This window comes from Scytonema sp. PCC 10023 (assembly GCF_963920835.1).
GTDB lineage: Bacteria > Cyanobacteriota > Cyanobacteriia > Cyanobacteriales > Nostocaceae > Kalymmatonema.
In genome coordinates this window covers 1-55,602 of sequence record NZ_CAWUDP010000070.1, presented here as the reverse complement: position 1 = coordinate 55,602, position 55,602 = coordinate 1, and the positions used below count along the sequence as shown (strand labels likewise).

General features: G+C 43.1%; 41 protein-coding genes and 1 pseudogene. 25 read left to right on the top strand and 17 right to left on the bottom strand.

Annotation, left to right across the window (positions count from 1 at the left end; all coding sequences use genetic code 11):
• Positions 1–550: leucine-rich repeat domain-containing protein (locus ACM0OZ_RS33110; RefSeq protein ID WP_414587086.1), on the bottom strand; the 550-nt coding region annotated here is incomplete at its 3' end.
• 217 nt (positions 551–767) lie between these two features.
• Between ACM0OZ_RS33110 and ACM0OZ_RS33105 the strand changes: the two genes are divergently transcribed.
• Positions 768–1,025, top strand: coding sequence for a hypothetical protein (locus tag ACM0OZ_RS33105; protein WP_414587085.1), 258 nt, complete (start codon positions 768–770; stop codon positions 1,023–1,025).
• 19 nt (positions 1,026–1,044) lie between these two features.
• Positions 1,045–1,287, top strand: coding sequence for a hypothetical protein (locus tag ACM0OZ_RS33100; protein ID WP_414587084.1), 243 nt, complete (start codon positions 1,045–1,047; stop codon positions 1,285–1,287).
• An 89-nt stretch (positions 1,288–1,376) separates the two neighbouring features.
• Here the strand turns inward: ACM0OZ_RS33100 and ACM0OZ_RS33095 are convergent, their stop codons facing one another.
• Complete coding sequence (locus ACM0OZ_RS33095; protein WP_414587083.1) at positions 1,377–1,622, bottom strand: hypothetical protein; 246 nt, start codon at positions 1,620–1,622, stop codon at positions 1,377–1,379.
• 297 nt (positions 1,623–1,919) lie between these two features.
• Between ACM0OZ_RS33095 and ilvA the strand changes: the two genes are divergently transcribed.
• A complete protein-coding gene (ilvA, locus tag ACM0OZ_RS33090) occupies positions 1,920–3,431 on the top strand; it encodes a threonine ammonia-lyase, biosynthetic (protein WP_414587082.1) in 1,512 nt (503 codons plus the stop codon).
• Positions 3,432–3,540: 109 nt separating this feature from the next.
• Here ilvA and ACM0OZ_RS33085 read toward each other — a convergent pair whose 3' ends face one another.
• A complete protein-coding gene (locus ACM0OZ_RS33085) occupies positions 3,541–3,765 on the bottom strand; it encodes a hypothetical protein (RefSeq protein ID WP_414587081.1) in 225 nt (74 codons plus the stop codon).
• A gap of 226 nt (positions 3,766–3,991) precedes the next feature.
• Between ACM0OZ_RS33085 and ACM0OZ_RS33080 the strand changes: the two genes are divergently transcribed.
• A complete protein-coding gene (locus tag ACM0OZ_RS33080) occupies positions 3,992–5,899 on the top strand; it encodes a GTPase family protein (RefSeq protein ID WP_414587080.1) in 1,908 nt (635 codons plus the stop codon).
• 18 nt (positions 5,900–5,917) lie between these two features.
• Here the strand turns inward: ACM0OZ_RS33080 and ACM0OZ_RS33075 are convergent, their stop codons facing one another.
• Positions 5,918–6,352: a hypothetical protein gene (locus tag ACM0OZ_RS33075; RefSeq protein ID WP_414587079.1), complete on the bottom strand. Its 435-nt coding sequence runs from the start codon at positions 6,350–6,352 to the stop codon at positions 5,918–5,920.
• A 35-nt stretch (positions 6,353–6,387) separates the two neighbouring features.
• Between ACM0OZ_RS33075 and ACM0OZ_RS33070 the strand changes: the two genes are divergently transcribed.
• The 4 genes from ACM0OZ_RS33070 (at position 6,388) to ACM0OZ_RS33055 (ending at position 9,716) form a co-directional block, all read left to right on the top strand.
• A complete protein-coding gene (locus ACM0OZ_RS33070) occupies positions 6,388–6,507 on the top strand; it encodes an SDR family oxidoreductase (RefSeq protein ID WP_414587078.1) in 120 nt (39 codons plus the stop codon).
• A gap of 54 nt (positions 6,508–6,561) precedes the next feature.
• Positions 6,562–7,206 carry a Uma2 family endonuclease gene (locus tag ACM0OZ_RS33065; protein ID WP_414587077.1) on the top strand — a complete coding sequence of 215 codons (645 nt, stop codon included), beginning with the start codon at positions 6,562–6,564 and terminating at the stop codon, positions 7,204–7,206.
• A 47-nt stretch (positions 7,207–7,253) separates the two neighbouring features.
• Positions 7,254–8,033, top strand: a complete 780-nt coding sequence (locus tag ACM0OZ_RS33060) for a class I SAM-dependent methyltransferase (RefSeq protein ID WP_414587076.1) — start codon at positions 7,254–7,256, stop codon at positions 8,031–8,033.
• Positions 8,034–8,774: 741 nt separating this feature from the next.
• Positions 8,775–9,716 carry a hypothetical protein gene (locus ACM0OZ_RS33055; protein ID WP_414587075.1) on the top strand — a complete coding sequence of 314 codons (942 nt, stop codon included), beginning with the start codon at positions 8,775–8,777 and terminating at the stop codon, positions 9,714–9,716.
• Between the two features lie 180 nt (positions 9,717–9,896).
• Here the strand turns inward: ACM0OZ_RS33055 and ACM0OZ_RS33050 are convergent, their stop codons facing one another.
• A complete protein-coding gene (locus ACM0OZ_RS33050; RefSeq protein ID WP_414587074.1) occupies positions 9,897–11,576 on the bottom strand; it encodes a dipeptide ABC transporter ATP-binding protein in 1,680 nt (559 codons plus the stop codon).
• A gap of 467 nt (positions 11,577–12,043) precedes the next feature.
• The gene (gene patD, locus ACM0OZ_RS33045) at positions 12,044–12,391 is read right to left on the bottom strand and encodes a heterocyst frequency control protein PatD (RefSeq protein ID WP_414587073.1); all 348 of its coding nucleotides are present in this window, start codon (positions 12,389–12,391) and stop codon (positions 12,044–12,046) included.
• A gap of 293 nt (positions 12,392–12,684) precedes the next feature.
• On the opposite strand from patD, the gene ACM0OZ_RS33040 reads away from it, so the two are divergent.
• The 5 genes from ACM0OZ_RS33040 (at position 12,685) to ACM0OZ_RS33020 (ending at position 19,790) form a co-directional block, all read left to right on the top strand.
• Positions 12,685–14,955 carry a RelA/SpoT family protein gene (locus ACM0OZ_RS33040; protein WP_414587072.1) on the top strand — a complete coding sequence of 757 codons (2,271 nt, stop codon included), beginning with the start codon at positions 12,685–12,687 and terminating at the stop codon, positions 14,953–14,955.
• 316 nt (positions 14,956–15,271) lie between these two features.
• Positions 15,272–15,907: a hypothetical protein gene (locus tag ACM0OZ_RS33035; protein ID WP_414587070.1), complete on the top strand. Its 636-nt coding sequence runs from the start codon at positions 15,272–15,274 to the stop codon at positions 15,905–15,907.
• 383 nt (positions 15,908–16,290) lie between these two features.
• Complete coding sequence (locus ACM0OZ_RS33030) at positions 16,291–17,337, top strand: N-acetylmuramoyl-L-alanine amidase (RefSeq protein WP_414587069.1); 1,047 nt, start codon at positions 16,291–16,293, stop codon at positions 17,335–17,337.
• A gap of 945 nt (positions 17,338–18,282) precedes the next feature.
• Positions 18,283–19,362, top strand: a complete 1,080-nt coding sequence (locus ACM0OZ_RS33025) for a M4 family metallopeptidase (RefSeq protein WP_414587068.1) — start codon at positions 18,283–18,285, stop codon at positions 19,360–19,362.
• Positions 19,363–19,502: 140 nt separating this feature from the next.
• The gene (locus tag ACM0OZ_RS33020; RefSeq protein WP_414587067.1) at positions 19,503–19,790 is read left to right on the top strand and encodes a protealysin inhibitor emfourin; all 288 of its coding nucleotides are present in this window, start codon (positions 19,503–19,505) and stop codon (positions 19,788–19,790) included.
• A 118-nt stretch (positions 19,791–19,908) separates the two neighbouring features.
• On the opposite strand, the gene ACM0OZ_RS33015 is transcribed toward ACM0OZ_RS33020, so the two are convergent.
• Both ACM0OZ_RS33015 and ACM0OZ_RS33010 read right to left on the bottom strand, forming a co-directional pair.
• Positions 19,909–20,838: a cobalamin-binding protein gene (locus ACM0OZ_RS33015; RefSeq protein ID WP_414587088.1), complete on the bottom strand. Its 930-nt coding sequence runs from the start codon at positions 20,836–20,838 to the stop codon at positions 19,909–19,911.
• Positions 20,839–20,955: 117 nt separating this feature from the next.
• A pseudogene (locus ACM0OZ_RS33010) lies at positions 20,956–22,141 on the bottom strand (RNA-guided endonuclease InsQ/TnpB family protein).
• Positions 22,142–22,647: 506 nt separating this feature from the next.
• On the opposite strand from ACM0OZ_RS33010, the gene ACM0OZ_RS33005 reads away from it, so the two are divergent.
• Positions 22,648–22,965: an RNA recognition motif domain-containing protein gene (locus ACM0OZ_RS33005; protein ID WP_414587066.1), complete on the top strand. Its 318-nt coding sequence runs from the start codon at positions 22,648–22,650 to the stop codon at positions 22,963–22,965.
• A gap of 505 nt (positions 22,966–23,470) precedes the next feature.
• On the opposite strand, the gene ACM0OZ_RS33000 is transcribed toward ACM0OZ_RS33005, so the two are convergent.
• On the bottom strand, positions 23,471–24,466 hold the full coding sequence (locus tag ACM0OZ_RS33000; RefSeq protein ID WP_414587065.1) for a PRC-barrel domain-containing protein: 996 nt from the start codon (positions 24,464–24,466) through the stop codon (positions 23,471–23,473).
• A gap of 58 nt (positions 24,467–24,524) precedes the next feature.
• Positions 24,525–28,196 (bottom strand): chromosome segregation protein SMC, encoded by a 3,672-nt coding sequence (smc, locus tag ACM0OZ_RS32995; protein WP_414587064.1) that lies wholly within the window; start codon positions 28,194–28,196, stop codon positions 24,525–24,527.
• 167 nt (positions 28,197–28,363) lie between these two features.
• Between smc and ACM0OZ_RS32990 the strand changes: the two genes are divergently transcribed.
• The 3 genes from ACM0OZ_RS32990 (at position 28,364) to ACM0OZ_RS32980 (ending at position 31,402) form a co-directional block, all read left to right on the top strand.
• Complete coding sequence (locus tag ACM0OZ_RS32990) at positions 28,364–30,430, top strand: NACHT domain-containing protein (RefSeq protein ID WP_414587063.1); 2,067 nt, start codon at positions 28,364–28,366, stop codon at positions 30,428–30,430.
• Positions 30,431–30,708: 278 nt separating this feature from the next.
• Positions 30,709–31,059 carry a DUF433 domain-containing protein gene (locus ACM0OZ_RS32985; RefSeq protein WP_414587062.1) on the top strand — a complete coding sequence of 117 codons (351 nt, stop codon included), beginning with the start codon at positions 30,709–30,711 and terminating at the stop codon, positions 31,057–31,059.
• Positions 31,037–31,402, top strand: a complete 366-nt coding sequence (locus tag ACM0OZ_RS32980; RefSeq protein WP_414587060.1) for a hypothetical protein — start codon at positions 31,037–31,039, stop codon at positions 31,400–31,402. Before ACM0OZ_RS32985 ends, ACM0OZ_RS32980 begins: the two co-directional genes overlap by 23 nt.
• Positions 31,403–31,469: 67 nt before the next feature.
• Here ACM0OZ_RS32980 and ACM0OZ_RS32975 read toward each other — a convergent pair whose 3' ends face one another.
• The 3 genes from ACM0OZ_RS32975 to ACM0OZ_RS32965 form a co-directional block, all read right to left on the bottom strand.
• Positions 31,470–33,320, bottom strand: a complete 1,851-nt coding sequence (locus tag ACM0OZ_RS32975) for a protein kinase domain-containing protein (RefSeq protein ID WP_414587059.1) — start codon at positions 33,318–33,320, stop codon at positions 31,470–31,472.
• Positions 33,321–34,098: 778 nt separating this feature from the next.
• Positions 34,099–35,139, bottom strand: a complete 1,041-nt coding sequence (locus ACM0OZ_RS32970) for a sensor histidine kinase (RefSeq protein WP_414587087.1) — start codon at positions 35,137–35,139, stop codon at positions 34,099–34,101.
• Positions 35,140–35,233: 94 nt separating this feature from the next.
• Positions 35,234–35,932, bottom strand: coding sequence for a response regulator transcription factor (locus tag ACM0OZ_RS32965; RefSeq protein ID WP_414587058.1), 699 nt, complete (start codon positions 35,930–35,932; stop codon positions 35,234–35,236).
• Between the two features lie 667 nt (positions 35,933–36,599).
• Between ACM0OZ_RS32965 and ACM0OZ_RS32960 the strand changes: the two genes are divergently transcribed.
• The 6 genes from ACM0OZ_RS32960 to ACM0OZ_RS32935 all read left to right on the top strand — a co-directional run bounded on the left by ACM0OZ_RS32960 (position 36,600) and on the right by ACM0OZ_RS32935 (position 47,114).
• Positions 36,600–37,715, top strand: a complete 1,116-nt coding sequence (locus ACM0OZ_RS32960) for a glycosyltransferase (RefSeq protein WP_414587057.1) — start codon at positions 36,600–36,602, stop codon at positions 37,713–37,715.
• Positions 37,716–37,770: 55 nt separating this feature from the next.
• Entirely contained in the window at positions 37,771–38,958 is a 1,188-nt protein-coding gene (locus ACM0OZ_RS32955; RefSeq protein ID WP_414587056.1) for a glycosyltransferase, read from the top strand.
• 309 nt (positions 38,959–39,267) lie between these two features.
• Positions 39,268–40,386, top strand: coding sequence for a pentapeptide repeat-containing protein (locus tag ACM0OZ_RS32950; protein WP_414587055.1), 1,119 nt, complete (start codon positions 39,268–39,270; stop codon positions 40,384–40,386).
• Positions 40,387–40,743: 357 nt separating this feature from the next.
• Complete coding sequence (pruA, locus tag ACM0OZ_RS32945) at positions 40,744–43,716, top strand: L-glutamate gamma-semialdehyde dehydrogenase (protein WP_414587054.1); 2,973 nt, start codon at positions 40,744–40,746, stop codon at positions 43,714–43,716.
• Between the two features lie 126 nt (positions 43,717–43,842).
• Entirely contained in the window at positions 43,843–44,277 is a 435-nt protein-coding gene (locus ACM0OZ_RS32940) for a GNAT family N-acetyltransferase (RefSeq protein WP_414587053.1), read from the top strand.
• A 203-nt stretch (positions 44,278–44,480) separates the two neighbouring features.
• Positions 44,481–47,114 (top strand): phospholipid carrier-dependent glycosyltransferase, encoded by a 2,634-nt coding sequence (locus tag ACM0OZ_RS32935; RefSeq protein WP_414587052.1) that lies wholly within the window; start codon positions 44,481–44,483, stop codon positions 47,112–47,114.
• On the opposite strand, the gene ACM0OZ_RS32930 is transcribed toward ACM0OZ_RS32935, so the two are convergent.
• The 3 genes from ACM0OZ_RS32930 to ACM0OZ_RS32920 all read right to left on the bottom strand — a co-directional run bounded on the left by ACM0OZ_RS32930 (position 47,111) and on the right by ACM0OZ_RS32920 (position 50,120).
• Positions 47,111–48,295 carry an RNA-guided endonuclease InsQ/TnpB family protein gene (locus ACM0OZ_RS32930; protein WP_414587051.1) on the bottom strand — a complete coding sequence of 395 codons (1,185 nt, stop codon included), beginning with the start codon at positions 48,293–48,295 and terminating at the stop codon, positions 47,111–47,113. The genes ACM0OZ_RS32935 and ACM0OZ_RS32930 overlap by 4 nt on opposite strands.
• The gene (locus ACM0OZ_RS32925) at positions 48,276–48,878 is read right to left on the bottom strand and encodes an IS607 family transposase (RefSeq protein ID WP_414587050.1); all 603 of its coding nucleotides are present in this window, start codon (positions 48,876–48,878) and stop codon (positions 48,276–48,278) included. Before ACM0OZ_RS32925 ends, ACM0OZ_RS32930 begins: the two co-directional genes overlap by 20 nt.
• A 174-nt stretch (positions 48,879–49,052) precedes the next feature.
• Positions 49,053–50,120, bottom strand: a complete 1,068-nt coding sequence (locus ACM0OZ_RS32920; RefSeq protein WP_414587049.1) for an HlyD family secretion protein — start codon at positions 50,118–50,120, stop codon at positions 49,053–49,055.
• A gap of 670 nt (positions 50,121–50,790) precedes the next feature.
• On the opposite strand from ACM0OZ_RS32920, the gene ACM0OZ_RS32915 reads away from it, so the two are divergent.
• Together ACM0OZ_RS32915 and ACM0OZ_RS32910 are read left to right on the top strand one after the other, a co-directional pair.
• Entirely contained in the window at positions 50,791–51,762 is a 972-nt protein-coding gene (locus tag ACM0OZ_RS32915) for a CobW family GTP-binding protein (RefSeq protein WP_414587048.1), read from the top strand.
• A 228-nt stretch (positions 51,763–51,990) separates the two neighbouring features.
• A complete protein-coding gene (locus ACM0OZ_RS32910; RefSeq protein WP_414587047.1) occupies positions 51,991–53,070 on the top strand; it encodes a WD40 repeat domain-containing protein in 1,080 nt (359 codons plus the stop codon).
• Between the two features lie 367 nt (positions 53,071–53,437).
• On the opposite strand, the gene ACM0OZ_RS32905 is transcribed toward ACM0OZ_RS32910, so the two are convergent.
• The gene (locus ACM0OZ_RS32905; protein ID WP_414587046.1) at positions 53,438–55,108 is read right to left on the bottom strand and encodes a tetratricopeptide repeat protein; all 1,671 of its coding nucleotides are present in this window, start codon (positions 55,106–55,108) and stop codon (positions 53,438–53,440) included.
• Positions 55,109–55,602 lie beyond the last annotated feature (494 nt).

Here is a 55,602-nt window from a genome sequence, read left to right as displayed (position 1 = left end):
GCAGTGCGCTCAGTTGATTGATGCGGAGGTCGAGCGATTGCAGGTTGATGAGTTGTCCAATTTCCTGTGGCAGTGCGCTCAGTTGATTGTGGCGGAGGTGGAGCGTTTGCAGGTTGGTGAGTTGGACGATTTCCGGTGGCAGTGCGCTCAGTTGATTGTGGCGGAGGTGGAGCGTTTGCAGGTTGGTGAGTTGGACAATTTCCGGTGGCAGTGCGCTCAGTTGATTGCTGCTGAGGTCGAGCGATTGCAGGTTGGTGAGTTGGACAATTTCCGGTGGCAAACTGCTTAAGCGATTATCAACAACCTGAAGTTCTTCAAGATGATGAAGCTGTCCGATTTCTGCAGGTAAAGTACTCAGGTTATTCCCGATAGTACCAACAATATCGCCCTCGTCATTATATTTATATTTGCCGAGAATCAGTTTTTTGAGTTGAGTCAACTTGCCAATCTCAGGCGGTAAAACTGTCAACTGATTGCCAGAGAGGTCAAGTTCTGTTGCTCCCTCACTCGCCGCCTGTTCAATTACCCGCAGCAATTCTTCCTGGGTCATCAGCAATCACTGAGCTATTATTCAATATATTAAAGGTAGTCCAAATTCTACTGATAAGTCTTGCATCTACAAGTCAAGTATAGAGGTTGAAGCGTGGAAAAGTATAACAAGGCTATCGCTTCACCTTGATCGCTTCATGATTGTACTTCTAAACTCGAAAGTTGTCTATTGGAACACCAGTTGTGAGATTTAGAGGGCGATCGCTTCACCTTTGAGCTTGAACATTGGACTTTTAAAGCAGAAAGTTGCCCTTTGGAAGATCAATTGTCACCTTGAAAGGGCGATCGCTCCAAGAGTAAACTTCACCATTGGACTTCTGAAGTTGATAGTTGTGGTTTGGAACACGAGTTGTCAGGATAACAGGGCGATCGCTTCACCTTACAGCGTTTTTCATCTATTTGAACCACAATCTTTCGTAGGGGCGCAATGCCTTGCGCCCCTACAGTGTGGTCTATTTACCCGAAAATTGCTGTAATCGCTTCATGATTGGACTTATGAAGTTAATAGTTGTGATTTGGAACACCAGTTGTCAGGATAAGAAGGCGATCGCTCCAAGAGTAAACTTCACCATTGGACTTCTGAAGTTGATAGTTGTGGTTTGGAACACGAGTTGTCAGGATAACAGGGCGATCGCTTCACCTTACAGCGTTTTTCATCTATTTGAACCACAATCTTTCGTAGGGGCGCAATGCCTTGCGCCCCTACAGTGTGGTCTATTTACCCGAAAATTGCTGTAATCGCTTCATGATTGGACTTATGAAGTTAATAGTTGTGATTTGGAACACCAGTTGTCAGGATAAGAGGGCGATCGCTCTACCTGTAAACTTCACCATTCGACGCTTTCGTTGTCTGCTCCTGTAGGATATCCTAGGTCAATAGCTCCAGCATGGTGACGAAAGCGCTGACGTGCTGCTTCCTTTTCTGCCTCAGTCTGTTGTTTTTTCTGTAAGCCGTACTGTTGCTCAAGAGAAGTGGTTATCCACTCGGATACCGATATACCTGCAGTTTCAGCTTGTTGCTGCAAAGCTCTATAAGCTTCATCGCTCAGTTTTAGCGTTAAAACTTGTCTCACCGCACTCTCGCCTCCGCTAGTATATATATTCTCTGCGGCTACCCTAGCATAGGGGCAATTTTAACTTGCTGGCGTTGCTGAATTTAGTCATGAATTATGTTTGTAGATATTTGTGTAGTTTGATGCAAAATCCTTGTAGAGACGTGCCATGGCACGTCTTTACACAGCCATGAATTATAAATTCATATCTTGATTCAGCAACGCCAATTTTTGAAATAGTCAACATTGTCTACAGAATAGGTACGCAAGTATCGTAAAATTATCATCCATCCGGCATTTACCAACTTGTTGACGCCCATGTTTTGTGATTACCTGGTACAGATCCTGACTGCCCGTGTATATGATGTAGCCCAGGAAACACCACTGGAGTATGCCCCAAACTTGTCTGCACGGCTAAATAATAAACTGCTGCTCAAGCGGGAAGATATGCAGTCAGTATTTTCCTTTAAGTTGCGTGGTGCTTATAACAAAATGGCACAACTGCCGCCGGATCTGTTGGCACAGGGTGTAATTGCTTCATCTGCCGGAAACCACGCCCAAGGGGTTGCCCTCGGTGCTCGTCAGCTGGGAACAAGAGCTATTATCGTTATGCCGGTAACGACACCACAAATGAAGGTGGATGCAGTAAAAGCCCGTGGGGGAGAAGTTGTGTTGCATGGGGATACCTACGACGATGCCTATGCCTACGCCCGTCAACTGGAGGCAGAAAAAGGCTTAACTTTTATTCATCCCTTTGATGATCCGTATGTGATTGCTGGACAGGGAACGATAGGGATGGAAATTTTACGGCAATACCAGCAACCCATCCACGCGATTTTTGTGGCTATTGGCGGTGGCGGATTAATCTCTGGGATTGCGGCATACGTGAAACGGTTGCGTCCCGAAATTAAGATTATTGGCGTTGAACCAGTCGATGCTGATGCCATGCATCAATCTTTGAAAGCAGGGAGACGGGTGCGTTTGCCTCAAGTTGGTTTATTTGCTGATGGAGTCGCAGTGCGGGAAGTGGGTGAAGAAACGTTCCGGTTGTGTCAGCAGTATGTAGATGACATTATTTTAGTCGATACAGATGACACTTGTGCCGCAATTAAAGATGTGTTTGAGGATACACGATCAATTTTGGAACCAGCAGGGGCGCTGGCGATCGCCGGTGCGAAAGCCTACGTCGAACGGGAACAAATCCAGGGACAAACGTTAATTGCGGTTGCTTGCGGTGCCAACATGAACTTTGATCGACTCCGCTTTGTTGCCGAACGGGCTGAGTTGGGTGAACGCCGCGAAGCCATCTTTGCTGTAGCGATCCCCGAAGAACGGGGGAGTCTACGCAAGTTTTGTGAATGTATTGGCAAACGCAATCTGACTGAATTTAACTATCGCATTGCCGATGAAAAAGAAGCACATATTTTTGTGGGGGTGCAAATTCAAAACCGTGCCGATGCAGCAAAGATGGTTGAAACCTTTGAAGCCTGTGGGTTCAAAACCATTGACTTAACCGATGACGAACTGACAAAATTGCATTTGCGGCACATGGTTGGTGGGCGCTCTTCTCTGGCTCACAATGAATTGCTTTACCGTTTCGAGTTTCCCGAACGTCCTGGTGCATTGATGAAGTTCGTCGCTTCCATGAGCCCCAACTGGAATATCAGCGTGTTCCACTACCGCAACAACGGGGCAGACTACGGGCGAATTGTTGTTGGGATGCAAGTACCTCCCCACGAGATGGAGGAATGGCAAGCATTTCTCGATACACTCGGTTATCGGTATTGGGATGAAAGCCACAACCCGGCATATAAGCTATTTTTGGGGTAGGAGGCTAATCACCGATTAGATAGGGCAATCATGCCTTAGGGCGATCGCTGCTTCCGGTAAAGGAGCCTGCGTTGACTTCGATGGGGTGTAGTCATTTGTTAGGTTCGCCTCATGTAGCAAAATTATACACTGGCGTTTCAACAAACCGGACAGGCTCTTCTTGGTTCAGAATAATCTGCTGCAAGCGTTCTACTGTAGATGGACAAAAGAACTGCTCTCCAGTCTCTGGATTCACGCGAGCAGGCACATTTTCAATCACAAAAAACTTGCCATTCATCTCTAGGGAGTAAGTTACTTTTTGCTCCACTAGCATCTCATTGCAATCACTCATCATCGTTGATTCTCCTTGTTGTAAAGTTATTGCTCCATCGCTTGGCGTCAGGTTCGTAAACGGTGATGATTTTGATTAAGAAGGGCGAAGAGTGTCAATCATCATGTTATCTCGCACTAAGAGGTCTATCAGTGGAAATAGGAGCGCTCTACCGTATGCAGCACTCATTAAACGAGTGTTAGAGCGACAATAGTGATATAAGAAGTTTTATCAAGGCAGGCATAAGGCAATGGTGCGATTAAAACTGTGGCAATGGATCGTATTAGCAACACCGATCGCCTTGATCATCATTTTCTTGCTAGTATCCGCAGGGTTGCAAATTCACGAGTGGGGCATTAATTGGATCTGGGGTGTGTTCATCCTGATATTCGTCGGCTGGCGTTGGCTGCTAGCCAAATGGACTCGCTCTGCGGTAGAGCAGGTGGAAACCATAATGGCGCAAGTCAGCCAAGAACTGGAATCCACTGCGGATGATATGCCCCTACAAGGAACTGACGCCGCGAAGCAAGCAGAAGCCGCACTCCAAGAAATCCTGAAAACGGCACAAAGCGATCGCCCGATTTGGGAAGACTGGCAAACTTTTTGGCAGCGATGCCAGGATGTTGTGGTTGCGATCGCCCACATCTACAATCCTCAAGAAAAGTATCCCCTGCTGAACATTTACGTTCCCCAAGCTTACGCGCTGATCCGGGGAACAGTGGATGAGCTGGATCAGTGGATGCAAAAGTTATCCCCTGCCCTCAATCAAGTCACGGTTGGGCAAGCATACCAAGGATACGAAGTCTACCGTAAGTTGGAGCCATCCGCTCGTAAACTCGCTCAAGCATGGAACTGGGCACAGTGGCTGTTGAACCCGGTAGTGGCGGTGGCGAAAGTTGCCAGTCAGCGTTCCAGTAACCGAGCAACTGAGCAACTGCTGGTAAATTTGAGTCAGCTTTTGCGGGAAGCTGCCCTGAGAAACTTATGTCGGCAGGCGATCGCCCTCTATGGCGGTAGCACACTGCCCACTTCAGCATCCTCCGTTTCCACACCAATACCCAAAGCAAAGACTCAAACACTCCGAGACATCCTTGCCCAAGCAGAACCCACCGAGGCGGTTGAGCAAAAACCTGTTAATATTCTGCTCACAGGGCGAACAGGCTCCGGAAAAAGCAGCCTGATTAATACACTGTTTCAAGCAGATCTCGCAGCCGTTGATGTTTTGCCTAGTACAGATAAAATTCAAAATTACCAGTGGCAAACCCAAACCGGGGAAACTATGACACTTTGGGATACCCCTGGTTATGAACAAATCAACCGTGGTGACTTCCGCAAACTCGTGCTAGACTATGCCAAAAACGCCGATTTGCTGCTACTCGTCACCCCTGCTCTAGATCCTGCCCTACAAATGGATGTAGACTTTCTCACAGACATGAAGGCGGAAATTGCAGACTTGCCTGCAATTACTATCGTCACCCAAGTGGATCGCCTGCGTCCCATCCGCGAGTGGGAGCCACCTTATGATTGGCAATGGGGCGATCGCCCAAAGGAAATTGCCATTCGCCAAGCTACTGAGTATCGCGCTAAGCTTCTGGGCGACTTCTCTAATTTAGTTCTGCCCGTCGTCACAAGTGATAACAAAACGAGTCGAACTGCTTGGGGAGTAGACGCGCTATCGTTGGGGCTAATAAATGCGATCGCTCCTGCCAAACAACTGCGTCTTGCCCGCTTTTTGCGTAACCTCGAAGCCCGCACCGTCGCTGCTACCAAAATTATCGACCACTACACCTTCCAAATGGCAACAACCCAGGGACTAGCTGCAATGCTCAAAAGTCCCGTTCTTCAGTTCATTTCCACTGTATCAACCGGAGCGCCAACTCTGGCATATCTGCTAGCAGAGAAAATTCCACTGGAACAAACACCTGTTGTCATTGGTAAGCTCCAGATGGCATATGACCTTTTCTCGCTCTTAAATACAGGCAATTCTAACACGCTCAACTTTGACCTGCGATCGCTGTGGCCGCTGCTGCTGGAAAACTCTGCTTCACCTGATCGCAACGCTTGGGCATTTGGTCACGCTTTAGTAGAATACTGGACTAGGAATCTAACCGTTGAACAACTCCAAGAGCGATTTGAATACTATCTAAAGCTCTCTTAACTTGCTTATGTCACAGAGCTATTTAAATACGGCAATCATCATATTTGCCAGTAACTGTGCCAGCAGTGATAACACCGCAATAATCAACCCTATCAGCCACCGAATCCCTAATTTATTTGCTATCATTCCTCCTTTATACAGGTGGCGACTAAGCCAGAACATACCCAAAGGGTTTAGTGCTATTAGCAGGTAGGCTGTGAGTTGCGCATATTCATGATTGTGTGTTACCCATAACAACGCTAACCAGCAACCGCCACTTGCACCCAACCACCAGCCAGCAAATACTCCTACTGCAACGTAAAATGCTACTCCGAAATCACTTGTTTTCGTAAGATAGCACGTGACTTGGATGAGTAATATGATTGCAGCAATCGATAATGCAGCTCCTGTCACACTCCCAACTACTACTGCCAAATATTCACTTAAGGGCTGCAAAATTGAAGCATTAATCATTTTCCCATTCTCACTATACCTAGATATTTGCACTAGTGGGTCGTCGTGGTAAACCAGAAGAATTAGTTGGTTCCGTGGTATTTTTAGCATCAGATGCATCGTCATATATCACGGTTACTGTACTTTTTGTCGATGGCGGTTATACTGCTGCATAGCTGGAATTGAATGGTTGGTTTAAATTTGTAATCAGATGAGCGCTTAAGTTAAACATGACTCAAACCCTAACTCCAGCCACACCACCTTTTGAGGGTTCTCACCTCGTTCTATATGACGTCAGTTGGGAAATGTACGAGCAGCTTTTGGAAGTTTTTGCTGAACGTTCAACACCTCGTATGACTTACTACAAGGGAACTTTAGAACTGATGACCCCTCTACCAGAACATGAAACCTATAGCTGGAATCTTGCACGGCTCATAACTGTACTTTCTGAGGAACTCGCTTTAGAAATTAGGGGTTTAAAATCTACAACTTGGCGTTCGAGACCGAAGGCTGTTGGCAAAGAAGCAGATGAATGTTTTTATATCCAAAATGAAGCTGCTGTTCGTGGCAAATTAAAAATTAACATCAAAGTTGACCCACCGCCTGATTTAACAATTGAGATTGATGTCACCAATTCATCAATGGATAAGATGGCTGTTTATGCTGAACTTAAAGTGCCGGAAGTTTGGCGATTTGCTGATGGTCAACTAACAATTCATATTCTGACAGATGCTGGTTATATTGAGTCTGAAACAAGTTTGGCTTTTGGCTCGTTTCCTGTAAAGGAATTAGCACAATTTATCCAGCTAGACTCTCAAAAAGGTGAGAACGCTAGAATGCGAGAATTTAGAGCATGGGTGCGTTCACAAACCTAAGGGCAAATTTATCCATAATATTCAACTTTTATTACTTGGGTATTTATATGGACAGAACAGCAACTGATTTTCAAAACCAGTGGAATGCAGAACTCTACGATAGTAAACATTCTTTTGTTTCAGAACTTGCGGCTGATTTAGTCGAATTACTCTCCCCAAAACCCGGACAATGTATTCTCGACTTAGGTTGCGGCACAGGTCATTTAACTCATAAAATTGCTAGCAAAGGAGCAGGAGTTATCGGCATTGATAGCGCTCCCACAATGATTGAACAAGCTCTTCATAACTATCCACAGATAGATTTTTCTGTGGTTGATGCCAGAAATTTGCCATTTACAGAAAAATTTGATGCTGTCTTTTCTAATGCTGTACTTCATTGGATTAAAGAAGCTGAAGAAGTTGTCATTGGTATAAACAAGGCACTGAAACCAGGTGGGCGGTTTGTGGCTGAATTTGGTGGCAAAGGCAATGTAAAAGCTATTGTTACCGCTATTTATAACGCCTTACAAAAGGCTGGTTATCCTGCTGATGCAGGATTAAACCCTTGGTACTTCCCCAGTATTGGCGAATACGGAACCTTACTAGAAAAACATGGCTTGCAGTTAACTTTTGCAACTCTTTTTGAACGTCCAACACCTTTGGACGATGGAGAACAAGGGATGCAAAACTGGCTGAAAATGTTTGCAAATAGCTTTTTTAATGGATTATCTGTTGACGCTCAGATGAGTATCTTAACTGATATCGAGAATCAGTTGCGTCCAACTTTATACAAAAACGGTAGTTGGTTTGCAGACTATAAACGTATTCGAGTCATTGCAATGAAATAAAGTTATTAGTCATGAGGCTAAGAATTGCAGCATTATAAATAACCACAACTGGTGACAAGCTAATCTCAGTGGCATTATGGTTAGGGAGTACCAAAAAATAAATTATCCATTATGTAGGGTGGGTTAGGCGCACGACAGTTGAGGTTTTACATACAGGACTTGCATTGCGCCGTAACCCACCATTGTTTTGGAGAGTACTACAAATTACAGATTTTTTTTAATTGGAAGTCCCTTAATCATTGCTGATGATTCAAACAAAGTATAGAAAAATGTTTAGATAATAATTATACATATTTTCAGTAGTTATTAGGTTCGCGATCGCCGTAATTATCGGTACTTAAGGCATTGGTAAAGGAACACCATTTTTATGACAATACAGTTTTTTGTAGAGACGAGAGGTGGCGCGTCTCTACATTGTCTTACTGATAAGGGTTTTGATCTTATCTGAACCCTATTGATTTTTATGAGCATAAAAAATGACTGACATAAAAAATTTATGCTCTAGTTTTAACTATAAGTAAAATTAAATACAAAACAGCAAAATGTATAATATTGCTTTTTTTGTTCGCTAAAAATAGCGAGAATTTACTGATAATTCAATTTCGGCAAATTCTCTACATTAAGATTTCTAACTGAAGGCAGAGGGCTGTTACATTATCTGCATCTAAGCTGGCATTAAGAACCAAAATTATTTCTTACCTTCAGTTGTTATCAATTTTTTGAATAACTTTTTGAATCACTATGTCTATTAATCTTATTAAAGATGACGACATCAAGACGGAGAAAAACCGTCCTTCTATAGAATTAGATCTTGCTCTGTCTATATTGAGACTTAAAAGTGGTATTTGGTTCATTGGAATTCCATCTTTTCTTTTTGGGATTACTGATAGAAGTCTTGCTGCTTTTGCTGATGGATATTTATCTCCTATAGAAATCATACACATATTTACAGCCTCATTCTTTTTCTTGACTTGGTTGTATTTAAAACCAGAGCAGAGTTTTGATGTGAATGATGTAGAGAGCATTCAAAGTTATCTACATCAATCCTATTTATGTCCGACTCAAGGCAGCAAGTTTGAGTTAAAGAAGCGGCATATGATTAGCCAGGAGTACCTTTTACCTTTTCCTTATGTCTGCCAAATCTACCATCTGTTGAATTTAAAACATTTGGAAAGTATTCACAAGTTCAGCCTGAATAACTTGAGAGTAATAAAGGTTAGCAATGTCCAATCTACGTCCATTGGGGGAATGATCACATTTCAAACAATCTTGGATTCTCCAGTTAATATTTTGAGAATTTGGAGACAACCAATTGTTGAAGTAGATTTAATATTGCATAATCCATACACCGTAGAACTGAGTATTCCAGTCTACAGAGACAAAAGAATAACTGTCATGTTTTATGCCTGCCCATTAACAGAAAACGAGCATTATTTCTTCATTGAGATCTACAGTGACCTAGAGTGGCCCAAACCCATATTGCAAATTCTCTTGCACATTGCCTCTTGTTTGACTTTGTTTGAGGATTTGCCTTACTTACGGAAACTGGCTGAGAGAAATATAGGTCATCTAATGAACCGAAACAGGATTTCAAATCACGAAACGATGTGGCTTTTTAACAGATTTGTTGAGCTACATGGTTCGACTGTAGAAATGCCCAAATTAATTGAAGCAAGCAAATGAAATCCTAAGTCATGACTACCGAGTGCTAAGTATATCAAATGTAGCACTGCTTATATCTTGCAAGAGTTGCAACAGTGACTCGGCGAAGCCTCCAAACCCTCGTTACCAGGTTGAACCTGGTAACGAGATATTAGAGCCTCTGGCTCTTGTTGGGTGCAAGATTTGAGACTCGGTACTTATCTATGCTCGTGCCAACAAAGGAGCCGCTGCAAGCAGGGTTTTTGTATATGGGTGTTGCGGATTGCCAAAAATCTGTTTAGTGGGACCAATTTCTACAATCTTGCCACTGTTCATCACGGCAATTCTATCACACAAAAACCGCGCTAACCACAAGTCATGAGTGATAAACAAATACGTTAACTCAAATTCTTCTTTCAACTCCAACATCAAGTCCAAAACTTGCGATTGTACGCTAGCATCTAACATACTGACTGGTTCATCGCAGATGAGCAGCTTAGGACGAGTAATCAAAGCACGGGCGATCGCAACTCTTTGCTGCTGTCCACCAGATAAATCTGAAGGATAACGCTCATAGTAAACGGATGGTGGTTTTAACCCGACTTTTTCCAGCATCAACAGCACTTCTTGTTTTGCCTTTGCCCCATCGGCTAGCTTGTGAATCAGCAAAGGGTCAGCTATACTTTGTCCTACTGTCATCGCTGGATTTAAGCAAGCATGCGGATCTTGAAACACCATTTGGATTTGCCGCCTAGAAACACGCATTTCTTGGCGCGACAGATGAGTTAAATCTTGTCCCAAAAACTCGACTTTACCCGCAGTTGGACGAATAAGTTGCAATATTGTCCGCGATAACGTACTTTTACCGCAACCTGACTCCCCAACCAATCCGAGAATTTCTCCTGGATAAAGTTCTAGGTTGATTCCATCCACTGCTTTAATCGTCTGATTTTGCTGTTTCAACAGTCGTTCTACAATGTTGGGTTCTAAGGTGTAATGCTGTTTTAATTCTAGGATGCGTAAAATCGGGGTTCGGGGATCAGAGATTGGTGATTGGGAAGAATGTCCTCCAGTCTGTAATATCAAGTCTCCAGTGGCAGTTTCATCCACTGTTTGAATATGCAAAGCTGCTTTTAGGAGAGACTGGGTGTATTCGTGCTGGGGTTGCTGGAACACAGCTTTTGAAGAACCCATTTCCACCATTTTGCCGTAGTACATCACCCCAATGCGATCGCAATATTCGGCAACCATAGCCAAATCGTGGGAAATTAACAGCAGTGCCATATTTTCTTCGCTGCACAGCCGTGTGAGTTCCTGCAAAATCTGTGCGGAGACGGTGACATCCAAGCTTGTGGTGGGTTCATCCGCAACAATTAACTTGGGGTTCAGAAGTAAGGCTAGGGCGATCGCGACTCTTTGGCGCATTCCTCCGCTAAACTCATGAGGATACTGATGCCAACGATTGGCAGGAATTTTCACCTTTTCTAAAGTGCCGATCGCTTTTTCCTTGGCTTGTTTGCTCGATAATTGCGGTGAGTGAGCCTTTAATGTTTCTAGACAGTGGTTGCCTATACTCATCAACGGATCGAGACGCGTCATCGGATCTTGGAACACTAATGATACTGCTTCTCCCCGGAATTTTCGCAACTGTTCCGGCGTCATATCAAACACTGAACGCCCTTGAAACGTCACGCGTCCCTCAATTTGGCTAGATGGCGGTAGCAACCGCATTGCAGCCCGCCCTAGGGTGGACTTACCGCACCCTGACTCTCCAACCAATCCCATTCTTTCACCTGGTTGCAATGTGAAGGATACACCATCTATCGCCCACCGAGGTTCTTCATGACCATGATGAGGATAGGCGACTCGTAAATTTTCAATACAAAATAAGGCTTCACTCATAATTAGTTATTCAGCTTTTAAATTTTAAAATTAAGATAGTGTATCACGTTACATACGTCAGGGATCTTACCTAAGTATTTTTTTGAGAAGAATACAAAACGTAAATAAAGTTCATCATAAATTCACTGATAAATCCAGGGGATTCAGTATCAACCAATCCCTTGATATCCACGGATATTTTCGGATACTTTTACCACCATTGGTAACTGGCTTATAAAGTATTCATACTGTTTTTTGATGGTTCCGTTCCGAGTTTTTTATTGGTCAAAATCTCAAATTTCAAGAATTCTTGACTTTACCTCTTGACTTTTTACGAAATTTACGACAAATTGTGCCAATTAAATATGTAATGATGACTACAAATAGAGGAGGAATATGAACCAAAAAAGTTAAGATTTTTTCATTTTCAATTTTTAATTTTTATTTGTCATTTTTTCTTGTGCGAGTGCTTGCCCTGCTGGTACTTTCTATTGCAATATGGCATTAGAGTATTCAATGAGAGTTGTCAGGCGATCGCCGATGGCATCAAGTCTATGCCTGGCGGTGGAAGCTTGCCGCGCTCCTTGGAGAAATATCACATCTATTTCCAGTAGCCGCAGCTGCTTACTTATCTCCGTCTGATAAGACTGTAACCGACCCTCATCGATACTGTCTGTGTCATTAACTAAAGGCACAATCTGCTGCTGAAAAAATTGCTGCAACGATGTCACACTCTGCCGCAGTTGGGGAGCATCTACTTTGGTAGCCGTGACATCTGAATGCAATTGCTTCAGCAATATGTTCAATGCGTTGTATTTCTCGCGAGTTAGAGACATCAAGTTCTTCTTGAGATACTATTAAAATCAAGGTAATGTCAAGAAATTTTTCTAATAGGTTAAACTTTCCTAAATTTTATTTCCGAATCTCTCGCCTCATTTAGAATTTGGGGCTGGATTTGGTATAAATCCATTTTCCCAACTATGATGCTAGACACCCGCACTGGAGAATCCACTCCGCACAAAAATGCGAGAGTGTGTGTGTCATTTACAGCTTGTTCTGACGGCGAGACCGTCAAGATTTTCCACTTTTGGACTTTAGTAGTAATCACGTAGGCGCGCCTATTCTATCTATGAGCAGCACTGTATTAACTTCCAGAATTGATATTACCCTTCCGGAATGGCTACAGATTTGTCTAAAAGGGTCATCTGTACAAAGCGCCGAAGCAGAAGATGACCGAAGACAAAGCGATATGGGTTTGATTTGTCGAGCATTTGATTTTGCCTATCAGTTGCATCAAGGTCAGTACCGCAAGTCAGGAGAACCATACATATGTCATCCTGTCGCTGTTGCTGGAATGCTACGAGATTTAGGGGGCAGTGGTGATATGATAGCAGCTGGATTTCTCCATGACGTAGTGGAAGATACAGATGTCACCATTGAAGAGATAGAGCAGCGCTTTGGTAAAGAAGTGCGACTATTAGTAGAAGGTGTGACAAAGCTTTCTAAAATTAATTTCAAAAGCAAGACCGAAAGTCAAGCAGAGAATTTTCGTCGAATGTTTCTGGCAATGGCGCAAGATATTCGAGTGATTGTCGTGAAGTTAGCAGACCGCTTGCACAATATGCGGACTCTGGAACACCTTCCTGACGAAAAACGCCGGCGGATAGCTTTGGAAACACGAGAAATTTTTGCCCCCCTAGCGAATCGGTTGGGAATTTGGCACATGAAATGGGAACTGGAAGATTTAGCTTTCAAGTACCTGGAACCAGAAGCTTACCGTCAAATTCAGGAGTATGTCGCCGAAAAACGGACGGCGCGGGAAGAGAGATTAACAAAAATTGCCCAAACTTTGCAGACTCGGCTAGTGGAAGCGGGAATTAAGTGTCTGGATATTAGTGGGCGTCCGAAGCACCTCTACAGCATTTACCAAAAAATGCAGAGGCAAAACAAAGAATTTCACGAAATTTACGATCTAGCAGCATTGCGAGTAATTGTCAACAGCAATGAGGAATGTTACCGGGCTCTAGCAATTGTTCATGATGCTTGTCGCCCCATTCCTGGTAGATTTAAGGATTACATAGGATTGCCCAAACCTAACCGTTACCAATCATTGCATACTGGAGTCATTGGTCCGTGGGGTCGTCCTTTAGAGGTGCAAATCCGCACACTGGAAATGCATCACGTCGCTGAGTATGGAATTGCGGCTCACTGGAAGTATAAAGAAACAGGAGGCTCGAATAATACCCATTGGACGGCATCAGATGACAAGTTTACCTGGTTGCGCCAGTTGTTGGAATGGCAAAATGACCTCAAGGATGCTCAAGAATATCTGGAAAGCATCAAGGATAACTTATTTGAAGACGATGTTTATGTTTTCACTCCTAAGGGAGATTTGGTTGCTTTAAATCCTGGTTCTACAGCTATAGATTTTGCCTATCGTATTCATACAGAAATTGGAAACCACTGTGCAGGGGTGCGGGTAAATGGGCGGATGGTACCACTTTCAACACGGCTGCAAAATGGTGATATCGTAGAAATTGTCACGCACAAAAATGGCCACCCCAGTTTGGATTGGTTAAATTTTGTCAGAACTTCGGCGGCGAAGAATCGGATTAAGCAGTGGTACAAGCGATCGCGCCGGGAAGAAAATATTGCTCGTGGTCGGGAATTGTTAGAAAAAGAATTGGGTAGATCTGGTGTGGAAAACCTGATTAAGTCCCAACCGATGCAGATAGTTGCAGAGCGATGTAATTATCATTCAATGGAAGATTTACTCGCCGCTTTGGGTTATGGTGAAGTGACGCTGAATTTGGTGCTAAACCGTTGGCGAGAACTCGTCAAAGCACAACAACCTATCGTGGCGACACCCCAAATTCCTACGAAAGAGGCGGCTTCAACAGCCAAAGCTTTGCGAGATATCCCACCAACTACCTCACGCACGAGTGAGCCAATAGTTGGGGTAGAAGGGTTAGTATATTATCTGGCAAAATGTTGTACTCCTATCCCTGGAGAATCGATTATTGGTGCCGTGACGCGAGGTAGAGGCATTTCAATTCATCGTCAAGGATGTCATAATTTAGAAACTGTGGAGTGCGATCGCCTAGTACCAGTTCATTGGAACTCAGCAAGCGAACCCCAAAGCCGTCCTCAGACTTACCCCGTGAATATTCAAATTGAAGCGCTAGATCGAGTGGGAGTGCTAAAGGATATTCTCTCTCGCTTAAGTGACCAGGGGATCAACGTGCGCTATGCTCAGGTAAAAACTGCTAATGGTCAACCGGCATTAATGGACTTGGGGATCGAGATACGCGATCGACCACAACTCGAACAACTGTTCACCCAAATCAAAAAACTTAGCGACATTCTTAATATTCGTCGCGTCGGTCAGATTGATGAGTAGTCAAGAACTAGGGGTGTAAGGGTGTAAGGGTGTAAGGGAAATGCTTTGGGGCGATCGCCCCCATACCCCTACACCCAACGAGCGTTGCGGGCTTGGTCAAACTCATTCGTAAATTGTCATTCGTAATTCGTAATTGAGTTGATCGTTACGAATTACGAATTATAAATTATTTGGAACTTTTTACTGCTAAAGAAAATCCCTAAAGTTAAATAAGATTTGGTTAATAAATACATCGGCTACTGTATAATAACAGGCTCAACCCTAAGTGCAAACTCCTAAAAACTTAAGTTTAGTCTAACCTCTGGAGGAAATTTCTATGAGGGACAAGCCACTTATGCTCTCTATGCTAGCTATGATTATAGTTTCTGGGCTAGCAACAATAACTGTAGTGTTAGTACAAGAGCCAGTTCGCACGGCTTCTACTGAGATCGCTGATTCTGAATCGACTTCCAAAGACTTTACAAAGACAACAACACAAGAGATTGCGAAACTGGAGATACAGCGTGCAATGCTAGAGCCTGTATTTACACCAGATGCTTCAATTATCGAAAAAATTGAATCTCAGCTTGGACGCTTGCGGCAACGCCTTTCACAAGTACAGCCAGATGGCAATCAAGCAGCTGTTAATCAAGCTGTATTTGAAGCTATCAAAGCGAAGATTGCAGAACTAGAAGTCAAGCGAGCATTGCTAGAGCCTGTATTTACGTCAGAAGCCCCAGTCATGCAAAAAATCGACTCTCAGATTGGAAGCTTGTCGCAACGCATTGCAAAAATACAGCCAGACAACAAAGTCGCTGTCAATGATGCTGTATCTGAAGCTATCAAAGCGAAGATTACAGAACTTAAGGCAAAGCGTTCCTTGGAAGCAACTCAAGACTCCTCCACATCTCCAAACTTGGCTTCAATAGACTCTAAGCTTAAAAGCTTGGAAAAACGTCTTGTCCGTCGTTGACATCCTCCCCACTCGAAGCATTACTTGAGCGGTGGGAATTCACATCAAATCCGGATGAAGGACTAAACAAAGTTGATATAGCAATCCTAAATCATAAGTCCTACGGGCTGCCTTCGGCTACCTGAGAAACAAGATCCCCGACAACTTTTACGAAGTCGGGGATCTGTGGCTTTCAATTCTCACAAATCAAATAGCATTACTATAGAAATTATCAAAGTGCCAATCTTGTGATCACAAGAATTAAGAAAGACCTACAGCATCTTTGGGAAAGAAACCCGTAGACAAATCGATATTTTGTGTGTAATTTTGTATTAGTGATATATATGAAAATTTAATTTTTTTGCAATTTAAATATTAAAGTATTTATCAAAATCATTAGAAAAATGAGATTCCGGGTAAAGACAACTCAATGGCTTGTAGTTTTTTTGGCGTTTGTTGGTTTTACATTGGGGCTGTTTCTGAAAAAAGTAGAGTTTTTCCAAGAAAAGACAACCTCAAAACCAGAAACAGCTATTTCTAGTCAATATTCAAATTTGCAACCTGAGGTCAAGACAGTAACATCAAATCCAGAGACGGTGTCTAGCCAAGATTCAAAGTCACAGCCTCAGCTCAAGACAGCAACGCCAAGTCCAAAGGCTACGATCTCCACTCAAGCTTCAACATCTCAACCTCAACACAAGACAAACCAAAAGAGCCAACCAGAAATCAAGACAACACCAAATCCAAACACGCCTATCTCCACTCAAGCTTCAACATCCCAACCTCAAGACAAGACAAACCAAAAGGGTAAATCCCAAAAGACTCCTAGTGAGCCAGTGAAAACCACTGCGGCTTTTAGGGCTTACAAACCTAGATACGAGATTGCTTGGGCGAATCCAACTAACTATGGAGAGCGGTTTACCACAGACGTGTATGGTAGACCTGTCAACAATCAGCCAATTATAGTGCTTCATGAAACCGATGCACCAGCCTCCAGTGCCGTTAATTTCTTTAAAAGCCCTAACGAGGACGAGAATATTCAGGCAAGCTACCATACTATGATTAAGCTGGATGGAACAGTTGTTTACATAGTCCCTCCAGAAAAGCGAGCCTTTGGTGCGGCTAACTCAGTGTTTGATGGACCACTCGGTTCAGAAACTGTCAAGACTAATCCGCTGCTACCCGCGTCTGTAAATAACTTTGCTTATCACGTCGGCTTAGAAACCCCGCCTTCCGGTATAGGGAATAACGAACAAACCCATAGCGGCTACACAGATGCTCAATACCAATCTCTTGCTTGGCTCATTGCTCAAAGTAATGTTCCAGATCAAAGGATTACAACTCATAAATTAGTGGATCGTTCAGGTCAAAAAATCGACCCTAGAAGTTTTGATTTCAATAAGTTTTTGAACATACTTCACTCCTTCCGTGGTGTGGTTTCAATCAATTAAAGCTAGCCACTTCCACAAAACGTTCAATAGCCAAGCTTTTACGATTTTGTGAAGCGTTGCTGCTGTTAAGTCGCTCTCATTGTTTTATTTTGACTACCACTAGCCAAGATCCGACCCTAAGGACTAAATGCAACTGACTTCCCAACACGACTAACTATAATTACCAATTATAGAAGAATTTATCAGTATTTACACGAGTAAAGTAAGTCCAAAAATCAAGCCTTACCTGCTTAAAAAATTGAATTTAACCGAAAAAAAACAAAATGGTCAAGAGGGGTCAAACCCCCTGACCATTGATTAACCAAGTTTTACAACACACAACCACACACAATTTAGTGGGGTCTTTTACCATCTTAAACAATCTTGGGGTTTTGGTCTAGATTTTTACTGCCACTACCTGCTATTGACATTTTTCTTATTGACAGTTCTTAGCAGAAACTGAAATGAAAATTATAGCCCTTCTCGTTTAGATGAAGTAATTATTTATCTATGTTCCATGAGTGTCCATCAGTGGTTTCATCGTCTAACTCACAAAACTTTGCGAGAAGCTGAGGAACAATGAGCTTTATAAACCAAGTCTTATGAACGCTACGCTAGTTCTAATTTTTTTTGAAATTGACCAAAATATCAAACTTCTAGTAACAAAACAGTAATAAATCACACAATTACCTCTCAAGAGGAACTATGATCTAAAACCGTTGGGTCTATAAACCAGAAGCGACTCATTGACACAACTGTTTGCTGATTGTACTTGCGACATCAAGGTGCAACGAGTACTTTGAAAGTACCCTGTGAGGTACTGTCTTGTCTTAACAGGCAAATCTGAAAATAGAAAGTAGAAAATACCAGGTGTTTGTCGTTTGCAGTCATTCTCTGCTCCTTGTCAATAGAGAGTAAGAGCCACTGTTTTTCATCACTTATCTCAAAAAGGAGAACATCTTTAAGATGGCTCGAAAAAAGAAAAAATCTGCTGGGTTTGAATGTGACCATCAAATTTACTCCAGATGCCCTATCTGTTGTATTTTGCCACCCCATATACTTGAACACGTTGCAGTGAATGGTAACCAAGAGCAGCGTGAGTGGGCGTTTCGCACATTAAATGTTTCGGCACAATTTCGCGGACGACGGAACGTAATAGGTGGTGTCAATTTTGCGGTTTCCCCTGGTCAGAAGCGCCGTACCATTTTTGATGGTAAAAATACTGAAGAACTCCCTGGGGTACTTGTGCGTGGAGAAGGCGATCCCCCCAGCAAAGATGAGGCGGTGAACGAAGCCTATGATGGGGCTGGCGCAACTTATGACTTGTTTAAAGAGGTTTTTGAGCGCAATTCTATTGATGACAAGGGACTGCGTTTAGACTCTACCGTGCATCACAGTGTGAAATATGACAACGCCTTTTGGAATGGCGACCAGATGGTTTATGGTGATGGCGATGGAGATCTATTTCAACGCTTTACCAAATCCATAGATGTTATTGGGCATGAGTTAACTCATGGGGTTACTCAGTATGAAGCCGGTCTCATCTATTTTGGAGAATCTGGGGCACTTAATGAGTCATTCTCTGATGTTTTCGGCTCTCTAGTCAAACAGCGAGTCAAAAAACAAACTGCGGATCAGGCAGACTGGATCATTGGAGAAGGTCTATTTACACCTAAGGTCAAAGGCGTGGGTGTTCGGTCAATGAAAGCGCCAGGAACAGCATACGATGACCCAGCGTTGGGTAAAGACCCCCAGCCAGCGCATATGAAAAACATCTACAAGGGTACTCAAGATAACGGCGGTGTCCATATCAACTCGGGTATCCCTAATCATGCCTTTTACCTAGCGGCGGTGGAGATTGGCGGCTTTGCTTGGGAAAAAGCTGGTAAAATATGGTACATAACTTTACGCGATCGCCTGCGCTCTAAAGCCAATTTCAAACAAGCAGCCAATACAACTATCCAAGTGGCTGGAGAACTTTACGGTCAAGCAAGTAAAGAACAAAAAGCAGTGCAGAATGCTTGGCAAAAGGTAGGAGTTCTTTAAAATTATGAATGATGAATTATGAAACTTTTAACGTCTCATAATTCATCATTCACTGTTGTTACTTCTTGCTAAACTGGGAGATATTATTCTCCCAGTTTTTACTATCTCTTGCAAAAAATGGCAAGACGGAGAGCAAGAAAATGCGGATATCATTTGAACGCGCGGGTGGTTTTGCTGGGATAAGCAGAACAAAAACTGTCGATACGGCAGACATTCCGGCAAATGAAGCCGACCTACTCCCCCAATTGGTAGAAGCCTCAGATTTCTTCAATTTACCCGAAAAAATCACAGCTTCTACCGCTCAGGCTGACCGTTTTCAATACACGTTAACGGTAGAAGACGAGGGGAGAAAACACACAGTCACCGTGAGTGAGGCTGCTTTACCAGGAACGTTAAGACCCCTGATTGAATGGCTGCAAAAAAGATAGAAGAAAAAAGAATGAATTTACAAAAAATGCTTAACTCTTTCATCTGGATAAGGACGAAAGAATTAAGCATGAAAAAAGAAAAAATTCTTCTGTCTTTCGGCTTCTTTCTTCTTTATTTTCACAACGGTTGCCAAGCCTGTTCTTTATATCCATATTGAAAGATTTCTGGATGCAGAATTTCCGCCAAAATTTCTAGGGAATCTACGAGTCGTGGTCCTGGACGATTGAAGTAGGAATTGCCATCTGTGATGTAAACTCTGCCACTTTGGACAGCGTGCAATTGTTGCCATTCTGGACGTTGGCTGAACAATTGGGCTTCTTGGCGGGTACGATTTAAATCAAACCCGCAGGGCATAAAAATGATGGCATCTGGATTACTAGAAATAAGTGTTTCCCATTTTAAAGGAGTAGAAGATTGACCTGTCATGGTTAGTAGTGGTTGTCCTCCTGCTAAGGTAACAAGTTCAGGAATCCAATTAGCAGCAACCATCAAAGGATCAGTCCACTCGATGCAAGCAACCGTGGGAAGATGCTCTGTTTGAGAAAGACCTTGTGTTTTTTGGTCTACGATCTTCACCCGCGCTTCTAAGTTTTCTATCACCTGTAGCGAGTCTACCCCAAACACGTTAGCGACTCGTCGAATATCCTCCCAAACATCGTTGAGAATATTTGGTTGTAGAGAAATAATCTGAGGTGAATTATTGGTGAGAGTAGCAACTGCTTGTTCAACATCTTTTAAGCTCACGGCACAAACATCACATTGATCCTGGGTAACGATGTGAGTGGGCTGTAACTTTTCTAAAACATCTGTTTTGATTTGATAAATGCTTAGGGCAGATTGCAACAGATTATTGACTTTATCGTGAATTTCGCCACTAGGAGCAGCGCTATTTATCCGCGCTTGAGTGCAAACAGGACGGTCTTTGATTTCTGGGGGATAATCACATTCGTGCGATCGCCCGACAATTGCATCAGTCAACCCGAGTGCTGCTACAATTTCTGTTCCACTTGGAATTAGCGAGACAATTCTCAAACTGCCATCTGTCATCTCAACCTCCATAACAGCTGCCATTGCTTTAATTTTCCCAAAATTCCACAAGATAGCAATCTTTCTCTAGGTCAGTGCTTGACACTCTCCTTTGCTACGCTACGGAGATTCTACACTCTACGTCGCAACTTGCTCAACCAGGCTTGCGCCAAAAAGAGTAGAGGTCACGACTCCTGTAGCGTTACTTCGGGATTGCCCAACACTCACGCTTTTGCAAGATTCAGAATATTTATCGCTGCATTCACATCTCTTTGTAGCTCGCAACCACAAGCACATTTATGGGTACGAGTTGAAAGAGATTTTTTTACAATTGCACCGCAATCTGAAGACTTTTGAGATGTCATCCTAGGATTGACAGCAGCAACTGTTGTACCGAACTTAACAGCAAAATATTCGCTCCCAACGACGAAATAGAGTCCAAGCCACATCATTGATTGACTTGGCAAGGCAGTAGTTTCGTACCATGCCTTTGACATTCAAGTCTTCATAGGCTACTAAGGCTGTACCCAGTGCATACGTTACGCGCTACTCTCTTAGCGTGTTCATTCCGTTGCCTACTTACTCTTAAATGCTTTTTGGCATATCTGAGTCTAGCTATTCGTCGTTGGTTTTTACCTTTCTCCTTTTTGTAAATCTGACGTTGAGCGTGTTTGATGGCTTTCTCAGCCTTCCGTAAGAATCTAGGATTTTCCTCATGATGACCGTTGGAATCAGAGTAGAAAAACTCTAACCCAACATCCAAACCTACCTCACCATTAGCCGTTCTCTGTTCAGGTTTAACCTCGATATCAACTACAAATTGACAGTAATATCCATCAGCTTTCCGAACCAATCGAACCCGTTTTATGGATTTAACAGGGTAGGTGTGAATATCCCACTTCCCTAACAACTTCACTTCCCCAATACCTTTTTTATCAGTGAAGGCGATCCGTCGTTTTGTGGGGTGTAGTGACCATCCAGAAGTCTTATATTCAACAGAACGGTTATCTTTCTGAAATCTTGGGAAACCTTTTTTACCTGGCTTTTTAGACTTGCAATTATCATAGAATCGACTTATCGAAAGCCATGCTCTTTCAGTTGCAGCCTGACAAGCCATTGAGTTTAAGTCTTTAACAAATCCAAATTCTTTACGCAGTGCTGTTGAATAGTTGTTCAAGGTAATTTTGTCTACTTTTTGCTCTTTCGGTGCATCCATCCAGTAACGAATAGCCTTATTTTTAATGAACTGCGTAGTTCTGATAGCCTCATCAATAGCTCGATACTGCTGTTGCTTACCTTTTACTTTGTACTCTAAAACCAGCACTGCGTTATCACCTCCTTGATTTAACTAACTGAATTTAATATGATATAAACGTACAGCATTTGTTCGACATAAATGAAAAATAAACGATTGAGTTTTCGGTTAACAGAACGTAGATATCATAAGTTGCTCTTATTGTCTGTTCAATTAGATAGAACAATGTCTAGCTTGGTAGATGAATGGATAGATTCACTTCCCGAACCAAAAGTCAAAGCCCCTGAAGGGGCTAACCGCTCGCCTACATCCACTGCCTGAAGTACAGATGAGTCTCTGCACCGTGCTACGAGACTTATCTTCAGTGGTTTTGGCTCGCTTAATTTTTTATAAATTTTCCTTCGAGTTTTTCATGATCTCCATCTTTTGGCCGATCTGGTATGTTATGATGGTACATGAGAAGAAATTCGGTGATAGTGTTTGTTTTTAGTATTGACAGGCTTTTTCCTTTTAGTCTTGACAAGCTTGTCTCCGAAATCTAAATCTCCACACAGTTATGATTTTGGAGACAATATATGTCACTTTATGTAGGTAATCTCTCTTACGAAGTTACACAAGATGATCTGACTGCTGTTTTTGCAGAATATGGTTCTGTAAAGCGAGTTCAGTTACCTACTGACCGCGAAACAGGTCGGCTACGTGGTTTTGGTTTTGTGGAAATGGGTACAGATGCTGAAGAATCAGCAGCTATTGAAGCTCTTGATGGTGCTGAGTGGATGGGTCGTGACTTGAAAGTCAACAAGGCAAGACCCAGGGAAGAAAAAGGTTCATTTAATCGCGGTAATGGCGGCGGAAACCGAGGAAATTACAACAGCGGACGTAGCCGCTACTAAGCTTCATAACTCGAATTTTAGCTTTGAAATCCAATAGGCAAAAGCTAAAAGACCAAAATACTTTATGGATTTTGCCCCCGACTTCTCTCGGGGGCTTTTTGTTGCTTTTTCAAGGGAAATTAGCACAAATGGGGGGCAATATTATGTTCGGCTAATTAATTATGATTTCCACGTTGACTGGACCCCACCCCTTTATCCCCTCCCCCTCCGGGTATCTCCTGAGCCCTTCGGGCACGGCTTGAGGCCGAACGGAGACGCTGCGCGAACGCCAGTTGCCTGCTGTCGGGAAACCCTCCTGCAGCACTGGTCTCACCGCTCGCGGGGAACTCGGGGTCCCCTCTGGGGATTAGGGGCAGGGAGGCTAAGCGCAGATGATTGCGGGGTGGAGTTCTTCAGGAATGATAAGTAATCAATCGAACCTGATATTAATCCCCAAAGGGAACTGGTGAGTTAAGCGCAAGCGGTTAGAGGACGTAAAGCCTAGCTTGACCGGAGAGGAGTTAAATTAATAACCACCTTCTTCTTCGTACTCTGGCTGTCTTTCTTTGACTTTCTTGGGAATATTGACTGGCTTTGGTGGCTCATCATCCCAAGCATCACGGTCTAAATCGTCGTCTAAATCGTCGTATTGATCAGCGTATGACTTGTTATTGTAAGAACCTGAGTCATACTTTGGTTGTGCTTGATACCTATCTTTACCTGTTGCCTCGCTCCAGTTATCTTCTTCTTCGTCTTCGTATTGAATCGGCTCATACTGTCGCGCTTTCATAACCTGGCGCTGGGGACGTTCTTCTTCGTAGTAGTCTTCATCCCATTCTTCCTGCGCTACAGGTTCGGGTGTACGAATAATTTTCGGCTTAGGCTGCTCTAATGGCACTCCACTTGGCAGTTGCTTGTCTGGTGTCACTGTACGAGGAGTGTAGGTGGAGTATTCTTCTTCGACATCGCGCTCCCACGGTGCTCTGCCGATACCCAAGCGTTCTAGCACACCAACAGTCAATTGGGTGACTCGCTCTTCAGCCCCCTCAAAGACAATCAATCTATTAGGACCTGTGCTGACAATTTCATCTACTGAAAACTCGTAGGTACTCAAGAATTGGTCGGGAATTTGCGCTATTCCCAAAGAGGCGATGACAATTGAGTAAAGCTTGCCTGTTTCGCCATTAAACTTGAAGCCCCGCACCTTGCCTAAGACTTCACCAGTCTCTGTAATAACCTCCCAGTTCATCAGGTTGCTGTAGAGATCAACCTCAACATCGTCAAGGACATCCTCGTTATCGACGAGGATGACATCACCGATTTGGTTGATGCTGTTGAGGTACATATAACGTGGCACTCCAGAAATAGAGATCAGGCTGTCTCGTAAGCCAAGAGCCACAACCTCTCGCTGATCTACATCAACCCAAACTTGGCTCACGATTCCTAATCGCTTGCCGTTGTCGCGAGTGATTACCTGGGTGTTTAAAATATCGGAACGTCTAATACTTTGTTCAGAGGTCATTCTATACCGAGTCCTGATCTCGAATCCGGTTTATCTATACACTATTATTAACAAAAACTCAAGCAGAAGTATGGTTGGATTGTAACTTAATACCCAATACTTGGGTATAAGCTCCCCTTGCTTGAGTAACGCCAATTGTGCGTTCGGCTGATTCTATCATCGGGCGACGCAAACTGACAACGATAAATTGTGCTTGTTGCGCCTGTTGCTTAATCATTTTAGCTAATCGTTCTACGTTTGCCCCATCTAAAAACATATCTACTTCATCAAATGCATAAAATGGCGACGGACGGTAGCGTTGCAAAGCAAAAATAAAGCTCAATGCAGTCAGAGATTTTTCTCCTCCTGACATAGAAGCGAGTCGCTGCACAGGTTTGCCTTTGGGGTGTGCAACCAAGTTCAATCCGCTATTGAACGGATCTTCTGGATTGTCGAGTTGCAAGTAGCCGTCACCTTCAGAAAGGGTGGCAAAAATTGATTGAAAGTTTTCATTTACGGCATCAAAGGCTTCTTTAAATGCGCGTTGACGCAAAGTTGTAAAATTTTCAATTCTTAACAGCAATTCCGTGCGTTCGGCTTCTAAAGTCTGCAATTTTTGGGTAAGTTCTTCAAGACGTTTTTGTGTGCGCTCATATTGTTCCAAGGCAAGCATATTCACAGGTTCCATTGCTTGCAGGCGTTTGGCAAGAGAGCGCAATTCTTTTTGCAATTCTTCTAAATTGACTTTATCTGGTACTTCTGGCGAAGGATTGGGTAATTCTGCTGCCATAGTTTGCATTTGGGTTTGTAATGCAGTGAGTTCCTCTGCCCTTGTTTGTTGGGTTTCTTGCAGTTTTTGCAGTTCCCATTCCAAGTGTTGTTGACGCATCGTGTGCGATCGCAATTCCTGTTCTGTGGCGTCGCGTTTTTGTTTTTCTTCCCCCAGATTCTGTTCCATTTGACTCAAAGCAGCGCGAGTCTCAGCAATTTGACTGTTGAGTGTTGAATACTGAGTACTCAGTGCGGTGAGTTGAGTTTGCTGATTTCTCTGCTCTTCGTGGTATGCTTCGATACGCTGTTCACCTTCTTGAATTTTTTCTTGCAACCGCTGCTGCTGGTTTTCCAAATTTTTTAATTTTTGCTCTCCTTCCCTTAAAGCTGCATCCCGTTGTTGCAATTGTTGCTCTTGAATTTTTATTGTTGCTTGGATTTGTTGCCATTCTTGGGGAGTTTGCGACTGTTCTAACTCCGCTAAAGCTTGTCGCAATTGTTGCAATTGCTGCTCTTGAGTCGGTAATTCCGCCTCTAAAACTTCTAGGCGCGATCGCACGGTGGCTAGTTTTTCGCTATTTTGGGAAAGCTGCGATCGCGTTGTTTCCAATTGCGCCGTCAAACTCTTAATCTCTTTGTGCAACTGTTCCAATTGCAGTTGTTGTTCTCGCCGCGCCTGTCGTGCTTCCGTCAGTTCTTGCGTGAGTCGTTTTGTTCTACTAGATAAAGTACTTATTGCCTCACTACAACGTTCTAAAATCCGCTCAATATCCGCCAACCGACTTTTCAAAGAAGAAACTTCCTCAGATTCCGCAGCTTCCACCCCCGCAAACCGCAACGACGAACGTTGGTTTGTGCTACCACCAGTCATCGCACCACTAGTTTCCAACAATTCCCCGTCTAAGGTGACGATGCGATACAGTCCCAAATGCTGACGCGCTTGATTGATGGTTTCAAAGACGACTGTGTTACCAAACACGTAGGTGAACACATCCTTATAGCGGCGATCGCACTCAATTAAATTCACAGCATAGTTGACAAAGCCGTTGGCATAACGCAACGTAAAATCTTGGGTAAATTTGGAAGCATGAATTTTGTTCAGCGGTAAGAAAGTCGCTCTACCTGCACGTTTTTGTTTGAGTAGTTCAATTCCTGCGGCTGCAATGCTGTCATCTTCCACAACTATATGCCCTAGACGCGCCCCTGCGGCTATTTCCAAAGCTAATTGATGACGGGGTTCCACGCGTCCCAACTGCACAACCAACCCACAGACACCAGGCATACCTGATTGTAGGATGACTTTGCTTGCTTGGGTTCCTTGGACTTCCTGCTGGGCTGCTTGTTGCGCTTCTAGCTTATCCAATTGGCGTTGCTTTTCCCGTTGTTCTTGTAACAGCCGCTTTTGCGTTTCTTGCTGGATTTGCAGTTCTTGTTCTGTGGCGGATACCGTTTCGGCTAGCTGTTCAACCTGTTGTAGAGACGTTGCATCCGAGAGTTCAACATTAATAATTTGAGATTGTTTTTCAGCAATTTCCGGTTCTAATGTTTGAACGAGCTGAGTTTGTTCCTGAATTTGCTGCTGGAGTTGGTTATTACGTTCTCTCAGTTGTGCTTGTTCTGTGCGCTGAGGTTCGACGGTTTGCAGCACAGCTTCGATTTGGCGGTTCAGGGCTGTTTGTTGCTGTACCCAAGCTTCGGAGGCAGAAGCAATTTGGGCTGCGGCTTCACGGGAATTTTCTAATGCTTGTTGCGCCTCATCTCGTTCTTGTTGTAGAGATGTTGCATGCAACGTGTCTACAATTTGTTGTTGTGCGAGTTGTTCTATAGTTTGCTGATGCTGTTTAATTTCCTCTTGAGTTTGTTGCAGCCGCTTAACGGTTTCTTGGGAAGCTGTTTCTAGTTCCTTTTGCTGACGCTGAAGTTGTTTGCGTTCGGCTTCTTGAGTCGCAAGGCTAGATTGTACCGCCAAAAGTTCTTCTTCTCCCAATGCTTTCACATGGGCGTTGAGTTGCTCTAGTTCGACAGTTTTTTGGGCGATTTGTGTGTTAAGGGTTGTGAGTTGATTTGTGATTTCAGCCGAGGTGCTAGAGCCTGCTTGAATGCTTGCAACTAACTTTTCTTGTTGTGCTTGTAGGGAACGCCATGATAAAACTGCTTCCCAAGATTGTTTTTCTTGAAATTCTGTGCGCAGTCTTTGGTATTTTTCCGCTTTGGCGCGATCTTGAGACAGGCGATCGCGCTGTGCAATTAACTCTGTCTCTACAATGCGACAGCTGTCTTCCTTATCCTTAACTTCATCTAAAGTTTCTTTTGCTTGGTTAATCTTACGGTCAAACGCTGCCACCCCTGCCAATTCATCAATAATTTCCCGTCTTTCTCGCACATTCATCGAGATGATGCTGGTGACATCACCCTGTAGTACGACATTGTACCCTTCAGGATAAATACGTAGCTCTTCTAGTTCTTGGTGTAATTCTGTCAGAGTGCAGGAGATACCGTTAATGTAGTAATTCGATGTATAGGTTCCTTGGGGAGTGACTCGCAACCTTCTGGTGACACTCCACTCGCTACCTGGTGTCGCGCGGATTTTTTCTTGACGATTTTTTTCATCCTCGCTTTCTTCCTTTGGCGCTTCCTCTACTTCCCCAAGTTCCTCATCTTCAACAACAGATACAACAGGCAAGGTTTCGAGTTCATCCTCTGGTTGATGATCTGACAAATCAAACGTCACCGTGACGCTAGCTTCGACAGCGGAACGAGATTTGCTGGTTTGGGTGGTGTTGACTAAATCGGGTAGGCGATCTGCACGCATTCCCTTAGAACTCGCAAGTCCTAGGCAAAACAGCAGCGAGTCAAGGATGTTTGATTTACCGGAACCGTTGGGACCAGAAATGACAGTAAACCCCGACAGCAGGGGGACAGAAGTCGTACCGCCGAAGGATTTAAAGTTGGTGAGTTCCACGCGCTTTACATAGACCATAGGCGCTGGTTAACTGGGCTAATGAAGTTCAAGTGTATCAATAAAGCTTTCAAAAGGTGAGGGGGTTTGGATTATTGAACCGCAGAGGGCGCAGAGGGCGCGGAGGAGAGTTGAGCAGGAAATTTTTTGGCACGGTATAGTTTATACCAAGGCTACCAATTGTCAATATGCAAGCACTTAACCCCCGTCTAATATGGTTATTTGTTACCAGTAGCTTACTGACTGTGATAGTCAGTAATTGCCTGAGTTTTATTGTCAACCAATTATCTGACATATACAAATGGAAAGATGTTATTCCGAATCATGTCATCTGGCTGCTGGCATTGATATTGTCTGTGCTGTTAGCTTATCTTGCTTGGTGGGCTTTTAAACTCCAGAATAATCTCAGCAGTGGAACAACACCAGGCAAAACAATTTCTCCTCAAGTGTTGCAAGATTGGCGGCGCAAGTTGTTGAGGGTTGTGAAAGGCGATGTTGATGAGCGCCTAGAAAAATCATTGCACAATCAAGTGCTGATTCCTCTGGATATGGATGAATGGGGGGAACAGTCACTGGTTCCCCAGCCAGAAAATACAAATAAGCAGCAAGCCAATTTTCTGGTAACTACTGCTGGATTATTGAAACCGATTGTATCTTGGATAAGAAGCGGACAAAATACGCCTCTACCTCCAGAGACAAAGATTGTTGATGTTTTTCATCGTGAAAATGGGAAATTATTGATTCTAGGTGCGCCTGGTTCAGGGAAAACTACGTTTCTGCTGCAATTAGCGCAGGATTTAATCGCCAACGCCGACGCGGATGATCATAAACCTATCCCGCTTATATTTGAATTAACTAACTGGAAAAATAATCAAAAAATTCCTAATTGGCTGATAGAGCAACTCAAATTTCAGTACAACATTCTAGAAGATATTGCTAAAGAATGGCTCAAGACCAATCAACTCTTACCTTTACTAGATGGTTTAGATGAACTGAAAGAAAATCAAATAAATTGTATTCACGCTATCAATGATTATATTAACCAAGACACCCAACATTTCCATTTAGCTGTTTGCTGTCGCTCTCAAGAATATGACGATGGCAATACCGTGTTACGGCTAAATGCTGTGTGTGTGCAAGCGCTTAATCAAACTCAAATTCAAGCATACTTTGCTCGTGCCAATCGCTTAGATTTATGGAATGGTATCAACAGGAATGCTGATTTATTAAAATTGGCAGAGACGCCACTGATTTTAAAGATTATGGTGCAGGCATATCAACAACCTCCTGCTAGCAAATTGCATAATTTTAGTTCTCCTGAAGCCCGTCGTCAGGCTTATCTTGACGATTTTTTTGATGCTTACATCAAGCATAAGCTAGAAGAACACAAGGAAAGCAAGTGGTATGAGCGAGGAAAAGAGCCAACACCAGAAGATACTAAGCGTTGGCTGGCTTGGTTAGCAAAAAAGCTAAAAAACAAAAAGCAGACAGAATTTTTGATTAAAAAGATGCAGCCTGCTTGGTTAGAAAAATCTTATCAAAAATGGTTATATCGAGTTACAATTGTGCTGAGTTATGTGCTGATGTTTGGGCTGATTTGGGGGCTGAGTTCGGGGCCGATGTTTGGGCCGATGTTTGGGCTGATGTTTGGGCTAATGTTTGGGCTGATTTCTCTGCTATCCAAGGAAATACGACTTACTGAATCGTTCAATTTCTCATGGGATAAAATAATAAATGATTGGAGAAAAATAATAATTGGGCTGATGTTTGGGCTGATGGTTGGGCTGATGTTTGGGCTGATGGTTGGGCTGATGTTTGGGCTGATGGTTGGGCTGATGTTTGGGCTGATTTTTGGGCTGATTTTTGGGCTACAAACTGACATCAAAAATCGGAAAATTTCCAATCAAGGTATTTTGGAATCAGCAAAAAACGGAGTAATTATCGCCATGATTACTACCTCAGTATGTGCATTTGCTTATACACCAGTTTACCTACCAGGGATAACAATAGAAGAGCTAGCCACTGCAATAACTTTTGGACTTAGTTTAGGATTATCTGTTGGCTTTAGTTTTGGCGGTATTCCTGTCATCCAACATTGCGTTCTACGCTTTATTCTCTGGCATAGTGGCTCTACTCCTCGCAGCTATAAACATTTTCTCGGCTATGCATCTGAGCGAGGGTTTATCCTGCAAGTTGGTGGGCGCTATCGCTTTATCCACGATTTATTACAAGAGCATTTCGCGAAGATGGGATAATAGTTATTAGAAGAGATATGCAATTATTACCAAAATACCTGGCGATTCTAAATCGCGGTTCATCTTGCACACAGACAAAACCTGCAAGACAAGAGTTTCATAAAGTCCTTGCCTTGTGGACTTCGTTTGTATAGCTTCAGACTTATAGTCTGAAGGGCTAAAAAGCGAAAATTTATTCAACAAGTGGGCGCTAACGCTATCACTTCATTCACGATTGGTTGCAAGATCATTTTGCAAAGATGTAAGATTATTTCATGGTAGCTTAATAATAACAAATCATGCAACTAGAAGATTACTTTGACTTTCAGCGTCCCGATGACATTCGGTTGAAAGGTACAAGGGTAGGAATTGAAACAATCCTTTATGATTTCATTCATCGATGTCGGACTCCAGAGGAAATTGCCCAGAGTTATCCATCAGTGACTCTAGAGCAGATTTATGCGACTATTCTGTATTACCTGCATAACAAAGAAGCAGTCAGTGCTTACATGGCTGATTGGCTAGAACATAGTCACAGAATGCGAGAAGAACAGCGTCGCAATCCCCCACCTGTTGTCGTTAAGCTTATGAAGCTAAAAGCCGAAAGAGAAGCAATGAAAAAAACACATGGCTCTGAAATATCTTCTTGATGAAAATGTGGATAAAGTTTATCAGCGTCAATTTCTGCGACGTAATCCCAACTTAATGATGTGGGTAGTTGGCGATCCGGGCACTCCTCCTAGAGGTACACTAGACCCAGAGATTTTGTGTTGGTGTGAGGAGCATAACTTCTTGCTGGTAACTAATAATCGTACATCTATGCCTGTTCATTTGGCTGAACACATTGCTCAGAGTCGTCATACACCAGGTATTTTAGTTCTTAGTGATAAATTAACCATTGGTCAAACCATTGATGAGTTAACTTTAATTGCTGAAGGATCTTTTGATGGTGAATATCAAGACCAAATTGTTCACCTACCACTACCGCAATAGCCATATTTTTTTATTTATGCAAAAAGTTTTTTTATTTATGGAAAAAATACTATTCATAGCCAAAGGCTCAACACTTTCTAGCATCAGAAGGGCTGACAAAATCATGTAAGTTTGCATCCCATACACTGGTATAAATGAAATCACAGTCCTGACGCACAATCTGACCCTTCAACGAACCTATACTAAAACGAAAACTATTTAACTGACGCTGTTGTACCTGTTGCAGCCCCTGGTTAATTTCTTGTGTTGCTTTATTGTCTAACATTCCTTCTAAAGTTGTCAGCATAACTTGAAAGTCTACAGATTGAGCAAAAGCGACTTCGGTTTGGCGAATGACTCCAGAATCACAGTCAAATAAATAACCAAGCTGGATTTGATTTGGCACTAATACATAACTGACAGCACGAGTATTGCGCCAAATACCTCTTGAATCTCGAACTGGTTTACCAAGAACTTCTTCTACAGTGCTTCTTGATGTACCCGTAGAAAATGCTGGAACGCGAGCTATGTTACTAGTACCGAGTGAGTTTTTACGTGGTGTTGTACGTGTCTTGGGTGTGGAAACCGGAGAATTTTGATTGTCTTTTTCTGGTGGTACCGATGTGACAGGAACTACGGGAGCAGATGAGGTAGGTTGCGAAGCTACAGGCGTATTGCGTTTTTTAGAAGTGGAAGCCGGGGATTGTGGTGAAAGTGTTGGATTTGTGGTGTCAGATTTGGACGCAGGTGTGGATGCTGGTGATGTCGCAATCGGGACTTCAGATGCGGGCTTGCGGGTTATAAGGGCGATCGCCAGCACACTCATCAACCCACCCACAAGCAAACTGCTGACGATCCAAGTCGGCTTTTGCCAGTTTTTCCTAGTGGAATACACAAGCGTCGCTAGAGTATTTTGTGAAGAAGACAATAGCTGGGTTTGCTGAAGCGATGCACTAGTAGGAGATTGGGCTACTGTAGGTTTTGCAGCCGTTGGTATAGGGGAATCAGCAGCCTGCGGGGGTTTGTTTCCGTTGTAGCCATTGTTATGGAATTGGTGTGAAGCAGTGCGTTGGGGGAACAGCCCTATTTGTAGTCCTTTTTGTAGCCACAATGGTCGAGCAATAGCAGACTGCAAAGCACGTAACATTTTACTAGCAGTGGTGTAGCGATCGCTTGCTTGCGGCTTAATTGCTCGATTCAGCACCTTCACCAAACTCGCAGACACCCCAGAAGCATAATCTTGCCAAACTATTTCCCCTGTTTCAGGGTTCGTTCGGAACTCGTGCGGACGTTTACCAGCCAATAAATAAATTGCTGTCAAGCCTAGGCTGTAAATATCAGTCGCGTAAACTGGGCGTCCAATAGCTTGCTCGCTAGGCATATATCCTGGTGTACCCACTACAAGTGATTGAGTAAGGTTTCCTGGAGACACTACTGAATGAATCATTGCCTTGACTGCACCGAAATCAATCAACACGGGCTTACTATTAGAGGAGCGGAGAATGATGTTATCAGGCTTGATGTCCCGGTGAATAATACCTTTGCTGTGGATATAATCCAAAACTGACAGCAGACTCAATAAAATTTCCCTGACTACAGTTTCGCTGACTGATCCTTTGGCTTTGACAATGTCTGACAGGGTTGCTCCTTCAATCCATTCCTGAATCAGGTAAAATTGCTCGTTTTCAGAAAAGTAGGCAAACAGTTTGGGAATTTGGTCACTACCTTCGCCCAGATACTCCAAGGTTGCTGCTTCGCGTTCAAACCGCCGTTGAATCTTTCCGTAGATTTGAGGGTCATTTGTGATTGGCTTGAGTTGCTTAATCACACAGCGACGGCGAGAAGGTACGTAGGTATTTTCTGCCAAAAAGGTTTCGCTAAAACCACCACCCCCCAGCACCTCGATAACTTGATAGCGATTGTTTAGCAGCGTTGTCATGCTCCGTTAAAAGCGCTTGCCCCCTTAGCGTCAATTTCCCCAAAAATGCTGAAACATACATTAAGCAAAAGCTTTTCAGCCTTTATTGACTTTGCACAGAGTTCGACTTAATGCCGTAATGGGTTACAAAATTTGCTTTTTTCTTAAATCTGCTTTTCAGTATTTCTGTATAATTTTTCAGCTTATAAATTTTTAGCTAAATTAAATTCAATCTAAAGCTGCAACTTAAGAGTTTTTAAGCTCTAACTTTTGATAGGTTTTTTGAGAACATCAAATACTTGGTATTTCAAGTTACCTGTTTAACTCAAGCTTGCTATTTGCCTTATATATGTAAGTTTTGATTAATATAGCAATCCTATTTGATTTATGAAAATTATTAACCGCCAAGACGCCAAGGACGCCAAGAAAAGAGAGAATTTCACGAATCATTTAGGATTGCTATAATACTTTTGCTTATTGCAATTTTATTTATAAAAATTAATTATAGGAAAATAATTTGGATACTAGTGATTGAATATAAAAATAGTAGTTTTAATGGCTCCGAAGGGTTGCCGCAATTACTTACTTATGTATATACAAGTTTAGAGCAGCAAAAGTCCGTTTGGGGACTGACTACTAACGGAATGGATTATCAGTTTGTTTATCTCTAGCAAGGAAATCCCCCAATATATCAATTATTGCCAAAACTAGACATTACTCGCCCGGAATCGTCAAGTGAATTGCTACAAGTTCTTAAAGCAATCCGCCAAGAGTATAACGCCCACCAGTAGTTTATTTCTTACGCCAACGGCAGCGAAAATCGAAACGTACTTCCCTTATCGAGTTCACTTTCTACTAAAATTTCACCTCCCTGCAATATAACGAGACGCTGGGAAATAGCTAGACCCATCCCAGAACCACCAGGATGGCGATCGCGAGAACGTTCTGAACGCCAAAATCGATTAAACACAAACGGTAGATCCTCTGGCTTCATACCATGACCTGTATCAATAACTGCAATCCATAACTTTGGAGGTTCGCTCCAAACTCGCACTTTGATAGAACCCGTCGCAGTGTAGCGTACCGCATTGCCAAGTAAGTTGACTAGAATCTGCTCAACTCGTTCAGGATCAGCAGATACTAAAGGAGGATTGGGTGGACACTCCAAAAGCAACACGGGACCTTCTTCTAAAAGTTGATCCGAGAACCGTTTCATCAAAGAAAGCAGAAGTGGATATAAATCGATGGGTTGAATTTTGATGGGTAAGTATCCCGCTTCTGCTTTAGAAAGTTCTTGTGTATCATTCACTAACCGACCTAAGCGGGCTGTCTCTGTGGCTAATCGCTGAAACAGTTCTGCTTTTGGTTCAATCGCGTTATCTGCTAAACCCTCTAGATAACCCTCTAGGATTGTCAATGGTGTACGTAGTTCATGGGTGAGATCTCCCATAAGTTCTTGACGGCGCTGTTCTACCCCTTCAAGGTTTGATGCCATTCGGTTAAAGTTTATGGCAAGGCGGTTCAACTCTGGAATTTCACTCTCAGGTATACGGGCTGTCAAATTCCCCTGAGCAAATTGCTCAGTAATTTTCTCCATCTGAATCAGAGGTTGTACAATGTGCTTGGCAACTAGGTAACTTAAAGCACCTACTAAGGTTGCGCTTATCAGGAGTGACCACAAAGCTCCTTGGTTCCAAGCTGTCTTAAACTCCTCAATCAACTGATTACGAATTGCACCCAGGTAAAATCCTTGTGCTTCTAAAAGTGTTAAGTGTAACCCAAACAGGTGCTGCGAGAAGAACCAGCCCAGTGTCAGTAAAGTACTTAAACCAAGCAACATTACAGCAATGTGGCACAACAGGAGTCGCGATTGCGCGAAGCGCAGTGCCTTCGGCAATCGCAGGCTAAGTTTACTCACACTTCGTCTTAGATAACTAGTCTTCAAATTTATAACCTGATCCAATCACAGTTTTAATAAAAGTTGGATTAGCTGGGTCGGGTTCAATCTTTTTCCGTAGCCGTGCAACGTGAGTGTCAACAACCCGCTCATCACCATAAAAGTCAGTACCCCACAGTTTGTTAATCAGTTCAGTGCGGTTCCAAACCCGACCAAGGGAACTCACGAATGTTGCTAGCAGTTCAAACTCCAAAATTGTTAAGTCCAAAGAAACCGATTGATTGGTACTCACTATTTTATTGGCTAAGTGCCGCTCGATATTAATCACAAAGTGTTGGCTGCGATAAATTTGGCTCTGCTTACCATGACGTAGCGTGCGTCGTAGGAGCGATCGCACACGAGCTACCAATTCCTTTGGGCTAAAGGGCTTGACCATATAGTCATCTGCCCCCGTAGATAAACCGACGATCCGATCATTTTCCTCACCCTTCGCCGTCAACATCAAGATATAAGGGTCTTTAGGGCTTGGTTGCTGTCGAATCCGCGCACAAACTTCCAGCCCGTCCAAACCGGGAATCTTCAGATCTAGGATAATCAAGTCAGGCGGATGCTCTTGAAATACAGAAATTGCACACAATCCATCTCGACAGTGGCGACAAGAAAATCCTTCCCTTTCCAAATACAGTTGAATTAACTGAGCAATCTCAATTTCATCCTCAACAATCAAAATCTCCATTAGCTTGATAAAGATTTTTTCTGCTAACGAGCAATCATAAACTACTTTATCCGGCTACATCAACGACAAACGAAGTTGGAAGCAAGAGCGTACTGGCAGGAGCGCGAATATGTCACATCTGCACCACAAAATTTACATACTCTTAACAAACTGTGCAGCTTGCATTAACAAATCTTAGCGAATATGTCACAGGTTCGCCACAGGATTTACACATCTTTGGTTGGAGAAAAGTCTAAATTTACAAATAGCAACAACATAGTTGGCGGAAAGGCTGCGAATGGACAATCTAGTTTTCCACAGCCGTTCCGTTTCCCTTTGACAGGCTTCTGTAACACTTTTATTCTAGTGTCGGTGCATTGATTCCTAATAATTGTGTTTCGTCAAACTGTCAAATTGACTTAGAAAAAGCTAATACCAACTCTTTCTAAATGAATTTCATAAAAATTGTGATGTGTGGGAAATGATCTGATGTTGATTGATGCACGTACTTTACCTAAAGAGTGAAACTATTGAAACTGAAGTTTGTATTGTTGGTGCTGGTCCAGCAGGCATTACCTTAGCACGTGAATTCAGACTTGCTTGGGATAGTTGCTCATACCGAGACAAATATAAACCACAGAAATATTACCCATATTGCAAATAACAAAAGCTGAAAAGGAGCAACATTTTGAGGTACCATATAGCTCTAAGCTATGCATCCAATCTAGAACTGATCGCTCAAAATGCTCAAGCAGGCAAATGTCCGATGGATGCGATGTGGGACATCAGTAAGCTTTTGAAAGCGAAAGTTCATCTACCAATTGCAGACTCATTGTCTCCTTTAGATATTATCCGTTCCAAGATTATAGGCAAACCTCAACACTGGGCGCTGGCACGGTCTTTGTCTAAGCAACTTCACAGCGATGATGTCATATTTTGCGCAGGCGAAGACGTGGGCTTTCCAATTGCCAGGCTTTGTGGTGCTAAAGTTGCGCCACCCAAGATTGTTGTCTTTGTCCACAACATCACTCAACTACAGGGGCGTCTGGCACTCAAATTATTGAATGTCCAAGAGTGGGTTGATTTGTTCCTGACTATTTCCCCGGTTCAAGCTGATTTCCTGCGTAACTCTCTGTGCTTACCATATAAGCGTGTTTGTCAAGTTGTTGAGGCACCACCTACAGACATATCCTTCTTTACACCAGGACCAGCTTCACCCAAAAAGCTGCGTCCAATCATTGGAAGTCGAGATTTACAAAAACGGGATTATCAAACTCTGGCTGATGCGACTCAAGATTTAAATGTTGATGTCAAGATTTGTGCTTTTTCACCGGACGCAAAGGCATTAAAACAGGCATTGCCAAAAGTTATGCCAAGTCATATGTCGTGTTGTTTTTACGACTGGTGTCAGTTGGTGCAATTTTACCGCGATTCCGACATAGTTGTCATTAGCGCTGTTGAAAATAATTTGCCAGCCAGCCTTAACACTTTGTTTGAAGCAATGGCTTGTCGGCGACCTGTGATCATCACCCGTTCCTCGGGAATTATTGCCAATCTCATTGATGCAGGTATTGTTACTGGTGTGAATCCTGGTGATATTGTCGGATTAAAGCAGGCGATCGTTAAGCTCTTAAATGATCCTCAAAAGGCTTTTGAACAGGCTCAGCAAGGTTATGAATTAGTACTGAATCAATTTAATCATCATAAGTATACTCAAGCTTTGGTGACAAAACTCACTTCTAGATTTGGGAGTATCAATCATCCCAAATTGGTCTTTCAGACTAGAACAAACCCTTATGTCTAGCCTGGTTCTGGTTTTATGTCAAGCTTTGATAATTATTTAATCTTAGGATGTCATTATGTCAGAAAACATTGCTTTCTCTCTTCGTGAAGCATCACGGGTATTACTCGTGTCGATGCGGAATCTAAAATTTCATGTTTCTCGTTCTGGATCCTATGAATTTGAGGATATCATCTGTAATTGTGATACGGTTGATTTAGTTACACCACACTTCAATCCTACTCTTTTTAAGGTAACTAATACCTTAGCTAACTCAGCGGCCAAGCTTTTCAAAAATGGCAAACTGGTACATTCGTTAGTTAACTATAAATTTCAAGTCGAGAAAGAATACGATTTATTCTTTATTTTTTGCCAGTCAATTCAAGACATTCTGATTTTAAATTCTATACAAGGTTGGCGAGAAAAGTGCCGCTACGCTGTTTGTTGGCTAGATGAACTTTGGGCAAAAGATGTTGATAATTGGCTAGTTCAACTACAGCTTCTCAAAGACTTTGATTATATTTTCATGAATTTTAGTTCTAGTCTTAATCAAGTTGCTGATATTATCCAGCGCCCTTGTTACTCAATTCCTTATGGCGTTGACGCTATAAAATTCTGCGCTTACCCAGAGAACCTTTACCGCTGTATTGATGTTTTAAATATTGGACGGCGTTCAAAAGTCACCCACGATGCTTTACAAGAACTTGTAGAACGGGAAAAACTTTTTTATATTTACGATACAATCAAAGATTTATACATGCTGAATTTTCGCTACCATCGAAATCTATATACAAATTTTGTAAAAAGAAGCCGCTATATGATAGTCAATAAAGCAAAGTTTGATTTAACTGGTAAAAACAACCCTCAAGAGGAGGTTGGACCACGATTCTTTGAAGGAGCAGCGGGTGGAACAATCATGTTAGGTGTTCCTCCAAAATGTGAGGATTTTACTAAAAATTTTGACTGGTCAGATGCTGTGATTGAAATCCCATTCGATTGCTCGAATATAGCAAATATAATAGCAGATTTAAATACAGAGCCTGAGCGCCAAGAAAGAATACGGAGAAATAATACTGTTAACTCACTCCTCAAACATGACTGGGTATACCGTTGGGAAGCTATTTTGACAACGATAGGACTTGATAGCACTCCACAAATGAGACAACGCAAAGCTAATTTAAAGAACTTAGCCGAGATAGTCAGTACATCAGCAATCAGCTATCCAGATCCCCCACTATACCGCTTGTTAGTAAATGGGGGGAATTGACCAATTTCTTCGTTGCAAAACCCCCACGCTTGCAGCTATGGAGATGTAGCGACAAGCGTTTTATGAAAGCTGTAAGTAAGTAGGCGAGAAAAAATCAAAATATGTAAATAAAAGTAAAGCTTGAAAACTAGTTCGTACTAAGCGCTGTCTTGCCTGCGGCACGCCTAACGGCGAACGCTATTTGCGCTTACTATATACCTTTAATTATTTACACCAACCTACTTACAAAATTCAACCTTGTAGGTTAAATTAGTAGTCATTTTTGAGCAAATTTAAGTCATTTCAACAAAAGTAAGGGGGGTATTGGGCATGGTTTTAGCCAGCTGTGAAAAATTGAGTATATATGGGAAAGCCAAGACTGAACTGATTTCGTTAGTTAAGCAAATAACTTGGGTCAGCTTAGGTTTTACAGTTATGCTGCTGCTTACAAAAGGTAAACCACCAACGTTAGTAGTTGGTATTTACTTATGCTTATGTAGTTTATTTTTTGCTTGGAGCGAACAGCAGCGGTTTAAGAAGGAGTCGGAAGAAATCTTGATAATTTCTCAAGCTCTCAATCATACAGATTCAAGTGACGCAAAAAAAGAACCTGATGGACTTGAGAAAATTATTCATTTGAAATCTCAAGCTCAAGGCATTCACAATCTAAACTTCATCTTTGCCAATCTTAAGAATGCTCAACTTGCAAATGTTGACTTTAACTGTGCCTACCTTAGTGGTAGTAACCTCAGTCATGCCAATCTTAGTGGAGTCAATTTAGGGAATGCTAACCTCAGTGGTGCTCAGTTAGTAGAAACCAACCTCAGCAATGCTAACTTGAAGAATGCAAACCTCAGCAGTACTAATCTTATAAATGCAAATCTCAGCAATGCTAACTTAAAAGATGCAAATCTCAGTAATGCAAACCTCAGTAATGCAAACCTTAGTAGTGCTGAATTGAGGGATGCAAACCTTAGCAATGCTGAGTTGAGGGATGTAAACCTCAGCAGTGCAAACCTCAGTAGTGTCCATTTATGGAGTGCAAATCTTAGCAGCGCTAAACTTTTGGGTGCGAATCTCAGCAGTGCTTACATGAACAGTACAAAACTTAAGAAGGCAAACCTTTGTGGTGCTTTGCTTCAAGATGCCAATCTAAGCAATGCCAAACTTCAGGAGGCGAACCTCAGCGGTACTAACCTGTGTGGTGCTAACCTTTGTAGCGCCAATTTGAAGAACGCTAACCTCAGCGACGCCAACTTAGAGAATGTTAATTTGGAGGGTGCTAATTTGGAAGGTGCTGATCTCAGCAGAGCCAATCTCAATGGTGCTAACTTGAGTAGTGTCAGAATTAACCAGGCAACACAGTTGGAGAAAAAATGGCTTTTAGTCTGGGAAACTTTGAATCAGACAAGTCAGGGTTCTCTAGTTGAGTACCAACCCCATGCTTAAAAGGATACTGTTGGCGAACAAACGTAACTGACCTCTCCCCTACCCCTCTCCTACAAGGAGAGGGGATAATTTACTCCCCCCTTTCCAAAGTAGGAAAGGGGGCTGGGGGGTTAGGTTTTTAATTCGCCAACAGTGTCCTAAAAGGCAGGGGAAGGGCTTGGTGGTTGACTCCACCTGACCAGACTACTCGTTTAAGGCAAGAGTTCAAGATCCGCTTCAGGATGCTTGCTAGTTCTGAAGCCTGGAACTTTCATATCCCTGCACTCTGGATGTGGTGGTAGCACAATCAAAAAGCCACAATAGAAGACAGAGGCTGTATACAATAAAGCCTTGCCTTGAATAAGGAGTGTGTCATCAGTGGTATTACAAGTACAAAAAAGCACCTACGAAGCAAAAACCCAAGAAATCGCTAAACAACTCCTAGCGGCGACACAGGAGAATCGTTCGTTCTTTGGTGCGTTGCGGGATCAGATGCGGTGGGATGACAAGCTTTTGGCTTGGGCGATGAGTAATCCTGGGTTGCGGGTGCAATTATTTCGCTTTATTGATACTCTTCCTGCTTTACGTAGTAAACCAGAAATTGCAGCCCATTTACAAGAGTATTTGGGCGATGAGTCTGTAGAACTACCGTCAGCCCTTAAGGGGATGCTCAACTTTGCTAACCCCGATTCTATGCCAGGGCAAGTTGCTGCGACAACTGTTTCTACAGGTGTAGAAACATTAGCTCATAAATATATTTCAGGGGAAAATATTAAACAAGTCATCAAGACGGTTGAGCGACTACGCAAAGAAAAAATGGCTTTCACCATCGATTTACTTGGTGAGGCGGTGATTACTGAAGCAGAAGCGCAGTCTTACTTGGAACGCTATCTAGATTTGATGCAACAATTGGTGGAAGCATCGAAGAGTTGGACAACCGTTCCCTTGATTGATGAAGCAGACGGACAGCCACTCCCAAAAGTCCAAGTTTCAGTGAAATTAACGGCGTTTTACTCCCAATTTGACCCGTTGGATGCTACAGGTAGTGAGGAACGGGTTAGCGATCGCATCCGCATTCTCTTACGTCGTGCTAAGGAACTAGGTGCTGCTGTTCACTTTGACATGGAACAGTATGCTTACAAAGACGTCACTCTAAGCATCCTGAAAAAACTTTTAATCGAAGAAGAGTTTCGCTCTCGTACAGATATTGGGATGACAATTCAAGCATATCTGCGCGACAGCGAGCAAGATGCAAAAGACTTGATAGCTTGGGCGAAACAGCGCGGTTATCCGATTACGATTCGTTTGGTGAAAGGGGCGTACTGGGATCAGGAAACCATTAAAGCAGAGCAGAAACATTGGCAACAGCCAGTTTACAACGACAAAGCAGCGACAGATGCAAATTTTGAGACGATAACTCAGTTATTGCTAGAGAATTATCAATATGTGTATTCTGCGATTGGTAGCCATAACGTGCGATCGCAAGCTCATGCCATAGCAATAGCCCAAAGCTTAAATGTCCCCCGCCGTTGCTTTGAAATGCAAGTTCTCTACGGCATGGGCGATAAACTAGCAAAAGCCTTAGTTGATAGAGGTTATCGCGTCCGAGTTTACTCTCCTTACGGCGAACTGCTTCCAGGAATGGCGTATCTAATTCGTCGCTTGCTGGAAAATACTGCTAATAGTTCCTTCTTGCGGCAAAATATGGAGAATCGCCCAGTTGAAGAATTATTAGCACCTCCAGTTCCAGCTTCCCCCTCGCTTGCGGCGCGGACTGAGGCGGGGTTCTCCGGTGCTGCTGATACCGATTATGCTGAAGAGGAAGAAAGAAAAGAAGCGACTCTTGCTTTCCAAACTGTCCGTCAGCAACTTGGCAAAACATACTTACCTTTCATCAACGGCGAATACGTCCAAACCCAAGAAATTATAGATTCTGTTAACCCCTCGAATTTTAGCGAGGTGGTTGGTAAAATCGGACTGATGAGCGTCGAACAAGCCGAACAGGCGATGCAAGCCGCGAAAGCTGCGTTTCCCGGTTGGCGCAAAACACCCGTAAAACAACGCGCTGGGATATTACGGAAAGCTGCTGATTTGATGGAACAACGCCGCGCCGAACTTTCCGCTTGGATAGTTTTGGAAGTCGGAAAACCAGTACGGGAGGCGGATGGTGAAGTTTCTGAGGCGATAGATTTCTGTCGCTACTACGCCGACGAAATTGAACGGTTAGATCAGGGTTACAATTACGACGTTGCTGGGGAGACGAACCGATATATCTACCAGCCTCGGGGAATTGCTGTGGTGATTTCTCCTTGGAATTTCCCGTTGGCGATCGCCACAGGAATGACGGTTGCAGCTTTGGTTACTGGCAATTGTACTTTACTTAAACCAGCAGAAACATCTTCTGTAATTACGGCAAAGCTAACGGAAATATTAGTAGAAGCCGGCATACCTAAAGGTGTTTATCAATATGTTCCTGGTAAGGGTTCCCAAGTTGGTGCTTACCTGGTCAATCATCCTGATACTCATGTCATCGCTTTTACTGGTTCGCAGGAAGTCGGCTGTCGAATTTACGCAGAAGCGGCAATTGTTAAACCCGGTCAAAAGCACATGAAACGAGTGATTGCTGAGATGGGTGGCAAGAATGCTATCATCGTGGACGAAAGTGCTGATTTAGACCAAGCTGTTGTTGGTGTTGTGCAGTCGGCGTTTGGTTACAGCGGACAAAAATGTTCTGCTTGTTCACGGGTAGTGGTGCTGGAACCAGTTTATGATACCTTTGTGCAGCGGTTCGTGGAAGCAACGAAATCGTTGAACATTGGGGAGACGGAGCTACCCAGCACTCAAGTTGGACCGGTGATTGATGTTAATGCACATAGCCGCATCCGTGAGTATATCGAAAAAGGTAAGGCAGAAGCAAAAGTGGCTTTGGAAATGCCTGCACCAGATAACGGGTATTTTATCGGTCCTGTTATCTTTAAAGATGTATCGCCAAACGCGGTAATTGCCCAAGAAGAAATTTTTGGTCCTGTTGTGGCGGTGATTAGGGTAAAGGACTTTAAGGAAGCGCTGGAAGTTGCAAATGGTACCAACTACGCCTTGACTGGCGGACTTTATTCCAGAACTCCTTCGCATATTCAGCAGGCGCAGGAAGAGTTTGAAGTCGGGAACTTATATATTAACCGCACCATCACGGGTGCTATTGTGGCACGACAACCGTTTGGTGGTTTCAAGCTTTCTGGAGTTGGTTCTAAGGCTGGGGGACCAGATTACTTGCTACAATTCCTGGAACCGCGTACGGTGACAGAGAATATTCAGCGTCAAGGTTTTGCGCCGATTGAAGGGGCAGATTAAACAACTTACTAGATGCAGAGCATCCCAGACACTAGTTCCCAGCCTGAGGCTGGGAACTAGTTTATCAGGGTCTGCCTCACTTCAAAAATCTAACCGCCAAGACGCCAAGGACGCCAAGATATTTTGATGAGTGATGTTATTGTTAAAGTTGCTGATTCGGAAGATTTTCCAGCGATTCAAGCAATTAGAAAGTCTGTTTTTCAGGAAGAACAAGGGGTAGATCCTGATTTAGATTTTGATGGTGAAGATGAAACTTGTCACCAGCTGATTGCTTCTTTAGATAAGGAGTATGTTGGAACTGCGAGGATTAGATATTTGAATCAGACAACTGCGAAGATTGAAAGGCTGGCTGTTTTGCCTTTAGCTAGAGGGTATGGTGTTGGCAAGAAAATTATGGAAAAGGCTTTGGAAGTTATAGATAGTAAAAATATTCCAGAAGTGCTAATTCATGCTCAAGAGTATATCAAGGCTTTGTATCAACAGTTAGGTTTTCAGCAAGAGGGAGAGGTTTTTGAAGAGGCTGGCATTCGTCATGTGAAAATGAAGAGGAAAGTAAGGTAGGTGTAGAATTAACCTCTTGCACGGGTGAAAATTATCAAAATTGAACCACAGATGGACACAGATTAAGGTTTTGCCCTGATTGAGGGAGCAGATTAAACAACTCACTAGATGCAGAGCATCCCAGACACTAGTTCCCAGCCTCAGGCTGGGAACTAGTTTATCAGGCTCTGCCTCACTTTAGCGATTAGCACTCTTCCTGTATCATGAGCAATCACAAATATAAGCGAAATAGTTATAAAAATTTACTCATACTTGGCATCATTTGGTTATTGGGGGCGGTGTGCGATCGCATTTGGTTTGCTTTAGATCACTCCATCCCCGCCTGGGATCAAGCAGATTATTTAACTGGTACTCTAAACTATTGGCGATCGCTACAGAATCCCCAGTGGTGGAATCAAGAGTGGTGGCAAGGGTTTTGGCTGCTTTCTTCCAAAATACCACCCTTAACATACATACTTACGGCAATTGTTCAGAATATCTTTGGAATTGGACCAGATCAAGCCACTCTGGTGATGCTGTTGTTCAGTGCAATTTTACTGAGTTCAGTGTATGGCTTAGGGAGTGTACTGTTTAGCGAGTCTGTTGGTTTATGGGCTGCTGCACTCTGTCAAGTTTTGCCTGCTTTTTATCGGCTTCGTTTAGAATTTCTGCTGGATTATCCCCTGACAGCTGTTGTTACCTTGAGTTTCTTTTGCCTCACTGTTTGGCGGAATCTTGGAACCGCAGAGGCGCAGAGGACGCCGAGGAACAGAGGAGAAGTCTCCTTATCTCTTCTTTGGATAGCAGCCTTCGGTTTAACCTTGGGGCTGGCGTTGCTGCTGAAGCAGACGGCGTTGTTTTTTCTGTTGACGCCGATACTCTGGGTTGGGATAGAGGCTGCACGTTATCGGCGTTGGGGACGGTTTGTGCAACTATTGGGGGGTTTGTGTTTATCAGTGTTGGTTTTTGGTTCTTGGTACCGTACGAATTGGTTGCTTATCCTAACTTCTGGTAAGCGGGCGACAATTGATTCTGCTATTGCTGAAGGTGAAGCACCACTGAACACTTTGCAAGCTTGGACTTATTACTGGAAGCAACTACCGCATCAAGTCTCTATTCCTTTGCTGCTGGTACCTATATTTACGTTACTACTCTACTGGGGTCGCGTAGGACTGGAAAATGATGATAAGGGGAGGAGGGAAATCAAAACTCAAAAATTCCAATTCTCGATTGACTCGCTCAAATGGTTAGCAGTCTTCTTTATAGGTGCTTATCTGCTGTCATCTTTGAACATGAACAAAGATGATCGCTATGTGTTGCCGTATTTACCTGTTGTATCAGTATTTTTGGCGTATGGCTTGACGCGTTTCTCTAGTCTCCTAGGACGGCGTGTCCGCTGGGGTACTATTAGTTTGGCAGCAATACTGATGTTATTTAACTTATTTCCAGTGGGAGGTGTTGTTGGTGGTTGGGTGACACAAGCTTTGAGTCCCAATGCCCAGTTTTATCCTTATATGAAAGCAGAGTTACCCCATCAGCAGGTGATTGCCCAAATTATCCAAACACAACCTTATTTACGTTCAACTCTCGGAGTTTTGCCATCAACGGCAGAAATTAACCAACACAATTTCAATTACTACGGGGCGCTACAAAACTTTCAAGTTTACGGGCGTCAGGTGGGAATCAGGAAAAAGTATGTTGATCAGGATGGGCGATCGCTTGAGTGGTTCCTCACAAAAACAGGAACACAAGGACCAGTCAAAGAATCTCAAGCTGTTATGGTAAACACTGTGGAGCAAGGTGGTAATTTCCAACTCAATAAGTCTTGGAATTTACCGGATGAAAGTGTTCTCAAACTTTATCATCAAAAAACACCAACAGTTGAGGTAAAACACACCTCTGAACAAAAACCACAAGCTACAATTGCCTTGTCGCAAGTTACAGTCCCTGAAAAAGCCCCGCCAGGATTACCATTACCCGTAACTTACCAATGGTCTGGTTCCTGGGATGAACTACAACACGGGTTAGTACTGCTGACTTGGCATAATTCTAGCCAACCACCACTGATGAAAAACCTAACCCCCCAACCCCCTTCCCTGCAAGGGAAGGGGGAGGCAGATTCCCCTCCCCTAGTAGGGGAGAGGTCAAAATCTTTATGGATACATGACCACGCGATCGCAATGGGGAATTTACATCCTGGTGCAAAAAAACCTGAAGGCACATTTCAGGTGATTGAAAAGATGGCGATGTTACCTCCTGCTGACATAGCACCAGGAACCTACACCCTAGAAGCAATGTATCTCAACAGACTGTCAGGAGAAAGTTATCCTATCCAAGTGCCAAAAACAACACTGCAAATAGGTCCTCAAGCACTTGCCACACAACCACCAGAACTAGATTTAGTCACGCAGTTAGAGACTTTAGGCGCTCAATTAAGCAAAGGGACTGAAGCAGTCAGTCAAGTCTTTGAGGAAATAGGACGTATTAACCAATACGACCCAACTCAGGATTATTTGGTACAGACGCGGTTGACTTTGGAATATCGATTGCAGCATATGACTCCAAAGCGGGATTGGGCTTATGCTTTAGCTTTAGCAAACGTGTTGCAGCGACGGGTAGATGGTGCGATCGCATCTCTCAAACAAGTTATTGCATTAGATCGAGAAAATCCCTATCCATATGCTTACCTAGCATTTGTCCAACTCTACAACTGGCAGCCAGCAGCGGCGCAAAAGTCCCTAGAACCGAGTTTAGCCAAAAATCCTAATTTACCTGAATTCAGAGGTCTTTCAGGAGTTGCTGCCCTGATGCAAGGCAATTTCGTTAAAGCATGGAAAGACTTGTCAGCCGCTCTCTAAAACTTACCTAAATCTACCGCAGTAGAATTAGAGTTTAGTTCCTGACTTGGAGCATGGGAGCAAGAGCCATCGTCAGGCTGGCACGGTTGAGCTATCCGCGCATAGTTTAAAAGGTTGATAGCAGCGTTCAAATCGCGGTCAATAGAGATCCCGCATTTCGGGCAATCATATTGCCTTAAACTTAATGGCATTGGTTGTCGCGCTCCGCAGCCAGAACAGATCTGGGAGGAAGGAAACCATTGGTCCACAAAATATAGCTTGCTGCCATAAAGGGCAGTTTTGTATTCTAACTGCCTTTTAAATTCATAAAACCCACAATCACTAATTGCTGCTGCCAGCTTGTGGTTTTGTAACATGCCAGACACGTTCAGGCTTTCTATCCATATCTCACTGTGGTTTTTGGTGAGATAAGACGTTATCTTGTGCAGTCTGTCTTTGCGGATGTTACTGATTCGGTAATGCAACCTTGCTAGTTTGAATTTTGTTTTTTCACGATTCTTCCCGCCTTTTTGGCGACGACACAGTTGTTTTTGCAATCTTGCCAATCTCTTTTTGGCTCGTCGGTAAGCCTTTGGGTTGGGGTAGACGAATCCATTGGAACACGTTGCAAGAGCCTGAACGCCTAGGTCTACACCGATGGGTTCACAGAGTTCTCGTGCTGTGTTTTCAGCTACTTCTACTTTGAACGAAACAAACCATCGCCCAGCACGCCTACTCACTGTAACGTTTTTAGGTGTACTACATGGCAATCGTTCATAACATTTAACCCAGCCAATGACTGGGAGCTTGATTCGGTTGCCACTGATTGCAATACTGCCTTCCAAATAGAAACTGTCATGGCAACCTTTGTTTTTGAATTTCGGAAACCCAGAGCCTTTAACTGTGTTCAAGCGCTTGAAAGCCTTACCCAGGTTTCGCAACGCTTCTTGCGGGGCACACTTCGACACTTCGTAGTACCAAGGGTTGGCAACTTTTACTGTTGCCACTAGCAACTTGTGCAAATCGATGGCTGTCGGGAACTTGATTTTGTCTTCCGGATTGGCTTTGTTGTGTAAGATAACTTGCTTGCATAGCGCCAATCCCCAATTGTAAGCGTGCCGCGCTACTCCTGCGTGTTTAGCACACAACGTCTTTTGGCGGTTGGTCAGGTCTAGCTCTGCCTTAAAGCCTAGAAGCGACATCTCTTAGCTCCTCGACGATGCGCTTATTTTTCTGGCTGCGGCTACCGTAAAGCCTTGCTGAAAAAACAGTGATAATTTCTAAAACATCTTTTGCTAAATGCTCCTCAAATGAACCGTCTTCGGTACGATTAATGATTACGACTTCGCAGCCAAAGTGTTCGCAAAGGCTAAAAATAAGTTCTGAGCCAAACCTCAGCAATCGATCTGTATCGGTCAAGACTAATCGCTCAACCTGATTGTCGGTTATTAATCGAATTAGTCTTTGCAGTCCTCGCTTGCTGTAGTTTAGTCGAGAACCCAAATCTTCTATGATCTCAAACGACCAACCATTAGTTGCACAGAATATTTCTAGCACTTGCTTTTGTCGTTCCAAGTCTTCCTTTTGCTCATGACTTGAAACTCTGGCATATCCAACAGTGAGTGCATTGTCTGGTTTAATTCCCAGCAACTGCCCTATGTCGTATCGTCGATTTCCATTTTCGGTTCGTTCTGGAATCAGCTTACCCTCTGCTTCCCACCGTCGAAGTGTGGAAGCGGAAACGCCTTTAAGTTTTGCTGCTTCAGAAATAGAAATCTCACTCATCTGCTTATCTTAGCTGATACAATGAGCAAGATTATAAATGTTTAGATAAGTTTTTCGTTTCTGCTACGAACCCTGTGGGGAATTCAAAATTAAGAACCCCATACCCTACAGGGTATTGGGGAATAAGCGCAAAGCCTGCCGCGCATTGTATTGAACATATCCTAGGGGAGTATGTTAATTAGTTTCTACAACCGCGACTGCTGACATTCCAGGAGTAATTCGAGATTCATAACCTTGAATACTCTCAGGTTCAAACACAATTTTCACCGGAATTCGTTGCACGTCTTGAGTCAGCGTGGAATTAGCCGTGGGATTCTCTTGTGGGAGAACGGCAACTTTGCCAAAAGAAGTGGGGGACATACTATCCACTTTGCCGCGAAACTTCCGATTAGGGAAAGCAGCGATTTTAACCGTCACGTTTTGCCCAGGCTGGATTTTTTCTAATTGGGTTTCTTTAAAGTTGGCAATAATCCAAGGATTTGGCTGCACTACCGTAATCAGAGTTTGTCCTGGTTGTACCTGTTGCCCTACAGAAACGTTTTTGTTACCAACTTTTCCAGGGACTAGCGCCGTAACATTGGTGTAAGATAGCTGGAGTTCAGCTTTTTTGACCTCCGCCTGCTTTTGGGCGACTGTAGCCAACGCTGTTTTGTACTTTTGCTGATTTATCTCTCTTTGCTGATTAAGGGTTCGTGCCTGCAGTATTTTACTTCTGTTAGCAGCCTGTGTTGCTTGGGTATTCTTGTTTCCTCGAGTTGGCTTCGATTCAGGAACATTAATAGTGATGGCATCTTTGATATTTTCCGCTGCCAATGCGGCTTGCTGCTTGGCTAATTCTAGAGATGCTTTTGCTTGTGTCAGAGAGACTTGGTAGTCGTTCTTGTCAAGCTTCACCAAGACATCCTTGGGAGACACTACCTGGTTATCATTAACTGGTACTTCGGTGACTATTCCGGCTACGCGCGAAGTGACTTTGTAAATATTTGCCGTAACATAAGCGTTATCCGTTTGCTGAAACTTCATAGCATACTGGTGATTATACTGCCAGGAGCGGTACGCGTACGTTCCGGAGGCGATCGCTCCTGCGCCTAGCAATACTCCTAATACGACTTTGGGTAGCACATGGCGCTTGGACGGCGCTACAGGTTTTTTGACATCACCGTCAGAACCTTGCTCTAAAACTGTTTTTTCCTCTAATCCGGAAAACTTCTGGTTTTGTTGTGAAGAATCTATGTGTTCCATTAGCGACCTTTCTTACAAATTATAAATACTGGGACTTCACGCACCGTAGTGATACATCTATATTTTTGGTCTTTTTGATTGATGCTTTTAGTGTATAAACTGTTCCCTCCAGAGTCCATACAGCTTATATTCTGCAGGGTAACCTGAAAATTTTGGTATTTTTCAAAACTCATGGATAAGGTTTTTAGCCATTGAAGCCGAAATTATGAAAGCAGCGATACGCCAAGGGCGTCTGCACTCCGTACCATCGCCCAAGTTGACCTTTGAGGCGTTTTAGAAAAATTCTGGTTTTGACAAGACAATCTGCGAACGGCATATTTGTAAGTATATTTAAGTATTTTTATTTAGGCGCACTGCGGAATACACAACTCCAGTTCCTGCAATCTCCATATTCTAATGCCAATATACAGGTGTGGAGTTGTAATTTTTGTTTCACTATAATGATTATAATAATCAATTAAATCTGGAAAAATTTCTCAAAAGAATCTCAAAGTTCTCTTCCCTTGCTAACTTGTGAAAGCATTTTAATTTCTCTATAGGATAAAAATAAGTATTTTTAACTTGTTTGTGTGATTTTTTTCCCAAAATCTCATAAACTAGAAATCATCATTAAAATATAAGAAGCTTTAAAAGCTAAGTGATAATGATAATCAAAAAAAGAGGCTAGGGCATGGTAGCTGACGTAATCACAGATTCAGTTCCCGTTACTGTTTTAACAGGTTACTTGGGAGCAGGTAAAACGACACTTCTCAATCACATCCTGACTTATGAACATGGCAAGAAAGTCGCTGTGATTGTGAATGAGTTTGGAGAAGTGGGTATCGATAATCAATTAGTGATCGATACCGATGAAGAAATCTTCGAGATGAACAACGGCTGCATCTGTTGTACCGTGCGCGGCGACTTGATTCGCATCATTGGTAATTTGATGAAGCGGCGTAATAAATTTGACCATTTGGTCATAGAAACCACTGGTTTAGCTGACCCCGCGCCAGTGATTCAGACGTTCTTTGTTGATGAAGATATGCGGGAAAAGCTAGAGTTAGATGCTGTAGTGACCGTGGTGGATGCTAAGCATATATGGCAGCACTGGGACGCAGATGAAGCCCAAGAACAGATTGCCTTTGCCGATGTCATTCTCCTGAATAAAACCGATTTAGTGCCAGCAGAACAGCTTAATGAGTTAGAAAAGCGGATTCGGGGGATGAATGCAATGGCTAAAATCTACCGCACCCGTAATTCTGAGGTATCAATGGATGCCCTGTTGGGTGTCAAAGCCTTTGACCTCAACCGCGCCTTGGAAATTGACCCAGAATTTTTGGGAGAAGATGCTCACCAACATGATGAAAGCGTGTATTCTGTGGCTTTGGTAGCAGAAGGCGCACTCGATGGCGACAAGTTAAACGATTGGTTGGGACACTTACTGCAAACCCAAGGACCAGATATCTTCCGCATGAAGGGTATTTTGAGTATTGCTGGGGAAGATAACCGCTTTGTGTTCCAAGGGGTACATATGTTGTTTGAAGGTAAACCAGAACGCCCGTGGAAAGATGGCGAAACCCGCAAAAACGAACTGGTTTTCATCGGTCGTAATTTGGATGAAGCCCAACTCAGACAAGATTTTCTCGCTTGCTTGTCATAAACAAATACATGGGTAAAGATGAGGGACTAAGTACAGGCGTTGCATAAGTTCGTAACTTTTTTAAACGCAGAGGAACGCGCTTGGTAGCGCAAAGGGACGCAGAGTCTCGCCAAATTTAATCTGCTACGAATTACTGAAATGCTGTACTAAGAAAACAATAGATTCCCTTCCTCCTCATCTCCGTCATCCCCCTCATCTCCCTCATCCCCTCATCTTCCCTACACAACCATGAACCCCTCAACCCTCAACTCTCAGGAATTTGAAGAGCAATATTCGGGGACGCTTTGCGATTATGTGACTGCGATCGCCTGGTCCCCACAAGGTACAACTCTAACAGCAACTTCTGCTGCTGGTGAAGTCGTGCTGTGGCGAGATGGTGACTTAGCAAGTTTACAGACTCCAAAAGGTGAATCAGTAGACTGCGTTGCCTTTTCTCAAGATGGGCAATTTTTAGCCGTTGGGGGACAGGATGGAAAAGTGAAAATTTGGCGAGAAAGTGAATTAATCGCCACTTTGGAAAATGCCCCAGCCTGGGTTGATAAGCTGGCATGGAGTCCCACGAGTCATTTACTCGCTTTCAGTTTAGGGCGTTACGTGCAAGTGTGGGACGCCGATACTCGCGAGGTTGTCGTTACCCTGAATTTTGATAACTCTTCGGTACTAGGTATTGATTGGCGTTGTGATGGACAGTACCTTGCCATTGGTGGATATCAGGGAGTAAAGGTATGGGATTGCCAAAATTGGGATGATGACCCATACATCCTGCACATACCTTCTGTCAGTTTAGCTATAGGTTGGTCACCAGACGGCAAATATCTTGCCTCTGGTAATATGGATCGCACCATTACTGTTGTAGAATCACATTTATTATCCTCTGGTGGCGAAAGCGAACCTTGGGTAATGCGAGGTTTTCCTGGCAAAATTCGCGAACTTGCATGGTCACAACTCACGACTCAACAAGGCGCACCTCTGCTTGCTTGTTCCAGTATGGACGGTATTGTGGTATGGGAGAAGCAGGCTGATGATTCTTCAGATTGGGAAGCAACAGTATTAACAAATCATGTTGATGTGATTGGGGCGATCGCCTTTGCCCCTAAAAGCTTCCTTCTTGCTTCCGCTGGCGCTGATGGCTGGATTTGTTTGTGGAAAGAAGCAAAGCAAGTCTCCCAAATTCTCACAGGTGCTTCATCCGGGTTTTCAAGACTCGCTTGGCATCCCCAAGGTAAGCAACTTGCTGCAGGTGGTGAAAATGGGGAATTGTTTGTTTGGTCAAAAACGACCCGGGGTCAAGGTTTTGGGCGCAACTGATTTCTTGTTTTCAATTTCGAGTGGCAATGATTGTAGGGTGGGCATTGCCCCTAAAAGCTTATGTGATACACATTTGATATCAGAACCGAGAAAATACGCATAATAAAACTTGTATGTAGTAAGGACTTGAGTCCTTGTTTTCATGGAAAAGGACGCGCATTCCTCACTACAAACTTAGTAAGGTTATTTCATCGGACATGATATAGCAGCCCTAAATCATTTGTAAGATGTTCTTTTATTTTTCTTGGCGCTCTTGGCTCAGGAGCGGTTTTTTTATTCTCACGACTCACTTAGGATTGCTATATGAGACATTAGTGAGGAATGTGCACCCGAAAGAAAACTCCTGTTATCAAGTGGGTTTCTATTTTTAGAAGTTTAAAATATCTAATGATTCTTCTATTTCTAAATCTAAAATTTTTTCTCTGACATTTTTGTGTTCTTCCAGCTTACCTTCTTTTCGATAAAACTCTGCTGCTTTTTGAAAATCATCAATAACCCCCTGCTTATCTCCTAAATTATAACGAGCATAACCACGATTGTAATAGGCATCTGCATCATTGGGATTCATTTTAAGAACCTGAGTATAGTCTTCAATCGCGCCCTGATAATCTCCGAGGTCATAACGAGCATGACCACGATTATAATAAGCATCGGCATCATTAGGATTCATCTTAAGAACCTGAGTATAATCCTCAATCGCTCCCTTGTGATCGCCTAAATCAAAACGAGAATTACCACGGTTTTTATAACCAACAACATCATTAGGATTCATTTCAATTGACTGACTAAAAAGCTCAATTGCTCTGTTTGAATCTCCAAAGTTAGAACTATTTGGATTAATCTTGATAGCCTGATTATAATCTTCTATTGCTCCGTCATAATCGCCTACATGATAGCGAATATCAGCGCGGTTTCTGTAAGCTACGGCATCATTGGGATTGATTCTGATTGCTTGAGTGTAATCTGCGATCGCTCCTTCGTAATCTCCTAAGTGATAACGAGCCAAACCAAGTTTGGTATAAACTTTACCGTAATAAGGATTAATTTGTATTACCAGAGTGTAGTCTGCAATTGCTTTCTCGTAACTGCCTAAGTGATAATGAGCTAGACCACGTTTGTAATAAGTATCAGCATCTTTAGAGTTAAGTTTTAAAGCTTGGTTGTAGTGATTGATTGCAGCGTTGTACTGTTTTTTCTCAAAGGATTCATCACCCTGTTTTAGATAAAGCAGATTTAAATCTCCATTATGGAAACGGAGATAGTCATTTGGCTCATAAGAAAAGTTAGTTTTGGTAAACTGTTGCTTTGGTGGTTGCTGATAGCTGGCTTCTTGTTGAGGCTTATATTTCTCAATCGGTTGCTGATAGCTAGGTTCTTGTTGAGGCTTATATTTCTCAATCGGAGATTTTTGGTTATAAGAATTGAGATGCGTCAATGATTCTAACTGTTCTAGATAGCAGCGCAAGCCACCGCCATACAGTAATTGTTCTACTCCAAATGAAATTTTCCCAGTCCTCAGCTTAATCATCTGGGTAGGAAGAAAGCCAGCGAAAAAGAGGTGATATTCAGGTTGCGCTTCATTCACATCTTCTTGAATAAAAATGCAAACTACAACTGCATTTTTTTGCACTTCTTCTGAATTAATAGACCATCTGACTTTATTAAGACTGCCATGACGTGATTTAACCGCAATTCCAACTGATGGATCAAAAGTCAGCGTAAAATCAACTTTGCCATCGCCGACACCGAATCGTTTTTCATAATCTACTTCAGTCACAAAAGCAGCCAAACGTTCTTTAACAACTTCTTCACCTAATTTTCCTTTCAAATTGCTGATAAAAACATCACGAACTGCTGAAGTGCGCTTATATTTCTCAGCCATCTGCCAGCAAAATTCCCGTAGTATCTTTAACCTCTCTCCGGAGATCACCGTTAATTCGCTATATTGTCCTTCTGTTTCACAATGCAGCAAACAACCAGATGTTAACCTTTTAATGAAATCAGATTGTAGCGATCGCAGTAGGGTAATCCAGTCCATTTATAGTTCTGCGAATCTTTTTGTTTATTGTATTAAAATAGCAAATCAGCAAAAATCTGTCTAAGTTGTATTTAATTTAACGCTTAGAACCCCACCCCCCAACCCCCTCCCCGCAAGCAGGGAGGGGGCTAATGATGATGTGGTGAGTGGAGATGCAATGGTGTTTGGCAAGAGGTGTGACGCGTTTTGTTGAGGGTGACGGTGTTGTTTGGTAGTTGGAGTCCGGTACTTGGGAACAATAAATCAACGTGAGTTCGATAGACCTCTCCCACCCAACCTCCCTCTCCTGCAAGGAGAGGGAGGAGCAATGTAAAAATCACAGTTTTAAGCCTCTCCCAGTAAAAAAAGCTGCTCCTTTTCCCTCCCCTAAGAGGGGAGGGCTAAAAAGAGGTGGGGAGAGGTTTGGAGAGGGGTCAAATCAAGATACATCGAACTCACGTTACAGCAATTTTCAGGTAAATAGACCACAGTGGTTGAACCAACCGAAGGTATGA

Coding starts and splice junctions, on each gene's coding strand:
- ACM0OZ_RS33100 (WP_414587084.1), top strand. CDS start 1,045: ATGAAGTTAATAGTTGTGATTTGGAACACCAGTTGTCAGGATAAGAAG.
- ilvA (WP_414587082.1), top strand. CDS start 1,920: ATGTTTTGTGATTACCTGGTACAGATCCTGACTGCCCGTGTATATGAT.
- ACM0OZ_RS33085 (WP_414587081.1), bottom strand. CDS start 3,765: ATGATGAGTGATTGCAATGAGATGCTAGTGGAGCAAAAAGTAACTTAC.
- ACM0OZ_RS33080 (WP_414587080.1), top strand. CDS start 3,992: ATGGTGCGATTAAAACTGTGGCAATGGATCGTATTAGCAACACCGATC.
- ACM0OZ_RS33075 (WP_414587079.1), bottom strand. CDS start 6,352: ATGATTAATGCTTCAATTTTGCAGCCCTTAAGTGAATATTTGGCAGTA.
- ACM0OZ_RS33065 (WP_414587077.1), top strand. CDS start 6,562: ATGACTCAAACCCTAACTCCAGCCACACCACCTTTTGAGGGTTCTCAC.
- ACM0OZ_RS33060 (WP_414587076.1), top strand. CDS start 7,254: ATGGACAGAACAGCAACTGATTTTCAAAACCAGTGGAATGCAGAACTC.
- ACM0OZ_RS33055 (WP_414587075.1), top strand. CDS start 8,775: ATGTCTATTAATCTTATTAAAGATGACGACATCAAGACGGAGAAAAAC.
- ACM0OZ_RS33050 (WP_414587074.1), bottom strand. CDS start 11,576: ATGAGTGAAGCCTTATTTTGTATTGAAAATTTACGAGTCGCCTATCCT.
- patD (WP_414587073.1), bottom strand. CDS start 12,391: ATGTCTCTAACTCGCGAGAAATACAACGCATTGAACATATTGCTGAAG.
- ACM0OZ_RS33040 (WP_414587072.1), top strand. CDS start 12,685: ATGAGCAGCACTGTATTAACTTCCAGAATTGATATTACCCTTCCGGAA.
- ACM0OZ_RS33035 (WP_414587070.1), top strand. CDS start 15,272: ATGAGGGACAAGCCACTTATGCTCTCTATGCTAGCTATGATTATAGTT.
- ACM0OZ_RS33030 (WP_414587069.1), top strand. CDS start 16,291: ATGAGATTCCGGGTAAAGACAACTCAATGGCTTGTAGTTTTTTTGGCG.
- ACM0OZ_RS33025 (WP_414587068.1), top strand. CDS start 18,283: ATGGCTCGAAAAAAGAAAAAATCTGCTGGGTTTGAATGTGACCATCAA.
- ACM0OZ_RS33020 (WP_414587067.1), top strand. CDS start 19,503: ATGCGGATATCATTTGAACGCGCGGGTGGTTTTGCTGGGATAAGCAGA.
- ACM0OZ_RS33015 (WP_414587088.1), bottom strand. CDS start 20,838: ATGACAGATGGCAGTTTGAGAATTGTCTCGCTAATTCCAAGTGGAACA.
- ACM0OZ_RS33005 (WP_414587066.1), top strand. CDS start 22,648: ATGTCACTTTATGTAGGTAATCTCTCTTACGAAGTTACACAAGATGAT.
- ACM0OZ_RS33000 (WP_414587065.1), bottom strand. CDS start 24,466: ATGACCTCTGAACAAAGTATTAGACGTTCCGATATTTTAAACACCCAG.
- smc (WP_414587064.1), bottom strand. CDS start 28,196: ATGGTCTATGTAAAGCGCGTGGAACTCACCAACTTTAAATCCTTCGGC.
- ACM0OZ_RS32990 (WP_414587063.1), top strand. CDS start 28,364: ATGCAAGCACTTAACCCCCGTCTAATATGGTTATTTGTTACCAGTAGC.
- ACM0OZ_RS32985 (WP_414587062.1), top strand. CDS start 30,709: ATGCAACTAGAAGATTACTTTGACTTTCAGCGTCCCGATGACATTCGG.
- ACM0OZ_RS32980 (WP_414587060.1), top strand. CDS start 31,037: ATGGCTCTGAAATATCTTCTTGATGAAAATGTGGATAAAGTTTATCAG.
- ACM0OZ_RS32975 (WP_414587059.1), bottom strand. CDS start 33,320: ATGACAACGCTGCTAAACAATCGCTATCAAGTTATCGAGGTGCTGGGG.
- ACM0OZ_RS32970 (WP_414587087.1), bottom strand. CDS start 35,139: ATGTTGCTTGGTTTAAGTACTTTACTGACACTGGGCTGGTTCTTCTCG.
- ACM0OZ_RS32965 (WP_414587058.1), bottom strand. CDS start 35,932: ATGGAGATTTTGATTGTTGAGGATGAAATTGAGATTGCTCAGTTAATT.
- ACM0OZ_RS32955 (WP_414587056.1), top strand. CDS start 37,771: ATGTCAGAAAACATTGCTTTCTCTCTTCGTGAAGCATCACGGGTATTA.
- ACM0OZ_RS32950 (WP_414587055.1), top strand. CDS start 39,268: ATGGTTTTAGCCAGCTGTGAAAAATTGAGTATATATGGGAAAGCCAAG.
- ACM0OZ_RS32940 (WP_414587053.1), top strand. CDS start 43,843: ATGAGTGATGTTATTGTTAAAGTTGCTGATTCGGAAGATTTTCCAGCG.
- ACM0OZ_RS32935 (WP_414587052.1), top strand. CDS start 44,481: ATGAGCAATCACAAATATAAGCGAAATAGTTATAAAAATTTACTCATA.
- ACM0OZ_RS32930 (WP_414587051.1), bottom strand. CDS start 48,295: ATGTCGCTTCTAGGCTTTAAGGCAGAGCTAGACCTGACCAACCGCCAA.
- ACM0OZ_RS32925 (WP_414587050.1), bottom strand. CDS start 48,878: ATGAGTGAGATTTCTATTTCTGAAGCAGCAAAACTTAAAGGCGTTTCC.
- ACM0OZ_RS32920 (WP_414587049.1), bottom strand. CDS start 50,120: ATGGAACACATAGATTCTTCACAACAAAACCAGAAGTTTTCCGGATTA.
- ACM0OZ_RS32915 (WP_414587048.1), top strand. CDS start 50,791: ATGGTAGCTGACGTAATCACAGATTCAGTTCCCGTTACTGTTTTAACA.
- ACM0OZ_RS32910 (WP_414587047.1), top strand. CDS start 51,991: ATGAACCCCTCAACCCTCAACTCTCAGGAATTTGAAGAGCAATATTCG.
- ACM0OZ_RS32905 (WP_414587046.1), bottom strand. CDS start 55,108: ATGGACTGGATTACCCTACTGCGATCGCTACAATCTGATTTCATTAAA.